Origin of the sequence: Maricaulis sp. (assembly GCF_015665295.1) — a bacterium.
Taxonomy (GTDB): domain Bacteria; phylum Pseudomonadota; class Alphaproteobacteria; order Caulobacterales; family Maricaulaceae; genus Maricaulis.
The window spans coordinates 171,928-226,325 of the sequence record NZ_JADFAJ010000012.1 but is presented as its reverse complement, the minus strand read 5'-3'; the positions used below and the strand labels follow the sequence as shown (position 1 = coordinate 226,325).

Genomic DNA, 54,398 nt, shown 5'->3' with positions numbered 1-54,398 from the left:
ATTCCTCGCCATTGCGGTCCTGGCCGTCGGCGAACTCGCGGTAGGCGCGGGCCGGCGGATCGGCCCAGTCTTCCCACAGGCCCGGCACGCCGAGATAGGCCTTGATATCCTCATACTCGTGCTGGCGCATGGCCCGCTCCTCACCGGTCATGGTGTTGAGCAGGTGAATGCGCGTCGGCAGGTGGAGGATGTTTTCGTCGATATCGAAGAAATAAAAGCTCTGGCGGTCCACGGGCTGTCCTTGTGTGGTGTCAGCAGCCCCGCAAGGGCCGCCGCTTGCCCGCCCGCATACTAAGCCGGGCGCCCCAACTCAATAGGCGGCGTAGGATTTCTCTTCGACGATATTGGAGCCCAGAAGAAGATTGATCTCCTTTTTCAGCGCCGCACGCTTGTCATTGGTGACATAGACGGCGCGCGCGAGACGGATGAATTCCGGCCCGAAATCGCCATTGCGCTCGCAATCGCGGATATCATCCTCGATCACCCAGAGCTCGAGATTGACCGCCTGCAGGGCTGTATCCAGCCGGGTGAGCTCCTCACTCGCCGGCACATCCTTCGCGAGGGTTTCATTGAGAATGTCCAGCTCGGTGCGGACATTCTTCAGCTTGGCCTCGTCGGCGATGCGCTCGGACTTGATCCGCAGGATGGTGATCTTGTCGATCAGCTCGCCGGGAGCGATGGCGGTCATGATGGTCGTGGTCACGTGTCGTCTTCCTTCGTGTGTTGCGCCAGGCGCAGGCAATCAATCAGTCGTGCGGCAGGGCTTCCATGAAGCGCACCGGTTCGCCGAGGCCGGAGGCCACAAGCTCGCCATCACGCATGACCGAGCGGCCGCGGATGATGGTGCCGACCGGCCAGCCGGTCACCGACATGCCGTCAAACGGGGTCCAGCCGGACTTGGAGGCCGACCAGGCGTCCGTAATGGTCTCGGTCCGCTTCATGTCGACCAGGGTGAAATCAGCATCCCAGCCGACTGCCATGCGACCCTTGCCGGCAATGCCGAAAATTCGCTGGGCGCCGGCCGAGGTGAGATCGACGAAGCGTTCAATGGTCAGCCGGCCGGCATTGACATGGTCGAGCATGATCGGGACCAGGGTCTGGACGCCGGGCATGCCGGACGGGCTTTGCGGATAGGGCTTGGCCTTTTCCTCGAGCGTGTGCGGGGCGTGGTCGGAGCCGATGACATCGACAATGCCGCGCTGGATACCGCGCCACAGGCCGGCCCGGTGATGGGCATCGCGCAGCGGCGGGTTCATCTGGGCCCGCCCCTTGATGCGCTCATAGATTTCCGGACCTTCCAGCGTCAGGTGCTGGGGCGTCGCCTCGACCGAGGCGATGTCGCGGTGATCGGCGAGGAAGTCCATCTCCTCGGCGGTCGAGATATGCAGGACGTGGATGCGCTTGCCGGTCTTGCGCGCCAGGCGCACCAGGCGCTTGGTCGACATGATGGCAGCTTCGGCATCGCGCACATGCGGGTGGCTGGTCCAGTCGCCCTCGACGGCCAGTTCGCGGCGCTCGGCGAGGCGGTATTCGTCTTCCGAGTGGAAGGCGGCGCGGCGCTTGATCGCGCGCAGGACACGTTCCACGCCCTCATCATCGGCGACCAGGAGCGAACCGGTGGAGGCGCCCATGAAGACCTTCACACCGCAACAGCCGAGCATGCGCTCCATCTCGGGCAGGATGTCGGCGTTTTCATTGGTGGCGCCGGCATAGAAGGCGTGGTCGCAATGCATGCGGTTCTTCGCGCGGGCCAGCTTGTCGGTCAGCATGTCCGGCACGGTGGTGGTAGGATTGGTGTTCGGCATCTCGAACACCGCGGTGACCCCGCCCATGACCGCGCAGAGCGAGCCCGATTGCAGGTCTTCCTTCCACTCCATCCCCGGCTCGCGGAAATGGACCTGACTGTCGATCACGCCCGGCAACACCATCAGGCCGGAACAGTCGATCACCTCGCCGGCCGAGGCCCGGGAGAGGTCACCGATCGCCGCGGTCTTGCCGGCAATGACGCCGATATCGGCATGGCCGCGCCCGTCATGATTGACGATTTCGCCGCCCTTGAGGATCACGTCATAGGTCATGGTCATGGCTCAGCTCGTCCTCTCGTAAAGCGCCTTGGCGGCATCATACACCGTCTCGACCGCGAGGTCCGCCAGCAGGCTTGTCGAGGCCTTGCGGCGGTCATCATGGGCGCTGTCGATTTCCTCGAAGGTCGCCGGGCCGCGCACCGCATCGGTATGCGTCCCCCAGGGCGCATAGCAGCGATCATCGGACGGGCCGAACAGGCCCAGCGTCGGCGTGCCGACGGCTGCGGCCATGTGCATCAGTCCGCTGTCATTGCCGACATAGAGACGGCAGCGCTCGAGGCAGGCCGCTGTTTCCGGCAGGCCCAGGCCCAGCAGGTCGACGAACTCGATTTCCGGCAGGGCGTCATAGATCGGCCGGGCATACATCTCGTCACCCGGCCCGCCAAGCATGACGACAGGCGCGCCCGGCATGACGCCATCCGGTGCGGTGAATTTGAGGATGAAGTCGGCAAACTTCTCGGCTGGCCAGACCTTGAAGATCCAGGAGGCCGAGGGGCAGATTGCCAGATAGGAGCCGTCACCCGGCACGCGGGTCGCGGCCTCGGCGCGCACGGCGTCGGAGAGGTGGAGCCTGGGATCCGGCGCCGGAGCCAGCTTGAGAACGCTGGCCGCCTCCTCGACTTTCGGCACCGGCACGGCGCTCTGCTTGAGAATGCGGCGTTCCTTGGCGCGCAGGAACCAGGCGGTTGCGGAACAGCGCAGGTCGACGACGAGATCCCATTGCACATCAACGGTTTCGCGCCACAAATCCCACCAGTGCATCCCGGCCTTTTTCTTGCGCATCACGATGATCCGCTCGAGCCGCGGGGTTTGCGTGAACAGCGAGGCGGCGAGCGGACCACAGGCAATGGTGAAACGGGCCTCCGGCCGCGTCTCCACGAGATGGTCCAGGACCCCGGAGTTGATGATCGCGTCACCGATGCGGGTTGATGTGATGAAAAGAACGCGTTGCATGGGCACCGCAGATAGCGCGACGAGAAGGGCTTGGCCAGAGACGGACGCAATGACTATATCGGTGCCATGAACACACCCGCCGCCCTGCCCTTCATCCTGCCCGCTCGCCGCATCCTGTCGGTCGCCGGCCCGGACGCCCGTGATCTTCTGCAACGCGTCATCACAGCCGATGTCATCAGCCTGGAAGACGGGCAGTGCCGCCCCGGCGCCCTGCTCACCCCGCAAGGCAAGATCCTGGTCGATTTCCTGATCTTCGCGGACGGCGAGACGCTTTGGCTGGACGTCCCCGCGAGCGCCGCCGAGGGCCTGCTCAAGCGGCTGACAATGTTCAAGCTGCGCGCGAAGGCCGAGATCGTGCTGCATGGTGACCTCGTCGCCGTCTGGTCCACCTCGCCCTTCCCGGGCAGCGCCGCAGACCCGCGCCTGGCTGGTCGTGTTCATCGCGGGCTTGCCGAAGCCGGCAGCGAGGAACGCGCCCTCGACGTGATCGAGATCGAGGCCGGTGTGCCCGCCTTCGGACGCGATTATGGCGAGGCCGAGGTCTTCCCTACCGACGTCAATCTCGACGCCTTTGGCGGTGTCGGCTGGAAGAAGGGCTGTTTCATCGGCCAGGAAGTCGTCTCCCGCATGAAACGCCGCGGCACCATCCGCAAGCGCTCCCTGCCCGCCGTCTTCGCCGCCGCGGCCCCGCCGCCCGGCACCGGCATCATGGCCGGGCCGACCACGGTCGGTGCGATCAGCTCCAGCCTCGGCCACCACGCCGTCATCCTCGCCCGTCTCGACCGGCTGCGCGCCGCCGAACATTATTGCGAAGCCGACGGCCAGGAAGCCTCGATCGTCGTCCCGGACGAATTCTGGGCCGATCTGGAAGCGGCGCCGAAGGTTTAGCACTCTGTTGCCACGACGCTGTCAGCAGGGCGCGGCAAACCGGCTTGGCAGGGTGGGCGGAACAGGGTGCACTTCCGCGATCTAGCAAGGACCACCCCATGAACCAGCGCTGCGCCTGGGTGAATTCGCCCGATCCGATCTATGCCGAGTATCACGACACCGAATGGGGCGTGCCGGAATATGACGCCCGCGCCCTGTGGGAAAAACTGATGCTGGACGGATTCCAGGCCGGCCTCGCCTGGATCACCATATTGCGCAAGCGCGAGACAATGCGCGCCGCCTTCCACGGTTTCGACCCGGACCGGATCGCCGCCTATACCGATACCGACCGCGAGCGCCTGCTCGCCGACCCCGGCATCATCCGCTCGAAATCCAAGATCGAAGCCGCCATCGGCAATGCGAAGGCCTATATCGCCATGCGCGAAAACGGCGAGGACTTCGCGGACTATCTGTGGGGCTTCGTCGACGGCACGCCGATCCAGAACCGCTATGCGGCGCTCAAGGACGTGCCGACCAGGACGGCGCTGTCGGAGACCCTCTCAAAGGACCTGAAAAAGCGCGGCTTCAAGTTTGTCGGCCCGACGATTGTCTATGCCTTCATGGAGGCGGTCGGGATGGTCAATGACCACGAGGTGACCTGTCCGCGGCATGCGGCGGTGCAGGGGTTGGTGCGGTAGGGGCGCCGGATCCGCCCAGCAGACCCTGCCCCTCCCTTTCAACCGTCATCCCACGGTCACGGCAAGGCCGTGATCCGGGGGACCTCGTCTACCCGGTCGACGTCATTGTTGAGGTCCCCCGGACGTCCGCTGCGCGGCCACCGGGGGATGACGGTGATCAGGCCTGCCTTCGCAGGCCATCCGGCCGGGATGACAAGAGGAATAGCAAACCCTCGTCCGTCCCTTGCTCCTTCTCCCCCACCCGCTAAACTCACCCCATGCGCCGGCTGGGGAGCCCGCATCGGAGCGTTGTCATGCGCCTCATCCTGATTTGTATCTCTGCTGTCGCCCTGTCCGGCTGCGCCTGGCTGGAAAAAGGCCGCGATCCCAACCTGCCCTCGGCCGGAGAACTGGGCGCCGGCGAATGCCGGCCGGCCGGTCCGCATGATCCGGCGGCGCCGGGTGAGTGGATCTGCGATGACGGGGATGGCGACGAGGAAATGCGCCCGCGCCACCGCGTCGAACGGCCGGAGGATTATCGCCGGGATCCGTTCTAGGGCGAGGCCCGACCAGCCCTGACGGTTCAGTCGCCGGTGCCCAGCGCCCTGGCGTGATGACGCAAATGGTCCTCGATGAAGCTGGCGATGAACCAGTAGGAATGGTCATAGCCGGGATGGCTGCGGACGGTCACCGACTGTCCCACCTCCCGGCAGGCCGCCTCGAACAGCTCCGGGCGCAATTGTTCCTCGAGGAATTGATCCGCCTCGCCCTGATCGATCAGGATCATCTGGCCGGTCGGCTGGCGCCTGACCAGTTCACAGGCATCATGCTCGCCCCGGGCCGCACACTCATCGCCCAGATAGGCGGCGAACGCCTTCTGCCCCCAGGGCACTTTCGACGGCGCCACGATCGGCGCGAAGGCCGACACCGAAGCATAGCGGCCGGGATGGCGGAAATTGAGCGTCAGTGCGCCATGCCCGCCCATGGAATGGCCCATGATGGCCTGGCGGTCCATGTCGGCGGGAAAATGGGCGCCGACCAGGGCCGGCAATTCATGCGCGACATAGGTCTCCATCGAGAAGTGCGGCGTCCAGGGCGGCTCGGTGGCGTCGAGATAGAAGCCCGCGCCCTGGCCCAGATCATAGGCCTCGTCATCGGCCACATCGGCGCCGCGCGGCGAGGTGTCCGGCGCCACCACCATCAGGCCGAGCTCGCTGGCGACACGCTGGAGGCCGGATTTTTCCATCACATTCGACCAGTTGCAGGTGAGGCCCGAGAGATACCAGACCACCGGCACCGGCCCGTTCCGGGCCTGCGGCGGCGTGTAGACCGCAAACCGCATCACCCCGTGACAGGCCTCGCTGTCATGATCATGGACGGACAGGGTGCCGCCGAAAGAGGTCCAGCTGGAAACGGTTTGCATCGGGTCAGTTCTCCTCCAGCGCGGCTTCCACCTGCTCAATCGTGTGGGTGATCAGCTCCGGGCCGCCCACCTGACCATGTCCCGGCACGACATGCACGGCCTCGAGATAGGCCGCGCGCGCCCGTTCCAGTGCCGCGGGCCAGGCGGGCACATCGCCATCCTCGACATAGCCCACGCCGCGATACTCCAGCGGACGGATGAAACAGCCGCCGAACAGGGTCCGGCTGGGAGCGTGATAAACCACGATGTTTTCGCGCGCATGACCGCCCTCCACCGCCAACCAGCTCAGCCCGGCGACCATCAGCGCCGGCGGCAGGCCCTCGCCCAGTGCGTGGGCCGCCTCGGGCAGGCCGCGTTCACGCGCGGCCGCATTGATCTCCGGCGTGGCATATACAGGGATGTCAGCCGCTGCCAGCACATCGGCCCCGCCAATCCGGTCCTCATGGGCATGCGTGACAATGGCCGCGATGACACGCTGGCCAAACTGGCGCTCGATAACCGCCAGCAATTGCCGGGTCTCCGCCTCGCCCCAGGCGGTGTCGACCAGGACCAGACCGACCGGGGTCTCGATCACCAACCCGTTGGACGGTGTCGGCGCTGCCCCGCCCAGATCCTGAAAGCTGACATGGCGCCAGACCCCGTCCGCGACAGGCTCGATGTCGATCCGCGGCGTCTCCTCTGCCTGGCTCATCACCAGTGCCGCAGCCAGAAGCATGAATTTCATGGATGATCCTCCCTCGCCGCAGCCACGCTTGCGGCCAAATATGGCGTGGGCAGGACGCTGCAACAGTCTTCTTGTGGCAAATCACGCCCCGGGCGTGCCTCGAACTCTGAATGCAATTGCTTCGGAACGGATTCAAGGTCCGGATAGATCGCCGTTCCCGGCCATTTCGGATCGGTCTCCGTCCTCCAGGCCAGATGCACCAGGGCCCAGCGGCCATCCTCCTGTTCGAACAGCGCATCATCCGACCAGTCCGCCGTCGCGACAGCCCGCACTTCCAGCCCGTACAACACATGTCCCGGCACACATTCACGCCGCAGCTCATCTTCGAAGCCAGCGGCCTGGACTTCCTGCACTTCAAACCAGTCGAGCGAAAAACTCATGGTGCGTCGTCCTCGATGGGAATGGTGGAGAGGGGGATGGTCTCGATCTTCAACTGCTCGCTGGCCAGCTTGATCATGCGCTTGTCCGCACTGATTATTGGCAGTCCCTCACGCCTGGCGAGGGCCATGTAGAGACAGTCATAGACGGGATGGTCCAGCTCGGCGGCCATTGCCAAGGCATCCTCGACGAGCTCCTCGTCCGGACAGACTGTAACCAGCGCGGCCAGTTTCCGAATCGCCAGGCGCATGTCGGTGATCTGAACCACACCCTGCCGCAGATAGAGCCAGAAGGCATTGGCGGTTTCAGACAGGATGATGCCCGGTGCCGCCGGTGTGTATCGGCGCATCACCGAAGCGGCCTGGTCGCTGTATCTGTCTTCCACGAACACCTTCACGGCGACACTGGCATCCAGCACACAGGCCTTCACACCGAGTGCCCTTTGTCACGGTCTTCACGGATCAGCTCTGTGGCGTCCCTGAACACCGGCTTCGAGCGTTCCCGAACGCCTCGCGCGAATTCAATGAACGCTTCGCGATCCTCGCGTGCCTTTGCCGCCAGAACTTCCCGCAGGAACTGCTCCAACGATTTCTCCTCGCGCGCCGCCATCCGCTTGAGATTGGCCACGACCGCGTCGTCAAGATTGCGAATGATCACCTGACCCATGGACGCCTCCTGATAGCGTGATGCTATCAATTTGATGAGGCGAACGGAAGGCAAGTCGCTGGCCTTGTCCCGGCACGGCCTGGATTTCCGGCTTATCCCCGTTGTGCACAACGTTCCTTCTCCCCGGGGAGAAGGTGCCGCGAAGCGGCGGATGAGGGGGATTATTCCTGCGGGCCCGGGGATTTACCCCTCACCCTGTCCCTCTCCCAAGGGAGAGGGAAAGGCTCGCGGCAAGCCAGATTGGACCCGCATCGCCCGGATCGCTTTGTAACTTCCTGCCGCGCCCCCCGGCGCCCAGAGCCATCCATACATCGCTTGTCAGCCAGCAGGCCGTCTCCGCTTCTTCAGCTCAAGGGAGAAACCGCGAAGCGGCGCTCAACCGAGGGGTCCTTCCCCTTGACGGGGAAGGTGGCCCGCAGGGTCGGAAGGGGTGAAACGCGCCAGCGTTCTGTCTTCCCCGCCGATCACCCACTCCGTCTGGCCGCTGCGCGTCCAGCCACCTCGCCCATCAAGGGCGAGGACCTGCGAGATGTGCCCTAATACTCCACCACAGCCCGGATGCTCTCGCCGGCATGCATCAGGTCGAACCCCTTGTTGATGTCGTCAAGCTTGAGCTTGTGGGTAATGAGGCTGTCGATATCGATGCGGCCTTCCATGTACATGTCCACAATCTTCGGCACGTCGGTGCGGCCCCTGGCGCCGCCGAAGGCGGAGCCGCGCCAGACGCGGCCGGTGACCAGCTGGAAGGGGCGGGTCTGGATTTCCGCGCCGGCCGGTGCCACGCCGATGATGACGCTCTCGCCCCAGCCCTTGTGGCAGCATTCCAGCGCCGCCCGCATGACCTCGACATTGCCGATGCATTCAAAGGAATAATCCGCCCCGCCGCCGGTCAGCTCGACCAGATGGCCGACCAGGTCGGTGTGGTCCTTGGGATTGACGAAATCGGTCATGCCGAACTGGCGCGCGATCGCTTGCTTGGCCGGGTTCATGTCGACGCCGACAATCTGCCGGGCGCCGATCAGTTTGAGGCCCTGGATGACATTGAGACCGATCCCGCCCAGGCCGAAAACCACGGCGGTGGAATTGGGCTCGACCTTGGCGGTGAACATGACCGCGCCGATGCCCGTGGTCACGCCGCAGCCGATATAACAGACCTTGTCGAAGGGCGCGTCCTTGCGGATCTTGGCCAGCGAGATCTCCGGCAGGACGGTGAAGTTCGAGAAGGTCGAACAGCCCATATAGTGCAGGATTTTCTCGCCCTTGTAGGAGAAGCGCGACGTGCCGTCCGGCATCACGCCCTGGCCCTGGGTGGCGCGCACCTTCTGGCACAGATTGGTCTTGGGATTGAGGCAGTATTCGCACTCCCGGCACTCGGCCGTGTAGAGCGGGATGACATGGTCGCCGACCGCAAGATCCTTCACGCCCGGGCCGACCTCGCGGACAATGCCGGCGCCCTCATGGCCCAGAATGGCCGGGAAGGCGCCTTCCGGATCGGCACCGGAACGGGTGAACTCGTCGGTATGGCAGATACCGGTCGCCTTGATCTCGACCAGGACCTCGCCGGCCTTGGGGCCCTCGAGGTCGACTTCGACAATTTCCAGCGGTTTCCCGGCCTCGAAAGCGACGGCGGCACGTGTCTTCATGGGTCTCTCTCCCGGCAAGCATCAGTGTTTGGAACAGGTCTCGCATTGAGATGGCCCGGCGTCAAAGTCCGGCAAGGGATTGCAAAGCAGCTGCGCAGGTGACGGCTCGACCGGCAGCCACTAAGTTGCGCGCCCTGTGCCATCGGTTGCGGAGTGAAGTGAATGAGCGCGGTGATCCGGTCGACCGGTCTTTGGACTCCCGAAGAGTCCATCTCCAACGACGAACTCGTGGCCTGCTACAACGCCTATGTCGCGCACTACAATGCCGAGAATGCCAACGCGATCGAGCGCGGCGCGGTCGAGGCGAAGAACCCCTCCTCCTCCGGCTTCATCGAGAAAGCCTCGGGCATCAAGTCGCGCTATTCGATCGACAAGGCCGGCGTTCTGGACATTGCCCGCATGCGCCCCCGGGTCGAACCGCGCCCCAATGACCAGCTCTCGCTGATGGCCGAGGCCGGCCTCGCCGCCGCGAGGGACGCGCTCGAGCATGCCGGCCGTGATGCCGCCGATGTCGATGCGGTGATCTGCTCGGCCACCTCCATGCAGCGCACCTATCCGTGCATGGCGATCGAGATCCAGGATGCGCTCGGCATTGAGGGTTTCGGCTATGACATGACGGTGGCCTGTTCCTCGGGGACCTTCGGCATCATCAATGCGGTCAACATGATCGAGACGGGGATGGCGAAATCCGTGCTCGTCGTAACGCCCGAAATCACCACGCCGCAGCTCAATTTCCGCGACCGCGACAGCCATTTCATCTTTGGCGATGTCGCCGTGGCCATGCTGATCGAGCATGAGGATGTCGCGGGCGGCGAAGGCTGGAAGATCATCGGTCGCAATCTGATGACCAAGTTCTCCAACAATATCCGCTCCAATTTCGGCTTCCTGAATGCGTCGGAAGAGCCGGAACCGGCCTTCGAGGACCGCTATTTCGTGCAGGAGGGCCGCAAGGTCTTCAAGGAAGTCTGCCCGATGGTCGCCGAGATGATCCTCTCGGACATGGGCAATTTCGGCCTCAAGCCGGCTGACATGAAGCGCCTCTGGCTGCACCAGGCCAATATCAACATGAACATGATGGTGGCGAAGAAGGTCTATGGCCGCGACTTCACCGAGGACGAGGCCCCGGTCATTCTCGACGAGTTCGCGAACACAGCCGGCGCCGGCTCGCTGGTCGCCTTCCACCGCCATCATGACGGTTTCGAGGCGGGCGAAAAGGGGCTGATCTGCTCCTTCGGCGCGGGTTACTCGGCCGGCACGGTGTTTGTCGAAAAACTCTAGCGCGTCAGGCGGCAGACGATCCACGACCCGTATAGGCCAGGATCAATCTGAACAGGGCGAAGCCGACGCCGGTCACCGAACTGGCAACCAGCAGGATGACCATGTCCGGCTGGTAGAGGTTGAACGTCATCAGCGGCGCGCCGAAGAGTTTGGGCATCAGGTCCACGAAGACCCAGGCCATGGCGAGGGTCGCGAGGACCGGGAAGAACAGGCTGAAAGCCCCGGCGACGCCCGACTTTGCCCGCAAACCATCGCGGCGCAGCCAGGCCGTGACGGTGCCGGCGAGAAAGAGAATCAGCAGGGCCACAGGCATGAGATAGAGGCTCTGCGTGCCCAGATGACGGCCGCCCCTGCCCGGCTCATCGCCCAGGGCCAGCGCGCTCATCCCCATGAGGATGTCGCCGGTCACCCCAAATCCCATGCCGCTATTGGCGTTCACGAGGACCACACCGCCGCGCTGCTGCGACGGCGAGAGGACGGCAATGGCTTCGGCCCCGGGCACAAGCCCTGTGTGGAACGCCATGTCTGAATTCACATCCAGAGACCAGCCCAGACCATAATGCGGCGCAAGCGGGCTGGCCGGCTGGAGCATCATGGCCTTGTGCTCGGCGGTGATCAGGTCATCCCCGCCATTCATCATCATCGCCAGATAGCGCGCCACATCGGCGGCGCTGCCCATGATCCCCCCGGCTGGCGCCATGGGATCGCCCCTCGTCTGGTCGGCCGCGACAAGTGGACGCCGCCCGCCGAACCAGGGCGTATGACCGCGCGACACGACCGCATTCGCGCCGCGATCACTGCCACCGACGAAACTGTCATCCATGCCCAGCGGATCGAGAATCCGGGTCTCGACATAGCGGGCATAATCGAGACCGCTGAGCGCCTCGACCAGCGCCCCGAGAATGAGATAATTGGCATTGGAATACTGCCAGCTTGTGCCGGCCTCGCGAGCCGGCGCGGTCCGGGCAAGCTGGCGGACGCGGGCGGCCAGCGTGTCGGGCTCACCATCCGGACCCGGTCCGGTCTCATTGCCCTGCAGGGTGGAATAGCCGCTGGTATGGCCCAGCAATTGGCGGATCGTGACCGATGCGCCCGGCTGCCCCTCGAATAACTCCAGATAATCGGCAATGGCCCCGTCCAGCTCGAGCCGGCCGGCTTCGACCTGCTGCATGATGGCCAGCGCCGTGAAACCCTTCGAGATCGAACCGAGCGGGAAGGCCGTGTCGTCCGTCACCGGCTGCCCGCTGCCGACAATCAGCGCGCCGCGAACGCCGGAGCAGATCCGGCCATTGTCCAGAATGGCCCAGGCCAGACCCGGCGCGGACGCCGCCGGCATGGCCCGGTCGAGATAATCCTCCACAGGTTCGGCCACAGGTTCGGCCACAGGTTCGGCCGGTATTTCCGACTGTGACAGGGCGGGCCCGGCCAGGAAAAACATCGCCAGGATGGCCAGAAAGCGTCGCATACCGTGTCCCCCGGGCGTGTCTTGCCAACAAACACCGCTTCGCTTGCTGAGCTCTTCCTGCCAATCGATCACACCTCCAAGGGGTAGCAGTCCCCGCCCCGGCTCGCCAGACTCAACCCCCGAGGCATGACTCCTTTTGTCACCGCACCTCGCCATCCTCCTCTCGAATACAGGGAGAGACATCATGCCGCGCGCATCGCTATTCGAATTTGCATCCAGAGTTCTCGATTTCATCGTCTGGGGCAGTTTCGTCATCGTTCTGGCAGGCTTCTAGCCTGCTAAAACAAGTGAATACGACCCATACAAATTTGATAACTCCAGCCAAAAAGAGGCCCGGCCCGCCAACCCCCACAACGCGGGAGCGACGGGCCGGGCCCAGTATACGTCTCAGGCCGGGGAGGACAGGCCAGGACGAAATGTGTGTTCGGCGATCAGCCGATGGATTCACCGTGCAGCGTCGTGTCGAGGCCGGAGATCTCGCCTTCCTCGTCCACGCGCAGGCTCATGAACTTTGATTGCACGAAAAGTATGACAGTCGTAACCACGCCGCAGTAGAGCGCGGCAGCCAGCGCCCCCCAGGTCTGGGTCCAGACCTGCAGCCAGTTGCCGTCGATCGCGCCGCCGGTTCCGCCAATGGCTTCCGAGGCAAAGACACCGGTCAGGATGGCGCCGACAAGGCCGCCCACACCGTGCAGGCCGAACGCGTCGAGCGTATCATCGATCTTGAGCACTTTCTTCAGCGCGGTGACGCCCCAATAGGCACCGAAGGCCCCACAGGCACCAATGATGAAGGCGGCCCAGGCCGGCACGAAACCTGCGGCCGGGGTTATCGCGACGAGGCCGGCGATGGCACCGGACGCAGCACCGAGCACGCTGGCCTTGCCGCGCAGGATCCATTCCAGGCCGATCCAGACCAGAACCGCACTGGCCGCCGCGACCTGGGTGGTCACGAAGGCATGGGCTGCGGCGCCGTCTGCCGCCAGGGCCGACCCGCCATTGAAGCCGAACCAGCCAACCCACAACATGCCGGCGCCCGTAACCGTCAGCACCAGATTGTCAGGCGCCAGGTTGGAGCCCGGATAGCCCTTGCGCGGACCCAGGAATTTGGCCAGCACCAGACCGGCAACGCCGGCATTGATGTGCACGACGGCACCCCCGGCGAAATCGAGCACACCCGCATCGCCGAGAAAGCCGCCACCCCACACCCAGTGGCAGATGGGCGCATAGACCAGGATCAGCCAGGCGGCGCCGAACACCATGAAAGCCGAGAAGCGGATCCGTTCAACCGCCGCACCGGCAATGATCGCCACGGTGATAATGGCGAAGGTGAGCTGGAACATGAGGAAGAGGTTTTCCGGCAGGTCACCGGACATTGTGTCGGGCATGATGCCCGACAGGCCGACACGGCCCAGCCCGCCGACGAAGGCATTGACCGCCCCGCCATCCGAGAAGGCAAGCGAATAGGCAATCAAGGCCCAGAGCACGGTCACCACCGCGGCTGCGCCGAGGCTCTGCATCAGGGTGGAGAGCACATTCTTGCGCCGGACCATGCCGCCGTAAAACAGCGCCAGCCCGGGCAGCGTCATCAGCAGCACGAGGGCGGTCGAGGTCAGTATCCAGGCGTTGTTACCACTATCCATGGGGCTCTCCGTGAACGGGCCTTGGGTGTTTTTGCGATCGTCAAAGAGCTAGGCCGGGGAATCGCGGCGAGTCGACTTTGCAACAGTGATTTCGCGTGATTGGCCGCAGCGCGCCGCGAAATTGTGCACACCTGCCCGTTTTCGAGGCGCCCGCGCATCATCCGTGCAATGACAGGGCGGATTGATCGGCAGCGCTCATGCTTTACGCTGGGCCCATCAGGGACAAGCACAGAGTCCGCACCGTGAAGAACAGCCTCATCCGATCAACGGGATACTGGGTCCCGTCCAATGTCATCTCGAATGATGAACTCGTTGCCAGCTACAATGCCTGGGCGACGCGCTTCAATAGCGAGCACGCTGCGGCCATCGCTGCGGGCGACGTCGAGGAAGTGCCGCTCTCATCCAGCGAATTCATCAAGAACGCCTCCGGAATCGAACGCCGGCATGTGTATGAAAAGTCCGGCATTCTGGACATTGATGCGATGGTGCCCCGCATTCCGCCGCGGCCGATCGGCGAGCTCTCGACCCAGGCCGAGTTCGCGCTGAAATCGGTCCGGATTGCACTCGACAAGGCCGGGTATGAAGGCGCCGACATTGACGGCGTCATTGTCGCGTCTTCGGCCCAGCAGCGCAATTTCCCGGCCGTCGCCTGCGAGATCCAGGAAGCGATCGGCGCCAGCGGCTTCTCCTTCGACATGACGATGGCCTGCGCCTCGGCGCTGTATGGCCTGCACCTGGCCAACGGCATGATCAAGTCCGGCCAGGCCCGGCGCATCCTGGTGTGCTCGCCCGAGCTGATGACCTGCATCAATGTGCATTCCCGCCGCGAAGTGCATTTCATCTTCGGCGACGCCTCGGCGGCGATGATTGTCGAGGCCGATGACGGCAGGCCCGGCGGCTGGGATGTCATCGGCACCCATGCCGAGAATAAATGGTCATCCGCCCTGCGCTCGGACTATGGCTTCATCAATATCGCTGAACGCACCGTCGACCCCGACTTCGCACCGCATCTCGACCAGGACGGGCACCGCGTCTTCAAGGATGTGGTCGGCTTCGCCCCGCAGGTCGCCCGCCGCATGATGGAAGCGATCGAGCTGGCGCCGGAGGATGTGCGCCGCACCTGGCTGCACCAGGCCAATATCCGCATGGTCGACCTGATCGCCAAGCGCATCCTCGAACGCGACCGCACCGAGGACAATGCCCCCGCCATCCTGCACGAGTATGGCAATACGTCCTCGTCATCGGTGGTGATGAATTTCGAAATGCATTCGGACGATATGGCGGTTGGCGAGACCGGCGTCATGTGTGCCTTCGGAGCCGGCTATGGTGTCGGCGCGGCTGCGGTCAGGAAACGGGCATGAGAACCTGGCTTTCCCTGTTTTCGATTGCCGCCCTGGCAGCCTGCTCCCCCGCGGCAGACGAGGGTGAAGGCCTTCAGACCGAAGCGCCGGCCGAGGACGCCGAAGACGCCAGCCCGCCGGGCACCGATATCCACCTGTTCGCGCTCGACTGGTCGGGCGAGGCGCCGGTGCTGGGCGCCAGCCTCGGCGGCGTGATCCGGCCCGGCTATGACAACCAGCCCTTCTTCACCGATGATGGCGGCCTGCTCTACACGGCCGACGACGCGACCGGCGAGACCGATATCTGGCGCCTGGACCTGGCCGGCGGCGAAACCACGCAAGTCACACAGACACCGGGCGAGAGCGAGTATTCGCCGCGCATCGCGCCGGATGGCCGGCTGAGCTATATCTACCAGCCGCCCGGCGGCTATGCCGGCAATGCCTATCTCGCCAATCCGGACAATTCCGACCGCCAGCCCGCGCAGGCGCTGGCCCCGGTCGGCTATTACGGTTTTTCCGGCGACATGCGCGCCGTGGCCGTCTTCCATCTGGGCGAACCGATGACGCTGCAGCTCATCGACCGCAGCACGACGCCGGAAACCGTCACCCATATTGCCGACAATCCCGGTCGCAGCTTCTTCCGCGCCGGTCGCGGTCCGGCATTGTATGTGACGCTGGCGGATGAGGCGGGTGTGCACACGATCCACGCCCTCAACACGCGAACCGGCGAGCTGCGCGAGATGTTCGCCCTGCCCGGGACAAGCCAGGACTTTGCGGTCGCCGTCATGCCGGACGACCGAATCACCTTCCTGACCGTCGATGAGGGCCAGCTCTACTGGCGGGCCTATGGTCGCTGGATGCCGATCGGCGCGGTCGATTGGCTGACCGGCATCACCCGACTGGCGATCAGCCCGGACCTGTCGACGCTGGCGGTCGTGGCTGAGGAATAGGCGGCGAACACGCTTTCTTCCCCACAGCGTGGCGAAGTGGGCCAACGCGCAGCGTCGGGTCGATGGAGCCGAGCGTCAGCGAGGGGGGCGTGGCACACCGCCTGCGGCGGCCCCTCCGTCTCGCCCTGCCGGGCGATCCACCTCCCCACAATGTGGGGAGGAAAGGCGAACCCGTTCTGCCTTTCGAACCCGGCGCCTCGCGCGGAGCGGTCCATAAATCACTTGTCAGCCAGCAGGCCGTATCCGCTTCTTCAGCTCAAGGGTGAAACCGCGAAGCGGCGCGAACGCGCCCTTGACCTGAAGAACCGGATACGGCGAACTCCCGGCAAGCGGTTTATGGCTGGGTTTGCGCCGTTGGCGCGGGGGATGAGGCGATTGACCGTGCCTGTCTTACATATTTCCGACATTTTCCTTGGACGGATACTCTGCAACCATATCGTGGCCGCCCGCGTCATCAGCGCCAAGTGACATGTCGATGAAATGCGTTTTCGTCGACATGTTGGCTTCACTTGTCGATCCCGTCGACATGAACGGCAATTCCCGTCACGCCCTCGGCCTCCTGGAAGAACGCGTGGAAGGCCGCGAGCGTCTGTTCATCAACCCTGCGCTGGTTGATCTATTGCCCCACGATTGACCGGGCTCAAACCGCCTAAACCGCGACCGCCTCGGTCACCCGATAGGTCAGGTCATCGCCGTCAGCCTCGTGGATGGTGAGATAATCGCCAACGCGCATCGTGTGATCGCCGAGCCGGTAGACCGGCTCGTCCGGCCCCTCGTCTTCCTCGTCATAGCGGAAGAACCAGTGACTGCCGCGATGGGAAAGCCAGCCATCCGCCTTGTCCGCCGGGTCCGGGGAAAAGCGATCGACCGTGCAGGCCGCCTTGTTGGCGCGCCAGAGATCGAGATCGAGCTTCCCGTCCTTGTCCAGCGGCGCGACGATCACATAGCCATGCGCGTCATCACCCTCGGGATAGCCGGCATCCGGATTGCGGCCGAGCCGCAGGATCACACGTGTCAGACCCATCAGAAGTCTCCCTATAATCGATAAGGACATTTCGCGCCGGATCGGCCGCCGGGTCAATGCAGTGACGAAATACCAGCCTGCGGCATGCCCGCACAGGCAGATGTGAACAACGGCTCAAGCGGGATTGGTCCTGTCGCCGCTTCTCTGCTATCTCCCCTGCCCGCCCGAAGCTGACGAGATGGACGACATGGCTGCTGCCCCCCGGAAGACAAGCAAGGATGCGCCGCGCGCCTGGCAGCGCATGATTTCCGGGCGCCGGCTCGACCTGCTCGATCCCTCGCCCTTTGATGTCGAGATCGAGGATATCGCGCATGGCCTGGCCCGGGTTGCGCGCTGGAATGGCCAGACGCATGGCGATCACGCCTTCTCGGTCGCCGAGCATTCGGTCGTGGTGCTCGAGATTCTCGACCATCTCTATCCGGGTCTCGAACAGAAATGGCGCGTCGCGGCCCTGCTGCATGACGCGTCGGAATATGTGATCGGCGACATGATCAGCCCGTTCAAGGCGGCGCTCGGGGTCAATTATCGCGAGTTCGAGGACCGGCTTGAAGCCGCCATCCAGCTGCGTTTCGGCCTGCCGCCGAAACTGCCGGTCGAAGTCAAACGCAAGATCAAGCGGGCCGATGTGATCTGCGCCTATTTCGAGGCCACCCAGATCGCCGGTTTCAGCCACGGCGAATCCGTGAAATTCTTCGGCCGTCCCCCGGCCGGACTGGAGATCGCCATCAAACCCCTGCCCGTCAAACAGGCCCAGCAGCTTTATCTCGACCGCTTCGAGACCGTTCTGGCGGCTTTCGAGGGGCGGTGATGGTGAAGGCCGGCCAGTCCCTATCCGTCGGCCTCAACGCGGTGATCCTGGCGGTCGATGGCGACACGCCGCAAGTCCTCATCGTGCCCCAGCCGGGCGGCGGCGAGGCCCTGCCTTTCGGTCCGTTCGACCCCACCGAACACCGTACCCTGGAAATCGGCCTGCGACGCTGGGTCGATGAACAGGCCCGCTTCCAGCTCGGCTATGTCGAACAGCTCTACACATTCGGGGATCGCGGCCGCGAGGCGCCGGTCGCGGCGATGACCGGTTCGGAAGACGACCGCATCATCTCGATCGGCTATCTCGCCCTCACCCCCGACGTCTCGGACCCGCCGGAGGGTGGCGGGCAATGGCGCGCCTGGTATCGCTTCTTCCCGTGGGAAGACTGGCGAGAGGGACGGCCGGACATCATCGACAGCCAGATCCTGCCACGCCTGTCGGCCTGGGCTGACGAGGCGGGCGGCCCCGGTCGCCGGGCCTCCTGTCATGACCGCATCAAACAGTGTTTCGGGCTCAATCCCGGTGGCTGGCAGGAAGGCCGGGCGCTGGATCGTTATGAATTGCTGTACGAGGCCGGGCTGGTTGCCGAAGCGGCCCGCGACGGGCAGACCGAGCCGGGCCTCGTCGCGCCGGGCCTGGGCCAGGCCATGGCGTCGGACCATCGCCGCATCCTGGCGACCGCCATTTCGCGGCTGCGCGGCAAGATCAAATACCGCCCGGTGATCTTCGAGCTGATGGCCGATGTCTTCACCCTCTCGGCCCTGCAACAGGTCGTCGAGGCTGTCGTGGGTTATCGCCTGCACAAGCAGAATTTCCGCCGCGCCCTGGACCGTTCCGGATTCGTCGAAGGGACCGGCAGGGTGGAAAGCCGCACCGGCGGCCGCCCGGCCGAGCTGTTCCGCTATCGCCGCGAAGCCCTCGCCGGCCTGCCCTCGCTGGGCCTGGCGACGCCGCGGCTCAAGGAGGGGTGAGGCGGTCGGGGCCATTCGCACTGGCCATGAACAGCCAGAGGCTCCATCATGGCATTCTGGCAACCTCAAACTGAGCGACGGAGGCAAACATGGCTGACCGGAAAACCACCCCGTCCACCCCCACGGCGGATCAACAGGCCGAAGCCGGGACACTGACCATCAATCCGGCGGTCACGGACTCGGTGACCCAGGCCAATATCAAGGTCCTCGGCGACGCCCCCGCCGAGGCGATGGGAACAATCTACCAGACGGTCTCGCAGAGCACCGGGATCGCTCTGGAAGACATTGCGGACTACGAGGGAAGCCTTGCCGAGATTACCAGTGGGATGACGGCTGACGGCATCAAGCAGGTCCTCCAGGCTGGCGCTGAAAGCGCCAATCAGCCGGCGACCTCCCACGCCAAGTCCCCGAAGGACACGCGCGAAACCGGCTGACCGCACGCCCTGCGGTGCGGACAGGCCCTTGCCGGCAAAATCGTGTATGCGCCACGGCCATGTCCGAACTGCCCCGCCCCTTCGACTATCGTCCGCCGCCCGCCGGCCCGCTGCCCGTTCTCCATCAGGACGCACACCTCCTCGTGATCGACAAGCCGAGCGGCCTTTTGACCGTCCCCGGCAATCGTCCGGAGCGCGCCGACTGCCTGGAATCCCGGGCCCGCGCCGAATTCCCGGACGCCCGCATCATCCATCGGCTCGACATGGATACGTCCGGTGTCATCGTCCTGGCCCTGACCGCCCATGCCCAGGCGCATATCGGCAAGCAGTTCGAGAAGCGCCAGACGACAAAGTCCTATGTCGCCCGGGTCTGGGGCGAGATGACAGACGATGAAGGCGAGGTCGATGAGCCCATCATCACCGACTGGCCCAACCGGCCAAGGCAGATGATCTGCCATGAGCGCGGTCGGCCGGCGCAGACGCGCTGGCGGGTATTGGAGCGGCCGGACGGTGTCACGCGGCTGCAGCTGACACCGAGGACCGGGCGTTCACATCAGCTGCGCCTGCATATGGCTCACCTCGGCCACCCCATCCTGGGCGACAATCTCTATGCCCACGCGGAAGCCCTTGCAGCAAGCGACCGGCTCTGCCTGCATGCGGAACGCCTGGGGTTTCGGCATCCCGACGGCGGAGCGCCGGTAATATTTGAAAGCCCGGCACCGTTCTAGTCACGTCGCCGGGCAGCGCGGCGTGGCCCGGTTCTGCCCGGATCTGACCAGACGAGCTCGCCAATCGAGCAAGTTTCGTCTGTTCCTGTTGCGCCGCAACAATTTGTCTTGTTCGCCCGCTACACCGGCCTAACCTGCCCTTCAGTGTCAGGGTGCAACCAATCCGTTGCGGGGGCCAACGTGCTGGAACGACTGGAATACAAGGACTTTCTCCAGGCCACGGTGCTGGGCATTGCGATCTGCCTGGCCTTGCTGGCGATCAAGTTCGAGATATTCGGCTGGATCGGCGTGGCCGCCAGCCTTGTGCTCATGGTCGCCCTGTTCTGCGCCGGCCAGAGCCGCCTGCGCCGGGCGCTTATCCTGCCAGCCATCCTGCTCGGAGGCCTTGGCTACAGCGCCGCTTCGGCGACCGTTGCCGGCGCTATCCTTTGAAGCCTTGACTTTCGCCTCTTGCGCAATGCTCAGCTTGAGCATATATCTTTCTCACGGTTAAGCTCATTTCGAGCATAAGATCGCGCTTCCGGTGATGGCCCTTCCGCCGTCGCCTCTTTTCAGACCCCAGATATGCTCGTTTTGAGCAAAAGCGAGGGAAAAATGGACCGGATGAACATGGACGGCACGCTCCAGGACTTTGCTCAGGATCGGCCCGAACTCGCCTATACCGACGAGGTAAAAGCCGCCACGGACCATCTCTATGCCAAGGTCAGCCATGTCGTGACGCCGATGGAATGGCCCGCCAAGGCGCCGCTCATCCACGCCATCAACCAGCTGAAAAAGGAAAAGAACGCGGTCATCCTGGCGCACAACTACATGACGGCGGACATTTTCCACTGCGTCGGCGACCTGATGGGTGACAGCCTCGCCCTTGCCCGCATGGCCGCGGAAAGCGAAGCCGACATCATCGTCCAGGCCGGCGTCCATTTCATGGCCGAAACCGCCAAGGTCCTCGCGCCGAACAAGAAAGTCCTGATTCCCGACACGCGCGCCGGCTGTTCGCTGGCCTCCTCGATCACGGGCGAGGATGTCCGCCGCATCAAGGCCGCCTATCCCGGCGTGCCGGTCGTCACCTATGTGAACACCTCGGCCGATGTGAAAGCCGAGTGCGATATCTGCTGCACCAGCTCCAACGCGGTACAGGTGGTCGAGAGCCTGGGCAGCGACACCGTCATCCTCCTGCCCGACCAGTATCTGGCCAAGAATGTCGCCGCCCAGACCGATGTGACAATCCTCACCTGGGCCGGCAGCTGCGAGGTGCATGAGCAATTCACGGCCCAGGACATCCAGGATTTGCGTGATGCGCATCCGGGCGTGGTCATCATCACCCATCCGGAAAGCCCGCTGGAGGTTGTCCAGGCCGCCGATTTCGCCGGCTCGACCGCCGCCATGGCCGACTGGGCCAAGGATAGCGGCGCGAAGAAGGCCGTCCTCCTCACCGAATGCTCGATGAGTGACAATGTCGCCGCCGACGTCCCCGAGGTCGAGTTCATCCGCCCGTGCAATCTGTGCCCGCACATGAAGCGGATCACGCTGGAAAACATCTATGACTGCCTGCGCCTGGAACAGCACGAAGTGACCGTCCCCGACGCCGTCATCGAAGGCGCCCGCGCCTCCGTCCAGGCCATGCTCGACCTGCCCAAGCCGGCCAAGCCCGCGAGCTTTGATCCGACCAAGCCGGAAAAGCGTGTGGATCTGGTTGTGATCTAGGGGAGTTGGCCATGATGTCACGCGCAGCGCTGTCAGGCCCTATTGCGGCACTCATCATATGGGTTGTGATGCCAGTCACGTCGGCGGATGCCCAAATTCGCCTGATCAGGGATATTCCGGGCATGCGCCTTGTCGATGCTTGTGAGGAACAGGGCGTCGGCGACGCGACGCACCACCCCTACGCGGTTTCGGACCTACCCGCAGCCAGCTCTAATCGGAGCGAGCTGGAATGTAATCGGGTTCAATTTTACGGCCAGCTGAGGTGGATACCTGAAGGTACGGCAGGCCTCTACACCGACCTTCTCCAAGCCTATACGGCTTGGGATTTCAACGGGACCATGCCCCGAGTTTACTTGGCCGACTGGCCGCAGGATGTACCGGCTCTCTACGAGTTCAATGCCTCCACCGTTACACTCGAGGGTGTGCTGGTGAACGTGTGTGCGCTCGCCCGATCCGCTGCCTCAAGTGATAACCCGCCGGATTTCTTGCAGTTCATGGATCCAGCTGCTTTGGAAGACCTCTGCCGTGGCTTCCCGCTGCATGGCTACATGCTGTTCGACGTAGAATTGGTTGAACGACATTCCGATCCGGGACAACGGATACGAGGCGAGATGAACCGAGGCGTCGTCGGCGACCTCGTCCGTGCGGACCTGTCTCTTCCCCCCTACGACCAGATTGCGGACGCCACGCGAGCGTGGGCGTCTCGACTGGGCCGCGGCGAAGCGCAATACCTTCAAAGCCTGGGGCGGGCGCTATCCCGCGAGGAACGTAACGCGCTGCGCGAACAGCCCTTCTTGCCAAGCGATCTATATGGCGATTTCAACGTGATGCAGGCTAGATCCGGGCGATCACTGGCCGATCAGCCGATTGCGGTCTTCCAGTATGGAAATGGTGATATTGCCGACCCGACTTTGGCCCCTTTCATCGTGGGCTGTGTCTGCCTGGACGAAACCTGCGATGACGCGTGGCCGCTTGATAGGGTCGACCTACCCTGGATGCCCGGCAGCTTTGTCTGCACCCCAGGCTTCAACTTCAACTTCGAGACTCGCGCATGGGGCATCAGACAATGACCCGCCCCATCCTCATCTGTGGCGCTGGCATCGCCGGGCTCTGGGCAGCGCTGAAGCTCGCCCCGCGCAAGGTGGTCCTGCTCACCGGAGCGCCGCTGGGAGACGGGGCGGCGTCCGGTTGGGCGCAAGGCGGGGTGTCGGCGGCTCTGGCCGCGGATGACAGTGCGGCACTGCATGCCCGCGACACGATCGCGGCCGGCGCCGGGCTGGTCGATCGCGAGGCCGCGCTGGCCCTCGCCGAAGGCGCGGCAGCGGAAGTCGCGGCGCTGGCCGAATTCGGCGCACCGTTCGAGCGCGACGGTGAGGCCTGGTCCCTGTCCCGCGAGGCGGCGCATTCCCGCCACCGGGTGGCCCGCGTGAAAGGCGATGGCGCCGGCGCCGCGATCATGGCGACACTGATCGACGCGGTTCGCGCTGCCGAGCACATCGACATCCGTGATGGCTGGAAAGCGGTCTCCCTGCTGGGCGATGCGACCGCCTGTACCGGCGCGCTTGCCCAAGGGCCGGACGGCGAGATCGAACCCGTCGAGGCCAGCGCCACCTTGCTTGCCATGGGCGGGGCCGGCGGGCTGTTTGCCCTGACCACCACACCCGCGATCGCCCAGGGCCAGGCCATGGCGATGGCAGCGCGTCTGGGCGCGGTGATCCGCGATCCGGAATTCGTGCAATTCCACCCGACCGCCCTCAATGCCGGTCTCGATCCGGCCCCCCTGTGTACCGAAGCCCTGCGCGGCGAAGGCGCAACCCTGATCGACAAGACCGGCCATCGCTTCATGAAGGCCATTCACAGCGACGCCGAACTGGCGCCGCGCGATGTCGTGGCCCGGGCGGTGCACCGCCAGAATGCCCGCGGCAAGGGTGCCTATCTCGATTGCCGCGCGGCGGTGGGCGAGGCTTTCCCGGAGCGTTTCCCGGCTGTCTTCGCCGCCTGCCAGCAAGCGGGCATCGATCCGCGCGTGGAGCCCATTCCGGTCGCCCCGACGGCGCACTACCATATGGGCGGCGTGGCGACGGATATTGACGGTCGCACCTCCGTGCCCGGCCTCTACGCCATCGGCGAATGCGCCGCCACCGGCCTGCATGGCGCCAACCGGCTGGCCTCGAACTCGCTCGCCGAAGGGCTGGTCAGCGCGGCGCGGGTGGCGGCCATATTGAGGTCCTGGCCCTTGATGGGCGAGGAGGATCGCCCGCAGGGCGAGCCGGAGTGGGTGACAGGCCGCCAGCAACAAAACGCTGCGCGTCTCACCCCTTCCGCCCCTTCGGGGCACCTTCCCTTGTCCGGGCAAGGACCGGGTCCGAGCCTCCCTCCCCTCGCCCTCACCCGTCTGCGCCAGGCCATGTCGCGCCATTGCGGTGTCGAACGCAGCGAGGCGGGGCTGACCGAGCTGGCCGCACTGATCGACACGATGCGGGCCGAGCATGGTGAGACGGATGCGCTGATCGCCGCGCGCTTCATCGTCACCGGGGCACTGAACCGGCGCGAGAGCCGGGGTGGCCATTTCCGCAGCGATTGCCCACAAACAAGCACCAAAGCGACCCACAGCGCTCTTTGCCTGAACGATCTGGCTGCGGTCACGCCCCATCCCGCGGCCCTCAGCGGTCCGGCCGAATAGGAAAGCTCCATGCCTGCCATCCTGCCCCTGCCCCGCCATACCGTCATCGAGGCGGTGAGCCGCGCGCTTGCCGAGGACCAGGGCGGACGCGGCGACATCACCTCACTGGCCTGCATTCCGGCGAATGCCGAAGCAAAATTCTACGTCAATGCCCGCGAGGCCGGCGTCGTCTGCGGACTGCAACCCGCTCTGGAAGCAATCTGGCAGTGTGATCCGGAGGCCCTGGTGAGCCCGCAAGTCACCGATGGCGACGCAATCAGGCCCGGCGATGTGCTGATTTCGGTGACCGGCCGCGCCCGCGGCCTGCTGGCAGCGGAGCGTATCCTGCTGAACTTCATGGGCCGGATGAGCGGCATTGCGACGTTTACCGCGCGCTATGTCGAGGCGGTCAAGGGCACCGGTGCCCGTATCGCCCATACCCGCAAGACCACACCGGGCTTCCGCGCCTTTGAGCTGCAGGCCGTGCAGGCAGGCGGCGGCGCCCTGCACCGTTTCGGGCTCGATGACGCCATCCTGATCAAGGATAATCATGTCGCCCTGTGCGGCGGTGTTGCGGCTGCGATCAAGGCCGCCCGCACCAGCGCCGGACACATGACGCGCATTGCCGTGGAGGTGGACCGGCTCGACCAGCTCGACGCGGCGATTTCCGGCGGTGCCGAAAGCGTGCTGCTGGACAATTTCTCGCTCGATGATCTGCGCGCCGCCGTCGCGTCCGCATCGGGCAAGGTGACGCTGGAAGCCTCCGGCGGCGTCAATCTGGGCACGGTGCGCACCATCGCGGAAACCGGCGTCGATGTCATTTCCGTTGGCGCATTGACGCACTCGGCGCCAAATTTCGATATCGGGCTCGACGAAGCCTAGGGGAATTCCCCGCTATCCTGAGGGAGAGACTGGCATGTTCAATCACATCATGGTCGGCACGAACGACATCGAGCGTTCCAAGGCATTCTATGACGCCGTGCTCGCCACGCTGGGCGCCGGCGACGCGATCCGCAATGTCGCAGCGAGCGGCCATGTCCGGCTCTTCTATCGCCACAACGGCAATACATTCGGGATCAGCGAGCCGATTGATGGCCAACCCGCGACCTTTGCCAATGGCGCCACGATCGGCTTCAAGTGTGACAGCCCCGAACAGGTCAAGGCCTTCCACGATGTTGCGGTCGCCCATGGCGGCACCTCGATCGAGGACGCGCCGGGTCCGCGCACCAGTCCCATGGGCACGATGCACCTGTCCTATGTCCGCGATCCGGATGGCAACAAGCTTTGCGGCCTGTACCGCGAATCCTGAGCTGCCCGCCCGGCTGCGCCGCGCAAGTTTGACAATATCCGACCGGCGCTGATGCGGTGAAAGCCCTCGTCAGCGCCGGGGCGGCGTGCGCCAGCTGCAGACCGATATCGAGGTGTATGTTCAGCCATTCCGCTTCGTCGCGACAGGACAACCAGATCAGCATGCCCGTGACGATCGCCTGGCAGATCCGCCTGAATTGGCCAGGCAGGGTGACACGGCCGAGGGCAGACGAGACGCGGGCGCGCTGAGGCCTTGCGGGCTTACTCGCGCCCGGCCGGGAGCCCGGCCTCGCACGGCAACAGGTCGGCCGGCAACCCTTTCGCCGCCAGTTCGGCCGCGCTCAGGCCGCAGATTTCGTGCGGGAAGACCAGCCACTCATCACTCTCATGAACATAATAGTCCGGCGTGAGATCCGTCGTGTTGCGCAGGGGTTTGTAGTAGACGGTCGCAATACGCGCCTGGGCCGGGAAATTGCGTCGGCACTTGGCCCGCAATGTTTCGAGGACCGCAGCGATCGACCGGCCGCTGTCATAGACATCATCGACGATCAGCAGACGATCATCAGCCTCCAGCGTATCGACCAGATAGCCCTCGCCATAAACGCGGACATTGCGGGCCTGCTCGTCGATGCCGGTATAGGAAGCGGTGCGGATGGCGATATGGTCGGTCTCGAGCCCGCAACGAGCCAGCCATTCCTGTACGGCGATGCCGACCGGCGCACCGCCGCGCCAGACGCCGACGATATGGGTTGGCCGATAGCCGCTGTCGAGGATCTGCCGCGCGAGGCGAAAGCTGTCCTCCAGCAAGGCATTGGCAGTGATGTAGTGCTTGGCATGGCTCATGGCCCAGTGCTTTGCCCGCTTTGGCGCCGCAGCTCAACCATTTGCGCGGGCGACAGCGCAGCCTAGTGTGCCGTGAGCACAATCGGGGGAAGATGATGCGTCACGACCACAGCCTGCCGGAAGGCCGGATCCATACAGTTTTCATCGACAGCGAGGCTGTGGCCTGCAACCGGCTCGGCGACCCGACCCGGCGCCGGGTCGATGTCTATGTGCCACATGGCCATGACGGTTCCGGCCTGCCCTTGCTGGTCGACCTGGCCGGCTTCACCGGCTCGGGCCTGGGCCATGTGAACTGGAAGAATTTTGGCGAGAACGTTCCCGAGCGCGCCGACCGGCTGATCGCCACCGGCGTCATGAAACCGGCCGTGATCGCCTTTCCCGACTGTTTCACCCGGCTTGGTGGCAACCAGTATGTCAACTCGCCGGCCATGGGGATGTGGGAGGATTTCCTGATCACCGAAATGCTGCCGGTGATCGAGGGCAAGTTCGGCTGTGGCGGGACCGGCAGGCGCGCCGTCTTCGGCAAGTCCTCCGGCGGTTATGGCGCCTTGATGCATGCGCTCAAGCATCCCGATGTCTGGGCCGGCGCGGTCTGTCATTCCGGCGATATGGGCTTCGAGCTGATGTTCGCCACGGATTTCGCCCTTGCCCTGCGCCAGATCAACAAGCATGGCGGCACGATCACCAGCTTCATGGAAGCCTTCGAGCGTGCGCTCAAGCCGGCCGGCGACGACATCCATACGCTGATGACGCTGGCCATGGCCGCGACCTACGATCCCGACCCCGACCCGGATGTGCTGATGGGCATCCGCCTGCCGGTGACAATGGATACGTGCGAACGCATTCCCGAGCGCTGGGCCGAATGGATGAAATTCGATCCGCTGGAACGGGTCGACAGCGAGGGCGAGGGGCTGAAACAGCTCAAGGCTCTGATGATCGATTGCGGCGACATCGACCAGTACAACCTGCTCTACGGCGCCCGCCGCATGACCCGCAAGCTGACCGACATGGGCATCAGGCACCGCTATGAGGAATTCCCCGACACCCATTCCTCGATCGACTACCGGATGGACGTCTCCCTGCCCTTCCTCGCGGCGGCGTTGAGCGACTGATCAGGCCTTCGCCTTTGCCTTGGGCGCTATGATTTCCGGCTTGTCGCCACCGACGGCTCGCGTGAATGCGGTCGCCACCAGGGCAATCAGCAGGCGGGCCAGGATGGTGAAGAAGAGCAGCACGATCTTGTCATCGGAGACGGCGAAGCGGACCCCGGCCCGCCAGCGCCCGCCGATCGGCAGATGGGCGATCTGGTCTTCGACCCAGTCGGCGGCATCGAGCAGGCTGTGCAAGACGCCCTCGGCGGTGATCGAGATCACGGCCAGCATGATGATCGCCACAATGAAGGACAGGAACAAGGTCGCGATCATCGAGGAAATCTGGCTGATCAGGCCCGGCTCCTTGACCTTGTAGCGGTCGCTGCCGCCGGTCAGGGCCGTAAAGCTTCCGCCCACGAGCGCCAGGAGGATGCGGGCGATGATGGTGAAGATCAGCAGGACAATCTTGTCATCGCTGGCAAAGATCCGGACGAAGTTGTTGTAGCGGTCTTCCAACGGGATGGAGGCGATCATGTCCTCGATCAGGTCGGCGCCGTCCTGCACCCAGCTCAGCCAGTCGGCGGCGTAATACCACAGCCCGACCAGCATGATCATGGCCATGATCATGGACACAAACAGCGTGGCGGAAATCTTCGAGAGACGCGCAAGCAACATGATCTTCCCCTTGCCGCCGGGACTGCCCGGCTGACCTGTCGGGCACTATAGCGGTTTCACGCCGCACCGTCGCGTCCGGACACGCACGGCGCGAAACCCTGTCGGGCACGGAGCGCGCGACGCGACCCGGACCCGACAGCATGATGCGTCAGTCAGCGACGATCTGGACGGTGATCGCCGCGCCGTCGGCCGACCAGCCATCGGTCACCCAGCTTTCGCCCGGTGCCAGGCTTTCATTCCACGGCCCGCAATTCTCGTCGGGTCCGGCCTGTGTGGTGACCTGGATGCAAAGCTGGTCCTCAAAGGTCCAGGTGCCGGCAATGCCCCGGCTGTCACTGTAGGTGCCATCGGCCTGGAACCAGGCATCGAAGGACTGCTCGCCCGCGATCACGCGCACGGCGTGCCCCATGGCATTCGACATGCCGTCTGCCAGCGCCGGAGCAGCCAGCATTGCAGCGGCCAGACCGGCCGCAATCAGATGTTTCATGGATCTCTCCCCGATAGGCGGACACACGGTCCGCAAGCGCCCCCTTGCGCGAAGGGAAGCTAGCAAAATCGCCTGAAGGGGGAAACCGGAATTCGGTCAGATATCGTCGACGGGCTCGGCTTCGGATTCGGTCGAGGGCACCTCGACGATCTGGACCCAGTACTCGCCAATGGAATTGACGACCCGCATCAGCCGATCCAGCGAGATCGGCTTGACGATGTAGGACGAGGCACCCAGCCCGTAGGAGGACAGGATATCATCCTCATCCTTGGACGTGGTGAGCACGATGACCGGGATGTGCCGCAACTCGGCGTCGGCCTTGATCTCCTCCAGCGCCTCGCGGCCATCCTTGAGCGGCATGTTGAGGTCGAGCAGGATGATGCCCGGAAAGGGCGTCCCGTCGAGATCGGAATACTGCCCGCGGCGCTTGAGATAATCGACCAGCTGTTCGCCATTCTCGAGGAAATCGAGCGGGTTGCGCAGTCGCACCTCCTCGCAGGCTTCCTTGAACAGCAGCCGATCATCCGGATCGTCGTCGACCATCAGGATGGTGAATAGCCGGTTTTCGTCGCTCATATTGACAGCCTCAACCCAGGTTAGAGCCTTGATTTGCGTTCGTCTTGTTACAAACTCGCCTTTTGGCGCGGCAAGATCAAGGTGAAGACCGCGCCAATACCCAAATCTCCGCGCGCGACCAGCTGTCCACCTTGTCTCTGCGCGATCTTTCGCGCTGTCGCGAGACCGATTCCGGTACCGGGATAGGCGTCGCGACCATGCAGGCGTTCAAAGGGCAGGAAGATGCGCTCGGCCTGGTTGTCGGCGAACCCGATACCATTGTCGGCAACGCGAATCCTTGCGCCACCATCAGCCGTCTGCTCCCCCTCGATCGAAACCACGAGCGGCCGGTCCGGCGCGGCATACTGGATGGCATTGGCCAGAAGGATTTCGAAAAGGATGCCGAACTGAACCCGGTCCGCCCGCACATCGGGCAAACTCCCGATGTCGACCCGCCCGCCGCAGGCCGCCAGGGCGTCTGCTGCAGCCGTGACGACATCGGCAATGACCATCTGCGCGGCGAACACGTCAGGCCGCGTATTGTCATCATTGACCCTTGACCAGATGGTCAGCTCGTCGAGCATGCCGCGCATGCGCTCTGCCGCATCGGACATGCGCTCGGCATAGCGCGCCAGCTGCGGGTCTGACGCGACCGCTCCGAGGCCGTCATTGAGACGTTCGCCGAACGTGATGATCTTGCGCAGCGGTTCACGCATGTCATGCCGGGCCGCAACGGCGAATATCTCGACATCCTCGACCCGGCGTCGCAGGGCATCCGCCTCCGCCCGGGTACGGGCCGCCAGGCGCAAGCCGTGCCCTGCCGACCAGGCCAGACCAATCAGGGCCACCGCGCCAAGCCCGATGAGCATGATTTCGGCAAGGCCCGGCAGGGGGCGCGACAGGAAAGGCAGAACGAGGAGCAGCCCGAGCACACCGACCGCTGCGCCGACAAGGATCGGCGCGAATCGATTCAGAGCTTGCCCAGCTTGCTTCATGCCTGTCTTTCACTCGCCGCGTACGGCATTTACATGACGCTGCCCTGCCGGATCGGCAGGAGCAGGGTAAAGACCGCGCCGGAATCCGGCTCGCCCCAGGCCGTCAACTCACCGGCGTGCCGCTCGGCAATCTTGCGGCAGGTCGCAAGCCCGACGCCGGTTCCATCAAACTCGTCGCGCCCGTGCAGACGCTCGAACATGCCGAAAATGCGCTCGGCATGGCGTGGTTCGAAGCCGACTCCGTTATCGGCGACCGCGATGCGCGCCATGGCGCCACTCTCACCGACCTCGACACTGCCCTCGATCGAGATCGAGGGCTGTACGCCCGGACGACGGAACTTCAGCGCGTTGGCCAGCAAGTTGAGGAATAGCTGGTGCATCTGGCCGGGGTCAGCCTCGATCGCCGGCAATTCACCGACCCTGATCTTGGCACCTTCGGCATTGATACGCGGCTCGAGGTCGGACAGGACGTCGGCCAAAACCGCCGACAAGTCGACGGGCAGGAAGCTGGTAGTCTTGGAATTGACCCGCGAATAGCTCAACAGGTCATCGATCAGACGCCGCATCCGGGTCGAGGCATCGACCATGCGTTCCAGGTAATGCCGGCCGGTATCGTCGAGCGCGTCATAGCATTTGTTATTGAGCCGCTCGCCAAACGCCTGGATCTTGCGCAGCGGCTCCTGCAGGTCATGCGAGGCGGCATAGGCGAACTCCTGCAACTCGGAGTTCGAGCGCTTGAGCTCCTGGGCATAACGGCGCAACGCCAATTCGTCGCGCTTGCGATTGGTGACGTCGCGGAAGGTGACAACCGCACCGACGGACTTGTCCTGCGGGTCAATCGGCGACGAGGCCGATTCGATCGGTATGGGCTGGCCATTCTTGGTCCAGAACACATCACCATCCGGCGACTCGGCTGGCTCGTCGGCGCAATGGATCGGACATTCCTCCCGCGGATAGATCGAGCCGTCGCGCCGCGAATGGTGCACGACGGAATGCATGTTCTTGCCGATCAGCTCATCCTCGCTATAGCCCAGCATCGCGCAGGCCCGCGGATTGATGAAAGTGACCACCCCGTCGCCATCAATGCCGTAAATTCCCTCGGCGGCGGTCATGAGGATCTGCGACAGTCGCTGGTTCGCCTCGTGCGTGGCTTGCGCCCGACGCCGGGTGATCGAGCGGTGCGCGCTGAACAGGACAGCCAGCAGGATGAAGGACAGCGCCATCGCCACGGCGAAGACGCGCAAGACGGCCCGGGCATTGTTGGCCCCGGCCATCGCCTCACCGAGCTCGACCTCGGTGATGATGCCGATATCGCGGGCCGGATCCCAGTCCCACGCGCCCATGACCAGCACGCCGCGCATGTCGCGATAACCTTGCAGGTTATAGCCCTGGCCCTCGTCAATCACGCCGCGCGCGGCTTCGGTCAGCGGCCATTCGGCATAGGGGCGCGAGGGAATGCCGCCCATCGTCACATCAACGCCGGGATCGCGCACCTCGACATGCAGGATCGAGGGATGGCCTTCGACCAACAGGTCAGCGGCAACGAGTTCCTCGCCATAGCGGGTCTCGGTCAGGAGCCGGCCTTCACGGTCAATCGCGAACGTCTCGCCTGACACACCGGTCCGTCCGACCCGGAACGTGGCCGTATATTCGGACAGCGGGTCAATCCGCAGGGCGAGGTAGCCGATGAGCGTGTCAGCCTCGCGAATGGTCGCGACGGCATACATCAGGATTTCTTCATCAATCCCGTCAATGCCGCTGGCATCGGTGGAGTCGACAAGATCGACAATATGCGGCCGGGTCAGCACCACCCCGGTCGAGGCGAGGCGTTCAGGATTTACCAGATCGAGGATCAGCGAGGGTCGGCCCAGATCATCATCGCGCATCGACGCCAGCGTGGTGCCGTTCGGCGCCAGCAGGACGAAGCCGCGATAGCCATACTCGGTCAGCCAGGGCCCCAGCGTCTCGCGCAGCCATTGCTGATCCGGCGATGATGCGAGCGCGGCCGGTACCGGCACGTCGACAAGGCCCTCTACGGCCGTGCGGAGACGCGTGTTTTCGGCCCAGACCCGGGCGTCATTCTCGCGCGATTGCGCCCACAGCTCGAAGCGCTGGCGGGTATTGCTGCGGACCGTTTCAAGCGTCCGCAAATTGGTCTCGCGGGCCGAGGACATCAACCGCCCCTCGCCGGCCATGACCGCCAGTGCAACAATGAAGATACAGGTTACGGCGACCAGTCCCGGCAAGACCTGGCCAACCCAGCCATCGGTATCCGTCAGTCGCTGAAGCGCCGATCTGGGCTCGTCAGCGTCTGCAGTCCGCAGATAGGTATCGCCGCTGGGCATCGTGGTCATTCGAATCGATCCCGATCCATCACCGCATCTGGAGCCATCCTAGTGATTTTGCCGCACTTGTCCCCACTTGAAGCCACATTCAGGCAAAATTGGGTCACCGCCTGTCAGCCCGGGTTCACACCGCCGCCCCTAATGTCGTCAGCGTGCGCCCCGCGGTGTACCGGACAGGCTGGCCCGACATCCCTCGCGTCAGGTGAGCCCGGTCCGGTACACCGCAACTTTCCGGGGCCTGCCCTACCAGACATCCGCAACCGGCGAGCGCCCGAGATACTCCCCGATCCGGGCCCGTGTCGCCGCCGTCGTTCCATCGGGAAGTTGCTCCGGGTCAAACCATCCGATCAGCTCGATTTCGCCTGCCGCACCGCGCTCGCACGGACTCCAGTCCTCCACCACACAGACCACGACATGATCGCCCCGGAACCTTCGGTGATTGGCATGAACGCCGTGGACCGGTGTCTCGCCACAGATTTCGACACCTGCCTCATCACGCAATTCGTGCGCCAGAGCATCACGCACGCTCTCGCCCTTTTCCACGCCGCCACCGGGCAGGTGCCAGCCACCGACATAGGTGTGGCGAACCAGTACGACATACCCATCCTCGCGCACGACGATGCCACGGACACCGAGCGTCGTACCGCGCGACAGGCGCCAAAAGACTTGCATGAAAGGCCGCAACAAGGGTTCGGTGCGCCGCCGCCAATTCATGCCGCATCACCCGCTAGCCAGTGCCGCGCCGGCAGGTTATGTACGGACGAATTGTTCGCCGTTTTGGGGATGTCTCTCATGTACGCTCTGATCGCTCTTGGCCTCGTGGCAGGCCTTTTCGGGCTTCTCAATCTCATCGAATACCGCCGTTTCGACTAGTCCGCGAACCGACAGGTCCGCCCCCAGATGGCCGCTCCCGCATATATCGCCCTGATTCTCGTCGGCATCGTCATCCTGCTGTTCGGCGGTGACCTGCTGGTGCGTGGCGGCGCCGCGCTGGCACGCCGGTGGCGCCTGCCGCCCCTGCTGGTCGGCCTGACCATCATTGCCTTCGGCACCTCGGCGCCGGAGCTGGTTGTCTCGATCCAGTCGGCCATGTCCGGTGCGCCCGGCCTCGCCTTGGGCAATATCGTCGGATCCAACACGGCCAATTTCCTCTTGATACTCGGCCTTCCCGCCGTTTTCGGGGCGATTGCCACGACGACACCGGGTCTGCGCCGCAATGCGATCTTTGCGCTTGGTGCCGCCGTCATTCTGATTGCGGTGAGCTGGGACCGCCTGATCTCGCCGGTCGAGAGCTATGTCCTGTTCGGCCTGATCATCGCCTATGTGGCATTGCTGGCCATCCTCGCCCGCGGCAAGAGCGATGACCCGACCATTGCCGAACTGACCGACCTCGAACACATGGACGGTCTGCCGAAATCCATGCCGACCATTCTCGGCTCACTGCTGATCGGCCTCGTCGGCCTGCCCATCGGGGCCCACATGATCGTCACCGGCGGCACCGCTGCAGCGTCTGATCTGGGTATTGACGAAGCCGTCATCGGCCTGACCGCCGTGGCGTTCGGAACATCACTTCCAGAGCTCGCGACCGTGGTCATGGCCTCGGTGCGCCGCCACGCGGAGCTGGCTATCGGCAATGTGCTGGGCTCCAACATCTTCAACGTCTTCGCGGTCGGCGGCGCCACCGGCCTGACCGCCGCTGCCATCGGTGTCGACCTGCCGGTTCCCGACTCCTTCTTCGGGCTCGACCTCTGGGTCATGCTCGGCGCGAGCGTCGTCATCGCCGGCGTCATTCTGGCGAAGCAGCCGATCAGCCGCATTCTCGGCGGTCTGCTCTTCCTGGCCTATGTCGGATACATCGCCGTCCTGGCCCGCGGCGTCATCGGCGGCTGATCCGGCCCGACATGACCCGGCGCGTCGGTTGACACCGCGCTGGTGCGACCTAGCCGAACACCCGGCGCAGGATATCCGTTGTGCGACTGACCGGATCACGGCGGATCGCGCGCTCCTCCTCACCGACATAGTGGAAGACCCCGGCCATGGCGCGGCGCGAGGCGTCGTCGGTGAGCTGGTCGCGCAGCGACTGGCCGCCCGAGCGCGCGCGCATCATCCGGCCCAGGAAACCGCCCTGGTTGTCGAGCCTGTCCTCGATCGGCCGCAGGGTGCGATAGGCGCCGGACGCTTCCAGTGTTCCGGCCATGCGCGGACGGATCAGGGCGAAGAGCTGGTCCGAGGTGCGCCGCTCCAGATAATCGGTCGCCGACCGGTCGCCGCCACGCACGATGCCGACGGCATCGTCCAGCGTGATCGAGCGTACGGCATCGACAAAGATCGTCTGGACCGCCGGCATGGCGGCTTCGGCCGAGCGGTTGAGCTGGCGCTCGAGATCATCGAGCTGGGCTGACAGGCCGACCCGGCGCAGCATGGACTGCACATCGCGGACCCGGGACGGCAGCGGAATCCGGACCTGCGGATCGCCATAGAACCCGTCTGTCCGCCCCAGCCGCGTGGTGGCAAGGCGCGCCGCCTGTCCCAGCGCCGAACGAATGCCCTCGCTCGCCTGGCGCTCGGACAGGCCGAGCTGAGAGGCGTCGGCCGGCGCGGCGGCAGCCAGGGCTGCGGCGCCAAGGCCGAGCATGACGGAACGACGATGCATGGATATCTCCGGACAGTGGCAAGTCAGGGGAATTGAGCACTCCGCTGTCCCGGCGACAAGTGCGCTTCACCTCGCTAAGGTGCCGCCGGACAGAAGCGGGGGAGTACCATGTCTGCACCAAGAACCGACCGACTGGTCTCGATCGATGCGCTGCGCGGCATCGCCGTGCTCGGCATCCTGATGATGAATGTGCAGGGCTTCGCGATGACGCCCATGGCCTATGACAACCCGACCATGCAGATTGAGGCTGACGCGGCTGGCATGTCGATCTGGGCGATCGCTCACACCTTCTTCGCCTACAAGTTCATCACCATCTTCTCGACCCTGTTCGGTGCCGGCATTGTGCTGATGGCTGGCGATGGTCCCGACAAGGGGCCCCACACGCGGCGCATGCTGTGGCTGCTCCTGATCGGCGCCGTGCATGCCTACATCTTCTGGTGGGGCGATATCCTGGTCCACTACGCCCTGCTCGGCCTGATCATTGTCGGGGCCAGGCGATGGTCAGTGCCACGCCTGGTGTTTACCGCCCTGCCCTTGCTGGCACTCGGCGCGCTGTTCTGGGTGGGCGGCAAATATATGGGTGCGGCCTTCTCGACCCCGGAAAGCGCTGCGCAGGAAGCCGAGATGATGGCCGGATTGATGACCGGCATGACCGACGCCTACCGGGCCGGCTTCCTCAACCATATTCCCTGGAATGCCGGCTTCGCCATATTCGGCCAGGTATTCAGCTTCCTGATGCTCGGACCACGCACGGCCGGCCTGATGCTGCTCGGCATGGCGCTCTACAAGAGCGGCTTCCTGTCGGCCAGCTGGAGTCATGCCCGCTATGCCATTCTCGCCGTCCTCGGCACCGGGCTCGGCTACTATCTCAGCAACGCCTCGACCGATGCCCTGATCGCCGGCGCGTTCGAGGCCGGGGCCCTGGCCGACGGCAATGCCTACATGTATGGCGGCAGCATCATCATGTCCTTCGGTTATGCCTCTGCGGTGATGCTGCTGTCGAAGATCGGTGTGTTCAGCCTGATCATCAAACTCTTCGCCGCGGCCGGGCGCATGGCCTTCACCAATTATCTCAGCCAGACGCTGATCATGACCTTCATCTTCGTTGGCGCACCGGGCCTCGGCCTGTTCGGCACGGTCGACCGGGTCGACCAGGCCAAGCTGGTCCTGATCGTCTGGGCCGTACAGCTGATCTGGTCGCCGATCTGGCTCCACTTCTTCCGCTTCGGCCCGCTGGAATGGGTCTGGCGCTCGCTGACCTATGGCAAGGCGCAGCCCATCCTGAAGGGGACGGCGGCACCGGGGTAACAGGCGCCGGGTCCGGGACGGCGACGCCCCTGCTCAAGCAGGACGATTGAGGCGGGGCGTCCACGCCTCGGGCAGATGACGGACAAAAGCCCGGCACAGGGACGATTCCGTTCGTGAGCCGGGCCAGACCGCGTGCCGGTCGATGGGTGGCACCTGCCTGCCAGGCGCGGCCTCCACCAGCGCGCCTGACTCCGGATGGCCTCGTCTAGAGCTTCATGTCAAAGACGAGGACCTCAGCCGAGCGGCCGTTGTCGATGACAATACGGTCTTCATTCGTGATCGCGGCCCCATCGCCGGCCCTGAGGTCTGCGTCATTGATTCGGACCTCGCCTCGGGCGATCTGGACCCAGGCAGCGCGGCCGTCGCGCAGCGGCAATTCCGCCCGCTCATCGCCGTCGAACAGCCCCGCATAGAGATCGACATCCTGATGCAGGGTCAGCGAACCGTCGCGGGCGTCGCGCGAGCCCACAAGGCGCAGCTGGCCACGCTTGCTGGCCTCATCGAACGCTTTTTGCTCATAGCTCGGCGCGATCCCGTCCGCATCCGGCAGGATCCAGATCTGCAGGAAGTGCACGCCCTCGGTTTTCGAGTGATTGAATTCGGAATGGCGGATGCCGGACCCGGCGCTCATGCGTTGGACATCGCCCGGACGGATCACCGAGCCGGTGCCGATCGAGTCGCGATGCTCGAGGGCGCCGTCCAGGACATAGGAGATGATCTCCATATTGGCGTGGCCATGGGTGGGAAATCCGGCCCCGCCGATCACCCTGTCCTCGTTGATCACCCGCAAGGGTCCGAAGCCCATGTGCGCGGGATCATGATACTGCCCGAATGAAAAGCTGTGCCTGGAGTCCAGCCAGCCGATCCTGCTGGGGCCGCGATCCTCTGAACGTCTGATGGTCAGCATGTCTGCCTCCTTGTCTGGAATATTGAGACAGATATGCGGGTTCCCCAGCCCCGCGTGTAGCCGACGGTCGGGCAAGTGAATTATTCCGCTCAGGCAATAAATAACGTCGTTGAAGTCGGTTTGGTCCAAAGCGGGAACCAATCAGCCCCGCCCTAAACCTTGCGACGGAACCGCGTCAGACCGACCGCGTCCGCATCCGCATAGGCATCCACCTTGCGCGTGGTGACCTGGGCGGCGGCGACGGTGCCGGGCTCCAGGGCGAGGTCGAGGACGACTCCACACAGGGTTTCCTGAAGGTCGAACTGGCGCGCTTCCAGGGCCTTGATGCCATGCAGGATATAGTCGTAATCGACCACGGTGGCGATATCGTCGGAGCCGCACCAGGCCTTGTTGACCAGGGTGACGACGTCGATCAGGACGCGTTGCTTGACGCCGCGCTCATAGGCGTGGATGCCGATCTCGACATCCAGCTTCACGCCCTCGAGCCGGTAGATGAAGACATCTTCACCCGAGGCATTGGCGAGGGCATTCTCGATCACCTGGTCCAGTCTCATGAGGCGTCATCCTCCGGCACGTCTGTTTCGGGAACTCCGGCTGCATACATGACGTCGCGATTGCGGGCGTCGAGATGCTGGCCACCATCAATGGTGATCGTCTCGCCTGTCATGGACGGGGTCGCAAGGATGAAGCGCACCGCGCGGATGATGTCGTCAGGCGTCGAGCCACCGCGCATCGGGTTCATGGCATGGGCCCGTTCGAACTCGGCCGCGCTCTGCCCACCGGATGGCAGGGTGATGCCCGGCGCGATCGCATTGACGCGCACCGCCGGCGCGAACGCCATCGCCATGGTCGTCGTGGCGCCCAGAAGCGCGTGCTTGGACAGGGTGTAGGCGAAGAAATCCGGATTGAGATTGAAGAGTTTCTGGTCGAGCAGATTGATCACACAGCCCGAGGCGCGCGCCGAGTGGTGCGTTGCCATCGCCTTGGCCAGCAGGACCGGCGCAGCCGTATTGATGCGCCAGTGATCGTCCAGCGATTGCGGGGTGACGTCCTCGGGCCGGTCCATCTGGAAAATGGAGGCGGAGTTGATCAAAACGTCGACACGTCCCACATCGGCCATGAAGGCCTCGACGGCGCCGGTGTCGGAAAGGTCGAAGCCGACCGCGCTGGCAGAGCCGCCAGCGTCACGGATTTGTGCGGCCACGGCCTGTGCCTCGGTCGCCGAAGCATTGTAGTGAACGATCACATGCCAGCCATCCTCACCGAGGGCGCTGGCGATTTTGGCACCCAGGCGCTTGCCGCCACCGGTTACGAGCGCAATCCTGTCCGACATGAATTCCGAAACTCCTCAATCCGAAGCGATCAATGACGCTTCCGCCGCGCCGGCGCAATCTCTGGCGGGCGCGAAACTCATCGCCGAATACGTCAGGAACCTGCCACCCAAGCCGGGCGTCTATCGCATGTTCGGCGAAGATGGGGCGGTGCTCTATGTCGGCAAGGCGCGGCATCTGAAGAACCGGGTCGCCAGTTACGCCAATGGCCGGGGCCATTCCAACCGCATCGCCATGATGATCGCGCTGACCCGCCGGATGGAATTCGTGGTCACCCAGACCGAGACCGAAGCCCTGCTGCTGGAAGCCAATCTGATCAAGTCGCTGAAGCCGCGCTTCAACATATTGCTGCGCGACGACAAGAGCTTCCCCTATATCCTCATCCGCAAGGATCACGTTGCGCCGCAGCTCACCAAGCATCGCGGATCGCGCAAGGTGAAGGGCGATTATTTCGGCCCCTTTGCCTCGGTGGGCGCGGTGAACCAGACCCTGAACACGCTGCAAAAGGCCTTCCTGGTCCGGACCTGCAGCGACAGTGTCTATGAGGCCCGCTCCCGGCCCTGCATGCTCTACCAGATCAAGCGCTGCGCCGGGCCCTGCGTCGATCTGATCGAGCCCGCTGCCTATGACACGCTGGTCTCCGAGGCGAGGGATTTCCTGCGCGGCCGTTCGAACGCCCTGCGCCGCGAGCTGCAGGACCGCATGGCCGAAGCGTCCGAGGCGATGGATTTCGAGGCCGCCGCCAAGCTGCGCGACCGGATCCGCGCCATCGCCGCCGTCACCACCGACCAGGGCATCAATCCGGACGGGGTCGAGGAAGCCGATGTCGTCGCCGTGCATAGCGATGGCGGCAAGTCCTGCGTTCAGGTCTTCTTCTTCAGAGCCGGGCAGAACTGGGGCAACCAGTCCTTCTTCCCGCGCCATGACAGCGAGGCCGAACCGGCCGAGGTGCTGGCCGCCTTCGTGGCGCAATTCTATGACGACAAGCCGGCCCCGGCCCTGATCCTCCTGTCGCACGAGATCGAGGAGGCCGAGCTGCTGGGTGAGGCGCTGAGCCTGCGCACCGAGCGCAAGGTCAGCCTGCACACGCCGCGGCGGGGGGAAAAGCGCAAGCTGGTCGAGCGCACCCTGACCAATGCCCGCGAGAGCCTCGCCCGCCGCCTGTCGGAAAGCGCCACCCAGACGCAATTGCTCAAGGGCGTGCAACGCATCTTCGACCTGCCCGACCTGCCCCAGCGCATCGAGGTCTATGACAACTCGCACATTCAGGGCACCAACGCGCTCGGCGCCATGATCGTCGCCGGGCCGGAAGGCTTCGAGAAAAACCATTATCGCCGCTTCAACATGAAGGGGGATGACGCCGCCACCAATGACGACTTTGCGATGATGAAGGCGATGCTGAAACGGCGTTTCTCGCGCCTTCTGAAAGAGCGCGAGGACGGCGCGCCCATGCCCGACCTGGTTCTGATCGATGGCGGCAAGGGGCAATTGTCCAGCGTGATGGAAATCGCGGAAGAGCTGGGCATCACCGCCGAGACCGGCATCACCATCGCGGCCATCGCCAAGGGTCCGGAGCGCGATGCCGGCCGCGAAGCCTTCTACCTGCCTGGCAAACCGCCCTTCAAGCTGCCGATGAAGGACCCGGTCCTCTATTACCTGCAACGCCTGCGCGATGAGGCTCACCGCTTTGCCATTGGCGGCCACCGGGCCAAGCGCAAGAAGCAGATGAGCGAGAACCCGCTGGACGGGATTGACGGTATCGGTCCCGCCCGCAAGAAAGCGCTGCTGGCCCATTTCGGCTCCGCCAAGGCCGTCCGCAATGCGGCGCTCGCCGATCTTGAAGCGGTTGACGGTATCTCCGGCGCCATGGCCCGGAAAATCCATGACTGGTTCCAGAAGTGACAGGGTCCCGACGATGAAAGCAGCCGCTGCCCTCCTCCGCCTCATCCTGTGCCTCGCCGGACCGGTCGCAATCTGGTTTTCCTGGCGCTGGACCGGATCGGCAGACAGTGCCGCCGCGTTTGACGGCTTCCTCGAAACCGCGCGCGCCCTGGCCGTTTTCGGCGCGACCGCCTTTGTGATCGCCAGCGTTGTTGCGCTGCTGCGCCTGACCGGCAACACGCCACTGGCCCGGCTGGCGCGGGCCTTACATGCCTGCGCCTGGCTGGTGCTCTATATCGCGATGATCGGCCCCGCCGCGCATATCCTGGCGCCAGTGCTGGCCATCCTGGCCAGCTCGGCCTACGACCTCGTCCGCCCATCGGACCGCGACGGGCTGTCGGATCACGCCTCGCCAGTCGCCGCCATCGGGCGGGCACTGGGCCTGATAGCCAGCGGCCTGCCCCTGCTCGCCGCCCCGCTGGGCTGGGTCGGCAGCGAGATCGCGCTGGCGGTCTGGATCCTGTTGCTATGGCTGGCCGCCGCCTTCCAGCTGCATCGTTTCCTGCCCCGCGCCATGACCGATTGAGACTTTTATGCGCCGGACAGGCTTGTATGATCCCGGCGTGGAATCGGGGGAGCAATGCGCCGTGTTCAAGAATTTTGTCCAGCTTGCCTTCACGATCACCATCGGCGCGGTCTGGATTTTTCTCGCCGGCGCGACGGCACCCGAAGGGACCTGCGACACCGCCGGCAACCTTGTGCACTGTGTCATCCTGGAAGTCAGCGCCGTGCCCAAACTGCTCACCATGCTGGGCATTTACGCCATGGCGGTACTGTTCTTCATCATCACCGCGCTTCGCCAGAACCGGCCTGTCGGCAAAGGCCGGCGCGGTCGTATCCGGCGCTATCGCCACGCCGAGGAATTCATGGTCGAAAAAGGCAGGCTCTCGCACGAGGCGCTGATCGAGTATCACCGCGAATACAAGTGGGAAGCCTATTCCGGTATCGCCCTGTCGGCCGCCATGGTGGTCGCGGCGCTCGTCATCCAGGGCGATGCGACCGGGGCCGCGCCGTTCGCTGATTCCGAGCTCGCCCTGTGGAATGCCGGGATCCTTGCGATTGCCGGCGCGATGATGGCCGCAGCCGAAATCGTCCACACCAATACGCTCTCGCCCATGGTGCCGATCCGCACCCGCCTGAAAGTCGTCGGGCGTTCCATCGTCGTCGCGGGAATGGGCGTTAGCCTGGCCGTCTCATCGGTCTTCGCCTTCATCGGCCTCGCCGCCCCCTTCATCGCGATCCTGGGAACATTGATCTTCTTCTTTCTCGGACTCTGGCTGCAATCGGCGCGCTCCATTCCGCGCGACGAAATGCTAGAGCAGTTCCAGCTTGATGAGGATGAATGGAATGAACTCGTCAAACGGGTCGACACCGGTAAGCGGGGTGACTGACGACGCCCTCGCCGGGGTCAAGGCCTTCCTCTTCGACCTTGACGGCACGGTGACGCATGACGGGCGCGTGCCCGCCGCCAGTCTCGCCGCCATGGAACGCCTGCAGGCGGCCGGGATCCTCACCCTCGCCGTGACCGGCCGCCCGGCCGGATGGTGCGACCTGATCGCGCGCTGGTGGCCGGTCGATGCCGTGATCGGCGAGAACGGCGCCTTCTGCTTCGCCCGCCGGGGCGATGGCCGGATCGCGCGGGACTGGTTCTGCGAAACATCAGACGAGGCCCGGACCCGCCTCGGCGAACTGGCCGAGAGCACGCTTGAGCTGGCCGACAATCTCGCCCCCGCCGCCGACAATGCCTGGCGCATCTGTGACATTGCGGTGGACTTTGCCGAGGACGTCACCGGCCCGACACTGGATGATGCCGAACGCGTGCGCGCCCGCTTCGCCGCGGCCGGTGCGGTCGCCAAGACCAGCTCGATCCACGTCAATGCCTGGTTCGGTGATCACGACAAGAAGACCACCGCCACACGGGTCCTGGCTGATCGTTTCTCCATCCCCGAGGCTGACCAGCCGGCGAGCGTCGCCTATATCGGCGATGCACCCAATGACGAGCCCATGTTCGCGGCCTTCCCGCTGAGCTTTGGCGTCGCCGGCGTGCGCCGCTTCCTGCCGCACATGACGGCCCGTCCGGCGGAAATCGCAACCGGTGAGGAAGCCGCCGGCTTTGCCGAGATTGCCGGTCGCCTGCTCGCAGCCCGAAAGGCCCGACCGGCATGATGACCTGGCCCAACCTGCTCACCGCGAGCCGTATCGCGATGGTGCCCCTGCTCTTCCTGGCGCTGGCCATGGAGGGGCAGACCGGTCTCCTTTTCGCCCTCGCCGTCGCCGTCACGGCAGAAATCACCGACATGGCCGACGGTTTCGTCGCCCGGCGCTTCAATCAGCAATCCGAGTTCGGCGCCCAGTTCGATCCACTCGCCGACAGCCTCTACCGGATCGGCGCCTTCACCGCCCTCGCCGCCGCCGGACTGATCCCGGTCTGGACCGTGATTGTCTTTGCCTGGCGCGATGTGCTGGTGAGCTATGCGCGGCTGATGATGCAGTCGAAGGGGCGCGCAGTCGGGGCGCGTTTGTCAGGCAAGTTGAAGGCGATCGTGCAAGGCATCGCCATCATCGCGCTGCTGTCGGTTCCGCTGCTGCCGGCTTCCTTGATCGATGCGGACCTTGCGACCGGCCTCGCCCAGACCTGCTTCTGGATTGCCGTTGCAGTCACAGCCTGGTCTTGCGTCGACTATCTGCTGGCCGGCTTGAAACCCGCTGACGGCAAGGGCTGATTGCGGCATGTCTTATCCGCCTGAAGCGCTCGAAATCCTTCATCACCGTTCGCTGAACTCGCCCGCCGCCTTCGAGCGCGGCGTTTCCCTCGCCGCGCGCCTGCCCGAGGCGCGCCATGCCCATGAGGCGGATATCTGCTGGGTGGCCGAAGGCGATGGCCCGCCGCTGCTCTATACGCGCCATCCGCACATGATGTTCGACCGCCTCGGTCGCCGCGCCGTCGAGGCCGGTTGCCGGGACGGCCGACTGTGGCGCCTGGATGATGCGCTGGCGGCGGCACGCGGCCATTCCGTGGTTCTGGAAATGAAAATCGGCAAGGGCGACCGCAAGGCGGCCCTGGCCGAACTGGTCCGCCTCGCCGGGCAGCATGATGCGCCCGTGCTGATCGACGCTTTCTCGCTCGACCTGCTGGAGATTGTCAGGTCGCTGTCGCCGGATGCCCGGCTGAGCGTGCATACCGGTCTCTACGCGCCCGACAAGACGACCATCACGGCACCCGGCTGGCCGCTTGTGACAAGCGTTCCCAGCGCCCGACTGCCGGTCAATGTCATCTCGCTGCGGCTCTATGGCGGCTGGCATCGCATGTGGCCGCAGCTTGAAGCCGTGCAGGCCGCCGGGCTGACCCCGCACATGTCGCGCCTGTTGACCCCGGACGAGCTGGTCGAGGGCGCCCGGGCGCCGCTGGCCGCAATTTATGCCGACCCGGAACCCTATGAGGCCGGGCTCGACGCCCTGCGCGCCGCCTGCGCCGAGCGGCTGCAGCCGGCGGCGACCTCCGACAAAGCACCTTGAGCGGCCCGGCGCCTCGCGTCATGATCACGGCTCGCAATTGAGCAGGACGATATGGCCCAAACGCAAGGCGATGACGCGCACATCCTCGTCGTCGATGATGACGACCGTATCCGCAACCTGCTCAAACGCTTCCTGCAGGAACGCGGCTATCGCGTCTCGACTGCGCCGAATGCCGACAAGGCCCTGTCGACACTCAACGCCCTCGCCTTCGACCTGCTGGTGCTGGACGTGATGATGCCCGGCATGAACGGATTCGAGCTGACCGAGGCCGTGCGCAAGCGCGGCGACACGCCGATCCTCCTGCTGACGGCTCGCGGCGACGCCGAGGACCGCATCAAGGGCCTGTCGCTGGGCGCCGATGATTACCTGCCCAAGCCTTTCGAGCCGGAAGAACTCGTCCTGCGGATCAACGCCATCCTGCGGCGTGCCAAGCCGGCCCAGGCGGCGATCCAGCGGGTCAGCTTCGGCGACTGGAGCTTTGACATTCCCCGCGAAAGCCTGACGCAGGACGGCGCGCCTGTGCGTCTCACCGGCGGCGAGGCGGCCCTGCTGGCTGCACTGGCGGCCTCGGCCGGCCAGACCGTGTCGCGCCTCACCCTGTCGGAACGCACCGGCGGCGGCGAGCGCGCCGTCGATGTCCAGGTCACGCGCCTGCGCCGCAAGCTGGAGAGCGATCCCAAGGAGCCCATGCACTTGCAGACCGTGCGCGGCGAAGGCTATCGCCTGCTCGCCGATCCGGTTTTCGAGGACTGATCCGGCGTGTCGATCCTCAAACGCTTCATGCCGAAGGGCCTGTTCGGGCGGACGCTGCTGATCATCGTCCTGCCGGTCGGGCTGATGCAGGTCGCGGTCGCCTGGTCTTTCTTCGAGGAGCACTGGGAGACGGTGACCAGCCGCCTGTCCGAGGGCGTGGCCGGCGAGATCGCCATGGCGACGCGGCTCTATGAGGAGGAAGGCGGCGAGACACCGGCCTTCCAGCGCCATATCGAGACCGCGCTGGGCACCACACGCCTGTCAATCGACTTCCGGCCCGACGACACTTTGCCGACTTCGCGCCGCTCCTCTTTCTTTCGCACGCTCGACATCACCCTGCGCGAAGCCCTGTCGCAACAGCTCGACAATCCGGTCTGGTTCGATACCACCCGCTATCCCAGCTATGTCGATGTCCGGGTCCAGGTCGAGGGCGGGGTCTTGCGCTTCATCACGCCGCGCGACCGGGTCTTTGCGACGACCGGGCATATCTTCCTCTTGTGGATCATCGGGGCGACGACGCTTCTGACCGCCGTCTCGGTCGTCTTCATCCGCAACCAGGTCAAGCCGATCCGGCGTCTCGCCGATGCCGCCGAGCAATTCGGTCGCGGCCAGGACGTCGCCCATTTCCGTCCTGCCGGGGCAACCGAAGTCCGCCAGGCCGCGCATGCCTTCCTTGAGATGCGGGCCCGCATCAAGCGCCATCTCGAACAGCGCACCGCCCTCCTGGCCGGCGTCAGTCATGACCTGCGCACGCCACTGACCCGGCTCAAGCTGCAGCTCGCTTTGATGCCGCAGAGCGAGGAAACCGCCGATGCCCGGCGTGATCTCGACGAGATGGAAAGCATGCTGGATGAATATCTCGACTTTGCCCGCGGCGAGGCGAGCGAGGAAACCGAGCGCTGTGATCTCGTCGCCCTGACCCGCGAAGCCGTCGACAGTGCCCGCCGTGATGGCGGTGATATCCGTTTTGACGACACGGACAGCCTCGACGCCGAAGTCCGCCCCGGCGCCATGCGCCGTGCCCTCGCCAATCTGATCGGCAATGCCCAGAGCTTCGGTGATGTCGTCGCGGTGACGGTTGCCAAGGCGGGCTCACGGGTCGAGATCCGCGTCGAGGATGACGGGCCGGGCATTCCCGAAGACCAGTATGATGACGCGCTGAAACCCTTCAACCGCCTCGATGAAAGCCGCAATCAGAACCGCAAGGGCGTCGGCCTCGGCCTCGCCATCGCCCGCGACGTGGCGCGCAATCATGGCGGCGATATCCGCCTGGGCCGGTCAGAGCTGGGCGGGTTGATGGCGGTGATCAGCTTGCCGCAGTGAGGGGCTTCCTGCCTGCAAACTCCGCCAGATCTCTCCTTGGATCTCTTGTCTGCCAGCAGGCCCTTACACAAAGCTCCACAGGTCCTCGCCCTTGATGGGCGAGGTGGATCGGCGCGCAGCGACGAGACGGAGTGGGTGATCGGCGGTGGGTGCATGAACGCGACGCGTCTCACCCCTTCCGGCCCTTCGGGCCACCTTCCCCATCAAGGGGAAGGTCCTCATTGTTTTGGCTCAACGAGGGAGCGTATGCCGTCGAGAACTGCATCGATATCGTCATCGACCTCATGGTTCCACGCGCGGAAGACCTGGAAGCCCTGCTCGCGCAACGAGGCATCCCGACACGCATCCCGAGCGGCATGATCGTCACTGGTGTGCTGACCACCATCGAGTTCGACAACGATTTTCGGTCGGAAGCAGGCAAAATCGACGATATAGGGGCCCAGCACCACCTGGCGCCGAAACTTGAACCCGTCGGCGCGCCAATCACGAAGACAGGCCCAGACCCGCACCTCGTGCGGGGTCATGTTCTGCCGCAGCCATCGTGCGCGCTGGGCGAGTTCGCTGCTCATGCCGGGCATCGAAACACATAAGCCGTTCGCTTGCCTGTGACGACGCTCTCACCGCAGGTCCTCGCCCAGACAAGGCGAGGTGGATCGGCGCGCAGCGACGAGACGGAGTGGGTGATCGGCGGTGGGTGCATGAACGCGACGCGTCTCACCCCTTCCGGCCCTTCGGGCCACCTTCCCCATCAAGGGGAAGGACCTTCAAATTCCCGCTCATTTTTCCCGGAGGCGCGCAGCGTCATCCGGGAAAAATGGGGTTGGGTTTGAGGGGCAAGCCCGGAAGAGAGCCTAGCGCTTGCCGGGTTCCTGGCCCATCTGCCTTGACCGGCGTTCGGCAGCGGCGACGGCCTGGCGGACCAGTTCGGGCAGTCCGCCTCCGGCGCCCATGAGCACGTCAACGGCGGCCTGGGTGGTGCCACCCGGCGACGTGACCGAACGGCGCAGTTCCTGGGGGGTCTTGCCGGACTTGGCCAGAAGCGCCCCGGCGCCAATGATGGTTTCGCGGGCCAGCTTGTCGGCGAGGTCGCGCGGCAGGCCTTCGGCGAAGGCGGCACCGGCGAGGGCTTCGGCGAGCAGGAAGACATAGGCCGGGCCGGATCCGGAGACAGCCGTCACGGCCCCGATCATGCGCTCGTCAGCCACCCATTCGACGCTTCCGGCAGACTTGAGCAGTCGGGTGACGGTCTTTTGCAGCGCTTCGCCGCCTTCATTGGCGACGCAGACGGTAACGCCAGCGCCAACGGCGACGGCGGTGTTGGGCATGGCACGGATGATCGCACGGTCACCCAGAGCCATGGCCATGCGGTTGATGGTCACGCCCGCCATGATCGAGATGATGCCGGTCCTGTCAGGGAGTAGACCGGCGATGGCTGCACCGGCCTGTTCGAAGATCTGCGGCTTGACCGCAAACACGACCAGTTCAAGCGCCGCCGCGGCCTCGGCCGTCAGCTCGGGCAGGACCGTGACACCGGACTGGGCGGCCAGGTCCTGGACCACATCGCCCGGCGCCGGGTCGATAACGACCAGCTCGCTGGCCGCAAGCCCGCCACGTTTCGTGCGCAACCAGCCCGCCGCCAGGGCGCCGCCCATATTGCCGCCCCCGATGAGGGCAATCCGATACGATTGTGTCATGGCCGGTGTCAGGCCTCGCCCGCAGTTTCAAACATCGCAGCCGCTGCCGCTTCCTCGACGCCCTTGCCACCCCAGACAAGAAAGTGGAAGGCCGGATAGAAACGTTCACCGGCTTCGCGCGCCGCCGAGATCATCGCCGCCGCCTGGGACGGGGACACCGCTTCCCCATTGGGCAGGGACAGGGCATGGCGATAGACGATCGAGCCATCCTCGGCCCAGATGTCGAAATGGCCGAGCCAGAGCTTTTCATTGATGCGGGCGACCAGTTCGCAGACATCGCGGAAACGATTGGCCGGGACTTTCAGATCAAGGCTGCCGCAAATGTGCAGCGCCTCGAGATCGGGCCGCCAGGCGAACCAGATCTGGTGATCGCGCCAGGCACCGGTCGCGGTCAGGTGGATCTCACCATTCTCGTCACGGTCATAGGGGTATTGCTCGGCGATGACCGCCTGTTCGACCGCGTCGAGCGGGTCGGTCACAGTCGGTGAAAATTCGTCTGACAGCAGGTCCATCAATATGGCTCCATCGTCTGCGCGGCGACTCACACCGTCCTTCGACGGTATGTCCGCGCCGCGTCAGGCGCAATAAAAAGCGCGTCGTGCGCGTGATTTCAGGATTTGGCCTTGGGCGTCCTGGTCTTGCTCGCGCCAGCCTTGCTGGCAGCCTTCGGCTGTGCAGCCGCTGCCTTCGCCCGGCTCGTCGGTTTCGGCTTGGCGGCCGCAGCTTCCAGCGCCTCAAGACGGCGGGTCAGCGACGCGACCTCGTCCTGCGAGGCGTCGAGCGCGGCCTTGACCGCGTCGAATTCCTCGCGCGTCACCAGGTCCATCTCGGCGACCATGCGGTCGGCCCGGGCGCGAAACACGGAACGCGCCTCTTCGCCCATCGCCTGCGCCGCGCCGAAGGCGTCGGTCATGAGATCAGCAAAATCATTCAGAAGCGGGTTGCGCGTTTGCATCAAAGAAAGCCATTAGTGGGTTCAACACCGCCTATATGCGGCTCCGGCCCGAAAAGCGCAACGCGCTGTTCCGTCACAGCTGCACCTCGCCGAGCAATGAACCGAGTATATCATGGAATACTGTCCGCCAAGTTTTGACCTGATCGACCCCATCCTGTTCACGATCGGTCCGTTCGACCTGTTCGGCATGGAATTGCGCTTCGACCTGCGCTGGTACGCCCTGGCCTATATCGCCGGGCTGATGCTGGGCTGGCGCTACATGATCGCCCTGGCCCGCCGCCCCGGGCTGTGGAACCCGGCCGGCACCAAGAAGCCGAAGGCACCCTTCACCGAACCCCAGGTCGACGATCTGCTGCTGTGGGCCACGCTCGGCGTGATCGGCGGCGGACGACTCGGCTTCGTGATCTTCTACATGCCCGACATGATCTGGACCCGGCCGCAGGACATCGTCCTGGGCATCACCGATGGCGGCATGTCCTTCCATGGCGGGTTGATCGGCGTCTCGCTGGCGCTGTGGTGGTTTGCCCGCGGGCAGAAGCTGGACCTGCTGCGGATCGGTGATGCCGCCGCCGTGGTCACACCGATCGGCCTGCTGTTTGGCCGCCTGGCCAATTTCATCAATGGCGAGCTCTGGGGCCGTCCGACCGATGTGCCCTGGGCCATGCGCTTTGCCCACGACCCGGAGTGCGCCCTGCGTCACCCCAGCCAGCTTTACGAAGCCGCACTCGAAGGCGTCGCCCTGTTCGCCATCATCAATATCGCGACCTGGAAATTCCGCTCGCTGGAGAAACCCGGCCTCAATGCCGGCCTCTTCCTCCTGTTCTACGGCCTGTTCAGGACCTCGCTGGAACAGGTTCGCGAGCCGGATCTCTACATGCCGGAAGCCCTGCGCGGCTACATCACCATGGGCATGATCCTGTCGATCCCCATGATCATCGCCGGCGCCTGGCTGATCCATCGCGCCCTGAAAGCGGACGCGCCTGCCAAACCATGATTGCCGACACGCTCCGCGACCGGATCCGTACTGGCGGGCCGATCTCGATCGCCGCCTTCATGACCGAGGCGCTGTTCGATCCAAGGCACGGTTTCTATGCCACGAAGGACCCGATCGGGGCCGGGGCGGATTTCATCACCGCCCCGGAAATCAGCCAGATGTTCGGCGAGCTGATCGGGCTGGTCGCGGCCCAGACCTGGCTCGACATGGGCCGGCCGGCCGGCCTGAAGCTGATCGAATTGGGCCCGGGCCGCGGCACCATGATGTCCGACGCGCTGCGCGCAGCGCGGACCGTGCCCGGCTTCATGGACGCCGCCGAAATCGTGCTGATCGAAGCCAGCGCCGCGCTCAAGGCCGTTCAGGCGCAGACCCTGGGACCGACCGGGGCACAGATCCGCTGGGTCGACCGGCTGGAAGCCGTGGCACCGGGCCCCTCCATCATACTGGCAAACGAATTCCTCGATTGCCTGCCGGTCCGCCAGGCCGTCCGACACAAGGGTCAGTGGCATGAGCGCCTGGTCGGGCTCGATCCGAAAGACGAGGCCGGCCAGACCTTTGCCTTCGTGCTCGGTCCGCCGCTCGCGAGCGAGACCGACCTCATCCCGCCGCGCCTGCGAGAGGCCGCAGATGGCGCCCTCGTCGAGCTGCGCCCGGGCGACCGCCAGGTCATCGACCAGCTGGCCGCCCGTTTTGCCGACCAGCCCGGCCGCGCCCTCTTCATCGACTACGGACCGGCGCACAGCGAAGTCGGTGACACGCTGCAGGCGATCCGTGCTCATAAGAAACAACCGCCGCTCGAAGCGCCCGGCACGGCCGACCTGACCGCGCGCGTCGACTTCGAATCCCTCATGCAGGCCGGGCGTTCCGCCGGTCTGACCTGTTACGGGCCGGAACCGCAAGGCGCTTGGCTGGCGGGTCTCGGCATCGAAGCCCGCGCTGCCGCGCTGAGCCAGTCGCAGCCCGGCAAGCGTTCTGAAATTGCCCGTCAAATCTGGCGCTTGACCGATCCAGAACAGATGGGCGAGCTATTCAAACTGGTCTGTCTGGACAGTGCCGATATGCCACCGCCTCCAGGATTTTCCGCAGGCTGATCATTTCAGCTTCAATCCCCGGCGCGCCTCTGTTAAGCAGCCCGCGGTTTCTTGAGACTCGGGGGTCGAAACAATGAAGCTGATGTCAGGCACTGCCAATGCGGAGCTGTCCCGGTCCATCGCGGACTATCTGGACGCGCCGTTGACGGCTACCGAGATCGAACGCTTCGCCGATGGCGAAATCTTCGTACGGATCGACGAGAATGTCCGCGGCGAGGATGTGTTCGTCCTTCAGACGACCTCCTCACCGGCCAATGACCACCTGATGGAATTGCTGATCTGCATCGACGCGCTGGTGCGTGCCAGCGCGCGGCGGATCACCGCAGTCATCCCCTATTTCGGCTACGCCCGCCAGGATCGCAAGACCGGCGGCCGGACCCCGATCTCGGCCAAGCTGGTTGCCAATCTGATCGCCAAGGCCGGTGCCGACCGCGTTCTCACCGTCGATCTGCATGCCGGCCAGATCCAGGGCTTCTTCGACATCCCGACCGACAATCTCTTCGCCACCAAGGTGATGGAGGCGGATATCCGCCGCAATTACCAGACCGACAATTTGCTGATCGTGTCGCCAGATGTTGGCGGCGTGGTCCGCGCCCGGGCCCTGGCCAAGCTGCTCGATGCCGAGATCGCGATCGTCGACAAGCGCCGCCCGAAGGCCGGTGTCGCCGAGGTGATGAATATCATCGGGGAAGTCGAAGGCCGTCGCTGCATCCTGTTCGACGACATGTGCGACAGTGGCGGCACCCTGGTGAATGCCGCCGACGCGCTGCTGGAAAAGGGCGCGGTCGAGGTTTCGGCCTATGTCACGCACGGCGTGCTGTCGAATGACGCCCAGGGCCGTATCGCCAAGTCGTCGCTGCGCGAGCTGGTCGTCACCGACTCGATCGTGCCGCCGCCCGGATCGACGGTCACCGACAAGGTCCGCCGCCTTTCGGTCGCGCCTCTGCTCGCCGAAGCGATCCGCCGTATCGCCAATGACGAGTCGGTGTCCAAGCTGTTCGACTAGCGTGGACGTGGCCGCCCGGCCACAGACGGGGGCAAGTCCGCTGACTCTTCCCGTGCAGCGCTGTTGCGCGGACGGTTTGGATCAGCTATAGCCCGCCGCTCGAAATAATACTGTGGCGTAAAGCCTGGATAGATCGCCGCCCGCCGGGGCCAAACCGGCTGGAGGCGGCGTTTGCATTTAAGGATCTGGACCGATGAGCTCCAACATCGTTCTCACCGTTGACGTTCGTGAAGGCACTGGCAAGGGCGCGGCTCGCGCTGCCCGCCGCGAAGACCTGGTCCCGGGCGTCGTCTATGGCGGCAAGCTCCCCCCGGTTTCGGTCAACCTGCGCGGTAACGAAATCCGCAAGGCCCTGCTGGGCGGCAACTTCCTGTCGCACATGATCGAGCTCGATCATGAAGGCAAGCGCCAGACCGTCATCGCCCGCGACATCGATTTCCATCCGGTGTCGGACAAGGCCATGCATATCGACCTGTTCCGCGTCGACGAAGACACCAAGATCAAGGTCAATGTCGTGGTTCACTTCACCAATGAAGCGGCCTGCCCGGCCCTGAAGCGCGGCGGCGTCCTCAATATCGTGCGCCACGATGTCGAGCTGCTCTGCCCGGCCGGCTCCATTCCGGAATCGGTTGAAGTCGACCTGTCCGGCCTCGACATTGGCGATTCGGTCCACATTTCGGCCGTCGTTCTGCCGAAGGGCGTGAAGCCGACCATCACGGATCGTGACTTCACGATCGCCACCCTGCAGGGTTCGCGCGCTGTCCTCACTGACGCCGAAGAAGAGACCGATGGCACCCCGGCCGAGCCGGAAGCCATCAAGCAGAAGGGCGACGAGGGCTAGTCCTGACTGCCTTTCAGCACTGGAATTGAGATCAGCGAAGCCACACCATGGCTTCGCTGATTTCGTATCCGGCACATGTTTACCGGCATCCGCCCTGGGGAGACCGCGCAATGAAGATCCTGGCCGGCCTCGGAAACTACGAGCCGAAATACCTGCGCAACCGCCACAATGTCGGTTTCATGGCGATGGACATCATCGCCCACGCCTGGAGCGCCGGCCCCTGGCGCAAGCGCTTCCAGGGCCTGGCGACCGAGCTGGTCATCGGGTCAGAAAAACTGCTCCTGCTCAAGCCCCAGACCTTTTACAACAATGCCGGCCATTCGGTGGGGGCTGCGGCGGCCTTTTACCGGGTCAAGCCGGAGGACATCATCGTCTTCCACGACGAGCTCGACCTGGCACCCGGCAAGTTCCGCATGAAGCTGGGCGGTGGCGCGGCCGGCAATAACGGCATCAAGTCGATCACCAGCCAGCTCGGCCCTGACTTCCGCCGCGCCCGCATCGGCATCGGCCATCCCGGCGACCGCAATCGCGTCACCGGCTATGTGCTCTCCGATTTCGCGAAGGCCGAGGAGGACTGGCTGATCGACCTGCTGGATGCCATCGCCGGGAGCCTCGACCTGCTGGCTGCCGGAGATTACGACGCCTTCCAGACGCGCGTGACGCACAAGGCGCCGGCACCGGACGTGGTGAAGCGCGGCGGGCCGGACAACGAGGATTGAGGCGAGGGTCAGGATCCTGCCTCCCCGCAAGCGGGGGCAGAAAGACCTGCCACTGACTCCACAGTCGACCCCGCGCTGCATTCTTCTTATAAGGCGCGCTCGAACCAGTGAGGATATTTCGCCATGGGATTCAAATGCGGCATCGTCGGGCTTCCGAACGTCGGCAAGTCGACCCTGTTCAACGCCCTCACCCAGACCGCGGCAGCCCAGGCGGCGAACTATCCCTTCTGCACGATCGAACCGAATGTCGGTGATGTCGCCGTGCCCGAACCGCGCCTCGCCAAGCTGGCCGAGATCGCCGGCTCGAAGGAAATCCTGCCGGCGCGGATGAATTTCGTCGACATTGCCGGCCTCGTCGAAGGCGCCTCCAAGGGCGAAGGCCTGGGCAATCAATTCCTCGCCACCATCCGCGAGACCGACGCGATTGCCTATGTGCTGCGCTGTTTCGACGATGACGACATCACGCATGTGAACAACAGGATCGACCCGCTCGCCGACCTCGAAACCGTCGAGACCGAGCTGATGCTGGCTGACCTGGAAAGCCTGGAAAAGCGCAAGTCCGGCCTCGAGAAGAAGGCCAAGTCCGGTGACAAGGAGGCCAAGGCCACCCTCGTCCTGATCGACATTGCCCTGGAACAGCTCAATGA

Annotated in this window: 62 protein-coding genes (2 of these 62 only partly in view); 34 read left to right on the top strand and 28 right to left on the bottom strand. The window is 64.6% G+C overall.

The window, feature by feature from the left end; translation table 11 throughout:
• The 4 genes from QZZ02_RS06900 to QZZ02_RS06885 all read right to left on the bottom strand — a co-directional run.
• A protein-coding gene (locus QZZ02_RS06900; RefSeq protein ID WP_291843258.1) for a hypothetical protein crosses the window boundary here: on the bottom strand, nt 1-232 show its 5' portion. The gene continues 530 nt to the left of window position 1, outside the view; the window shows 232 of its 762 coding nt (coding positions 1-232); it begins with the start codon at nt 230-232; its stop codon lies off the left edge, out of view.
• Between the two features lie 78 nt (nt 233-310).
• Nucleotides 311-688 carry a DUF6165 family protein gene (locus QZZ02_RS06895; protein WP_366511512.1) on the bottom strand — a complete coding sequence of 126 codons (378 nt, stop codon included), beginning with the start codon at nt 686-688 and terminating at the stop codon, nt 311-313.
• 58 nt (nt 689-746) lie between these two features.
• Nucleotides 747-2,084 carry a dihydroorotase gene (locus QZZ02_RS06890; protein ID WP_291843256.1) on the bottom strand — a complete coding sequence of 446 codons (1,338 nt, stop codon included), beginning with the start codon at nt 2,082-2,084 and terminating at the stop codon, nt 747-749.
• Between the two features lie 3 nt (nt 2,085-2,087).
• Nucleotides 2,088-3,038 (bottom strand): glycosyltransferase family 9 protein, encoded by a 951-nt coding sequence (locus QZZ02_RS06885; RefSeq protein WP_291843255.1) that lies wholly within the window; start codon nt 3,036-3,038, stop codon nt 2,088-2,090.
• Nucleotides 3,039-3,068: 30 nt separating this feature from the next.
• Between QZZ02_RS06885 and QZZ02_RS06880 the strand changes: the two genes are divergently transcribed.
• From QZZ02_RS06880 to QZZ02_RS06870, 3 genes are all read left to right on the top strand, one after another.
• On the top strand, nt 3,069-3,926 hold the full coding sequence (locus QZZ02_RS06880; RefSeq protein ID WP_291843254.1) for a hypothetical protein: 858 nt from the start codon (nt 3,069-3,071) through the stop codon (nt 3,924-3,926).
• 98 nt (nt 3,927-4,024) lie between these two features.
• The gene (locus tag QZZ02_RS06875; protein WP_291843252.1) at nt 4,025-4,603 is read left to right on the top strand and encodes a DNA-3-methyladenine glycosylase I; all 579 of its coding nucleotides are present in this window, start codon (nt 4,025-4,027) and stop codon (nt 4,601-4,603) included.
• A gap of 293 nt (nt 4,604-4,896) precedes the next feature.
• Complete coding sequence (locus QZZ02_RS06870; protein WP_291843250.1) at nt 4,897-5,139, top strand: hypothetical protein; 243 nt, start codon at nt 4,897-4,899, stop codon at nt 5,137-5,139.
• Between the two features lie 26 nt (nt 5,140-5,165).
• Here the strand turns inward: QZZ02_RS06870 and fghA are convergent, their stop codons facing one another.
• The 6 genes from fghA to QZZ02_RS06840 all read right to left on the bottom strand — a co-directional run bounded on the left by fghA (nt 5,166) and on the right by QZZ02_RS06840 (nt 9,416).
• Entirely contained in the window at nt 5,166-6,005 is an 840-nt protein-coding gene (fghA, locus tag QZZ02_RS06865) for an S-formylglutathione hydrolase (RefSeq protein ID WP_291843248.1), read from the bottom strand.
• A 4-nt stretch (nt 6,006-6,009) separates the two neighbouring features.
• Complete coding sequence (bla, locus tag QZZ02_RS06860; protein ID WP_291843247.1) at nt 6,010-6,729, bottom strand: subclass B1 metallo-beta-lactamase; 720 nt, start codon at nt 6,727-6,729, stop codon at nt 6,010-6,012.
• On the bottom strand, nt 6,726-7,109 hold the full coding sequence (locus tag QZZ02_RS06855) for a hypothetical protein (protein ID WP_291843246.1): 384 nt from the start codon (nt 7,107-7,109) through the stop codon (nt 6,726-6,728). Before QZZ02_RS06855 ends, bla begins: the two co-directional genes overlap by 4 nt.
• The gene (locus QZZ02_RS06850; protein ID WP_291843245.1) at nt 7,106-7,537 is read right to left on the bottom strand and encodes a type II toxin-antitoxin system VapC family toxin; all 432 of its coding nucleotides are present in this window, start codon (nt 7,535-7,537) and stop codon (nt 7,106-7,108) included. The genes QZZ02_RS06855 and QZZ02_RS06850 overlap by 4 nt, the downstream gene beginning before the upstream one ends.
• Nucleotides 7,534-7,773: a hypothetical protein gene (locus QZZ02_RS06845; RefSeq protein WP_291843244.1), complete on the bottom strand. Its 240-nt coding sequence runs from the start codon at nt 7,771-7,773 to the stop codon at nt 7,534-7,536. The genes QZZ02_RS06850 and QZZ02_RS06845 overlap by 4 nt, the downstream gene beginning before the upstream one ends.
• Nucleotides 7,774-8,309: 536 nt before the next feature.
• Entirely contained in the window at nt 8,310-9,416 is a 1,107-nt protein-coding gene (locus QZZ02_RS06840) for an S-(hydroxymethyl)glutathione dehydrogenase/class III alcohol dehydrogenase (protein ID WP_291843243.1), read from the bottom strand.
• A gap of 162 nt (nt 9,417-9,578) precedes the next feature.
• Between QZZ02_RS06840 and QZZ02_RS06835 the strand changes: the two genes are divergently transcribed.
• A complete protein-coding gene (locus QZZ02_RS06835) occupies nt 9,579-10,694 on the top strand; it encodes a beta-ketoacyl-ACP synthase III (protein ID WP_291843241.1) in 1,116 nt (371 codons plus the stop codon).
• A 4-nt stretch (nt 10,695-10,698) separates the two neighbouring features.
• Here QZZ02_RS06835 and QZZ02_RS06830 read toward each other — a convergent pair whose 3' ends face one another.
• Together QZZ02_RS06830 and QZZ02_RS06825 are read right to left on the bottom strand one after the other, a co-directional pair.
• A complete protein-coding gene (locus QZZ02_RS06830; protein WP_291843239.1) occupies nt 10,699-12,159 on the bottom strand; it encodes a serine hydrolase domain-containing protein in 1,461 nt (486 codons plus the stop codon).
• Nucleotides 12,160-12,590: 431 nt separating this feature from the next.
• Entirely contained in the window at nt 12,591-13,799 is a 1,209-nt protein-coding gene (locus QZZ02_RS06825; RefSeq protein WP_291843238.1) for an ammonium transporter, read from the bottom strand.
• A gap of 242 nt (nt 13,800-14,041) precedes the next feature.
• On the opposite strand from QZZ02_RS06825, the gene QZZ02_RS06820 reads away from it, so the two are divergent.
• The 3 genes from QZZ02_RS06820 (at nt 14,042) to QZZ02_RS06810 (ending at nt 16,723) form a co-directional block, all read left to right on the top strand.
• Entirely contained in the window at nt 14,042-15,160 is a 1,119-nt protein-coding gene (locus QZZ02_RS06820) for a beta-ketoacyl-ACP synthase III (RefSeq protein WP_291843237.1), read from the top strand.
• Nucleotides 15,157-16,089, top strand: a complete 933-nt coding sequence (locus QZZ02_RS06815; protein ID WP_291843236.1) for a hypothetical protein — start codon at nt 15,157-15,159, stop codon at nt 16,087-16,089. The genes QZZ02_RS06820 and QZZ02_RS06815 overlap by 4 nt, the downstream gene beginning before the upstream one ends.
• A gap of 475 nt (nt 16,090-16,564) precedes the next feature.
• Nucleotides 16,565-16,723 (top strand): hypothetical protein, encoded by a 159-nt coding sequence (locus QZZ02_RS06810; protein ID WP_291843235.1) that lies wholly within the window; start codon nt 16,565-16,567, stop codon nt 16,721-16,723.
• A 15-nt stretch (nt 16,724-16,738) separates the two neighbouring features.
• Here QZZ02_RS06810 and QZZ02_RS06805 read toward each other — a convergent pair whose 3' ends face one another.
• Nucleotides 16,739-17,113: a hypothetical protein gene (locus QZZ02_RS06805; protein ID WP_291843234.1), complete on the bottom strand. Its 375-nt coding sequence runs from the start codon at nt 17,111-17,113 to the stop codon at nt 16,739-16,741.
• A gap of 187 nt (nt 17,114-17,300) precedes the next feature.
• Here QZZ02_RS06805 and QZZ02_RS06800 point away from each other — a divergent pair, with 187 nt between their 5' ends.
• The 10 genes from QZZ02_RS06800 to QZZ02_RS06755 all read left to right on the top strand — a co-directional run bounded on the left by QZZ02_RS06800 (nt 17,301) and on the right by QZZ02_RS06755 (nt 25,729).
• A complete protein-coding gene (locus QZZ02_RS06800) occupies nt 17,301-17,921 on the top strand; it encodes an HD family hydrolase (protein WP_291843233.1) in 621 nt (206 codons plus the stop codon).
• The gene (locus QZZ02_RS06795; protein WP_291843232.1) at nt 17,921-18,892 is read left to right on the top strand and encodes an NAD regulator; all 972 of its coding nucleotides are present in this window, start codon (nt 17,921-17,923) and stop codon (nt 18,890-18,892) included. Before QZZ02_RS06800 ends, QZZ02_RS06795 begins: the two co-directional genes overlap by 1 nt.
• 89 nt (nt 18,893-18,981) lie before the next feature.
• Nucleotides 18,982-19,326, top strand: a complete 345-nt coding sequence (locus tag QZZ02_RS06790) for a RebB family R body protein (RefSeq protein ID WP_291843230.1) — start codon at nt 18,982-18,984, stop codon at nt 19,324-19,326.
• A 59-nt stretch (nt 19,327-19,385) separates the two neighbouring features.
• Complete coding sequence (locus tag QZZ02_RS06785) at nt 19,386-20,054, top strand: RluA family pseudouridine synthase (protein ID WP_291843229.1); 669 nt, start codon at nt 19,386-19,388, stop codon at nt 20,052-20,054.
• Between the two features lie 180 nt (nt 20,055-20,234).
• Nucleotides 20,235-20,486 (top strand): hypothetical protein, encoded by a 252-nt coding sequence (locus tag QZZ02_RS06780; RefSeq protein WP_291843228.1) that lies wholly within the window; start codon nt 20,235-20,237, stop codon nt 20,484-20,486.
• Between the two features lie 132 nt (nt 20,487-20,618).
• Nucleotides 20,619-21,758, top strand: a complete 1,140-nt coding sequence (nadA, locus tag QZZ02_RS06775) for a quinolinate synthase NadA (RefSeq protein WP_366511508.1) — start codon at nt 20,619-20,621, stop codon at nt 21,756-21,758.
• Nucleotides 21,759-21,769: 11 nt separating this feature from the next.
• The gene (locus QZZ02_RS06770; RefSeq protein ID WP_291843226.1) at nt 21,770-22,828 is read left to right on the top strand and encodes a hypothetical protein; all 1,059 of its coding nucleotides are present in this window, start codon (nt 21,770-21,772) and stop codon (nt 22,826-22,828) included.
• Complete coding sequence (locus QZZ02_RS06765; protein ID WP_291843225.1) at nt 22,825-24,441, top strand: L-aspartate oxidase; 1,617 nt, start codon at nt 22,825-22,827, stop codon at nt 24,439-24,441. The genes QZZ02_RS06770 and QZZ02_RS06765 overlap by 4 nt, the downstream gene beginning before the upstream one ends.
• Before the next feature lie 9 nt (nt 24,442-24,450).
• On the top strand, nt 24,451-25,302 hold the full coding sequence (gene nadC / locus QZZ02_RS06760; protein WP_291843224.1) for a carboxylating nicotinate-nucleotide diphosphorylase: 852 nt from the start codon (nt 24,451-24,453) through the stop codon (nt 25,300-25,302).
• A gap of 34 nt (nt 25,303-25,336) precedes the next feature.
• Nucleotides 25,337-25,729, top strand: a complete 393-nt coding sequence (locus QZZ02_RS06755) for a VOC family protein (protein WP_291843223.1) — start codon at nt 25,337-25,339, stop codon at nt 25,727-25,729.
• Nucleotides 25,730-25,989: 260 nt separating this feature from the next.
• Here QZZ02_RS06755 and QZZ02_RS06750 read toward each other — a convergent pair whose 3' ends face one another.
• Nucleotides 25,990-26,571: a phosphoribosyltransferase family protein gene (locus tag QZZ02_RS06750; protein ID WP_291843222.1), complete on the bottom strand. Its 582-nt coding sequence runs from the start codon at nt 26,569-26,571 to the stop codon at nt 25,990-25,992.
• A 95-nt stretch (nt 26,572-26,666) separates the two neighbouring features.
• On the opposite strand from QZZ02_RS06750, the gene QZZ02_RS06745 reads away from it, so the two are divergent.
• The gene (locus tag QZZ02_RS06745) at nt 26,667-27,683 is read left to right on the top strand and encodes an alpha/beta hydrolase-fold protein (protein ID WP_291843221.1); all 1,017 of its coding nucleotides are present in this window, start codon (nt 26,667-26,669) and stop codon (nt 27,681-27,683) included.
• Here QZZ02_RS06745 and QZZ02_RS06740 read toward each other — a convergent pair whose 3' ends face one another.
• From QZZ02_RS06740 to QZZ02_RS06715, 6 genes are all read right to left on the bottom strand, one after another.
• Nucleotides 27,684-28,337 carry a hypothetical protein gene (locus QZZ02_RS06740; protein WP_291843220.1) on the bottom strand — a complete coding sequence of 218 codons (654 nt, stop codon included), beginning with the start codon at nt 28,335-28,337 and terminating at the stop codon, nt 27,684-27,686.
• Nucleotides 28,338-28,485: 148 nt separating this feature from the next.
• The gene (locus QZZ02_RS06735) at nt 28,486-28,824 is read right to left on the bottom strand and encodes a hypothetical protein (RefSeq protein WP_291843219.1); all 339 of its coding nucleotides are present in this window, start codon (nt 28,822-28,824) and stop codon (nt 28,486-28,488) included.
• 96 nt (nt 28,825-28,920) lie between these two features.
• Complete coding sequence (locus QZZ02_RS06730; RefSeq protein WP_291843217.1) at nt 28,921-29,400, bottom strand: response regulator; 480 nt, start codon at nt 29,398-29,400, stop codon at nt 28,921-28,923.
• A 47-nt stretch (nt 29,401-29,447) separates the two neighbouring features.
• Nucleotides 29,448-30,374, bottom strand: coding sequence for an ATP-binding protein (locus tag QZZ02_RS06725; RefSeq protein ID WP_291843215.1), 927 nt, complete (start codon nt 30,372-30,374; stop codon nt 29,448-29,450).
• Between the two features lie 29 nt (nt 30,375-30,403).
• Nucleotides 30,404-32,728, bottom strand: coding sequence for an ATP-binding protein (locus tag QZZ02_RS06720; RefSeq protein ID WP_291843214.1), 2,325 nt, complete (start codon nt 32,726-32,728; stop codon nt 30,404-30,406).
• Between the two features lie 234 nt (nt 32,729-32,962).
• Nucleotides 32,963-33,391: an NUDIX domain-containing protein gene (locus QZZ02_RS06715; RefSeq protein ID WP_291843213.1), complete on the bottom strand. Its 429-nt coding sequence runs from the start codon at nt 33,389-33,391 to the stop codon at nt 32,963-32,965.
• Between the two features lie 228 nt (nt 33,392-33,619).
• Between QZZ02_RS06715 and QZZ02_RS06710 the strand changes: the two genes are divergently transcribed.
• Nucleotides 33,620-34,609, top strand: a complete 990-nt coding sequence (locus QZZ02_RS06710) for a calcium/sodium antiporter (protein WP_291843212.1) — start codon at nt 33,620-33,622, stop codon at nt 34,607-34,609.
• Between the two features lie 49 nt (nt 34,610-34,658).
• Here QZZ02_RS06710 and QZZ02_RS06705 read toward each other — a convergent pair whose 3' ends face one another.
• A complete protein-coding gene (locus tag QZZ02_RS06705) occupies nt 34,659-35,372 on the bottom strand; it encodes a DUF4197 domain-containing protein (protein ID WP_291843211.1) in 714 nt (237 codons plus the stop codon).
• A 108-nt stretch (nt 35,373-35,480) separates the two neighbouring features.
• Here QZZ02_RS06705 and QZZ02_RS06700 point away from each other — a divergent pair, with 108 nt between their 5' ends.
• The gene (locus QZZ02_RS06700) at nt 35,481-36,680 is read left to right on the top strand and encodes a DUF418 domain-containing protein (protein ID WP_291843210.1); all 1,200 of its coding nucleotides are present in this window, start codon (nt 35,481-35,483) and stop codon (nt 36,678-36,680) included.
• Nucleotides 36,681-36,885: 205 nt separating this feature from the next.
• On the opposite strand, the gene QZZ02_RS06695 is transcribed toward QZZ02_RS06700, so the two are convergent.
• The 3 genes from QZZ02_RS06695 to QZZ02_RS06685 all read right to left on the bottom strand — a co-directional run bounded on the left by QZZ02_RS06695 (nt 36,886) and on the right by QZZ02_RS06685 (nt 38,920).
• Nucleotides 36,886-37,587, bottom strand: a complete 702-nt coding sequence (locus QZZ02_RS06695) for a pirin family protein (RefSeq protein WP_291843209.1) — start codon at nt 37,585-37,587, stop codon at nt 36,886-36,888.
• Nucleotides 37,588-37,739: 152 nt separating this feature from the next.
• A complete protein-coding gene (locus QZZ02_RS06690; RefSeq protein WP_291843207.1) occupies nt 37,740-38,141 on the bottom strand; it encodes a dihydroneopterin aldolase in 402 nt (133 codons plus the stop codon).
• Nucleotides 38,138-38,920: an SDR family oxidoreductase gene (locus QZZ02_RS06685; RefSeq protein ID WP_291843206.1), complete on the bottom strand. Its 783-nt coding sequence runs from the start codon at nt 38,918-38,920 to the stop codon at nt 38,138-38,140. Before QZZ02_RS06685 ends, QZZ02_RS06690 begins: the two co-directional genes overlap by 4 nt.
• On the opposite strand from QZZ02_RS06685, the gene uvrC reads away from it, so the two are divergent.
• From uvrC to QZZ02_RS06645, 8 genes are all read left to right on the top strand, one after another.
• Nucleotides 38,919-40,820: an excinuclease ABC subunit UvrC gene (uvrC, locus tag QZZ02_RS06680; protein WP_291843205.1), complete on the top strand. Its 1,902-nt coding sequence runs from the start codon at nt 38,919-38,921 to the stop codon at nt 40,818-40,820. The genes QZZ02_RS06685 and uvrC overlap by 2 nt on opposite strands.
• A gap of 13 nt (nt 40,821-40,833) precedes the next feature.
• On the top strand, nt 40,834-41,385 hold the full coding sequence (locus QZZ02_RS06675) for a hypothetical protein (protein WP_291843204.1): 552 nt from the start codon (nt 40,834-40,836) through the stop codon (nt 41,383-41,385).
• A 61-nt stretch (nt 41,386-41,446) separates the two neighbouring features.
• Nucleotides 41,447-42,250, top strand: a complete 804-nt coding sequence (locus tag QZZ02_RS06670) for a hypothetical protein (RefSeq protein ID WP_291843203.1) — start codon at nt 41,447-41,449, stop codon at nt 42,248-42,250.
• On the top strand, nt 42,243-43,025 hold the full coding sequence (locus tag QZZ02_RS06665; protein WP_291843202.1) for an HAD-IIB family hydrolase: 783 nt from the start codon (nt 42,243-42,245) through the stop codon (nt 43,023-43,025). The genes QZZ02_RS06670 and QZZ02_RS06665 overlap by 8 nt, the downstream gene beginning before the upstream one ends.
• The gene (gene pgsA / locus QZZ02_RS06660; protein WP_291843201.1) at nt 43,022-43,582 is read left to right on the top strand and encodes a CDP-diacylglycerol--glycerol-3-phosphate 3-phosphatidyltransferase; all 561 of its coding nucleotides are present in this window, start codon (nt 43,022-43,024) and stop codon (nt 43,580-43,582) included. The genes QZZ02_RS06665 and pgsA overlap by 4 nt, the downstream gene beginning before the upstream one ends.
• Before the next feature lie 7 nt (nt 43,583-43,589).
• Nucleotides 43,590-44,375 (top strand): hypothetical protein, encoded by a 786-nt coding sequence (locus tag QZZ02_RS06655; RefSeq protein ID WP_291843200.1) that lies wholly within the window; start codon nt 43,590-43,592, stop codon nt 44,373-44,375.
• Between the two features lie 51 nt (nt 44,376-44,426).
• Nucleotides 44,427-45,128 (top strand): response regulator transcription factor, encoded by a 702-nt coding sequence (locus QZZ02_RS06650; RefSeq protein WP_291843197.1) that lies wholly within the window; start codon nt 44,427-44,429, stop codon nt 45,126-45,128.
• 6 nt (nt 45,129-45,134) lie between these two features.
• Nucleotides 45,135-46,451 carry an ATP-binding protein gene (locus QZZ02_RS06645; protein WP_291843196.1) on the top strand — a complete coding sequence of 439 codons (1,317 nt, stop codon included), beginning with the start codon at nt 45,135-45,137 and terminating at the stop codon, nt 46,449-46,451.
• Nucleotides 46,452-46,669: 218 nt separating this feature from the next.
• On the opposite strand, the gene QZZ02_RS06640 is transcribed toward QZZ02_RS06645, so the two are convergent.
• The 4 genes from QZZ02_RS06640 to QZZ02_RS06625 form a co-directional block, all read right to left on the bottom strand.
• Entirely contained in the window at nt 46,670-47,020 is a 351-nt protein-coding gene (locus tag QZZ02_RS06640; RefSeq protein ID WP_291843194.1) for a DUF559 domain-containing protein, read from the bottom strand.
• Nucleotides 47,021-47,302: 282 nt separating this feature from the next.
• Nucleotides 47,303-48,145: a pyrroline-5-carboxylate reductase gene (gene proC / locus QZZ02_RS06635; protein ID WP_291843193.1), complete on the bottom strand. Its 843-nt coding sequence runs from the start codon at nt 48,143-48,145 to the stop codon at nt 47,303-47,305.
• 8 nt (nt 48,146-48,153) lie between these two features.
• Nucleotides 48,154-48,657, bottom strand: a complete 504-nt coding sequence (locus tag QZZ02_RS06630; RefSeq protein WP_291843192.1) for a YbjN domain-containing protein — start codon at nt 48,655-48,657, stop codon at nt 48,154-48,156.
• Between the two features lie 98 nt (nt 48,658-48,755).
• Nucleotides 48,756-49,100 (bottom strand): accessory factor UbiK family protein, encoded by a 345-nt coding sequence (locus tag QZZ02_RS06625; protein ID WP_291843191.1) that lies wholly within the window; start codon nt 49,098-49,100, stop codon nt 48,756-48,758.
• A 112-nt stretch (nt 49,101-49,212) separates the two neighbouring features.
• Between QZZ02_RS06625 and lgt the strand changes: the two genes are divergently transcribed.
• From lgt to ychF, 6 genes are all read left to right on the top strand, one after another.
• The gene (lgt, locus tag QZZ02_RS06620; protein ID WP_291843188.1) at nt 49,213-50,094 is read left to right on the top strand and encodes a prolipoprotein diacylglyceryl transferase; all 882 of its coding nucleotides are present in this window, start codon (nt 49,213-49,215) and stop codon (nt 50,092-50,094) included.
• Nucleotides 50,091-51,185, top strand: a complete 1,095-nt coding sequence (locus tag QZZ02_RS06615) for an SAM-dependent methyltransferase (RefSeq protein ID WP_291843187.1) — start codon at nt 50,091-50,093, stop codon at nt 51,183-51,185. Before lgt ends, QZZ02_RS06615 begins: the two co-directional genes overlap by 4 nt.
• Before the next feature lie 73 nt (nt 51,186-51,258).
• Nucleotides 51,259-52,191 (top strand): ribose-phosphate pyrophosphokinase, encoded by a 933-nt coding sequence (locus QZZ02_RS06610; protein WP_291843186.1) that lies wholly within the window; start codon nt 51,259-51,261, stop codon nt 52,189-52,191.
• Between the two features lie 193 nt (nt 52,192-52,384).
• Entirely contained in the window at nt 52,385-53,032 is a 648-nt protein-coding gene (locus tag QZZ02_RS06605; RefSeq protein ID WP_291843185.1) for a 50S ribosomal protein L25/general stress protein Ctc, read from the top strand.
• 110 nt (nt 53,033-53,142) lie between these two features.
• Nucleotides 53,143-53,751, top strand: coding sequence for an aminoacyl-tRNA hydrolase (pth, locus tag QZZ02_RS06600; protein WP_291843184.1), 609 nt, complete (start codon nt 53,143-53,145; stop codon nt 53,749-53,751).
• A 123-nt stretch (nt 53,752-53,874) separates the two neighbouring features.
• Nucleotides 53,875-54,398, top strand: partial view of a redox-regulated ATPase YchF gene (ychF, locus tag QZZ02_RS06595; protein WP_291843183.1) — the 5' portion only. Its footprint extends 574 nt past the window's final position; only the first 524 of its 1,098 coding nucleotides appear in the window; its start codon is at nt 53,875-53,877; the stop codon falls past the right edge of the window.

Coding starts and splice junctions, on each gene's coding strand:
- QZZ02_RS06895 (WP_366511512.1), bottom strand. CDS start 688: ATGACCGCCATCGCTCCCGGCGAGCTGATCGACAAGATCACCATCCTG.
- QZZ02_RS06890 (WP_291843256.1), bottom strand. CDS start 2,084: ATGACCATGACCTATGACGTGATCCTCAAGGGCGGCGAAATCGTCAAT.
- QZZ02_RS06885 (WP_291843255.1), bottom strand. CDS start 3,038: ATGCAACGCGTTCTTTTCATCACATCAACCCGCATCGGTGACGCGATC.
- QZZ02_RS06875 (WP_291843252.1), top strand. CDS start 4,025: ATGAACCAGCGCTGCGCCTGGGTGAATTCGCCCGATCCGATCTATGCC.
- QZZ02_RS06870 (WP_291843250.1), top strand. CDS start 4,897: ATGCGCCTCATCCTGATTTGTATCTCTGCTGTCGCCCTGTCCGGCTGC.
- fghA (WP_291843248.1), bottom strand. CDS start 6,005: ATGCAAACCGTTTCCAGCTGGACCTCTTTCGGCGGCACCCTGTCCGTC.
- bla (WP_291843247.1), bottom strand. CDS start 6,729: ATGAAATTCATGCTTCTGGCTGCGGCACTGGTGATGAGCCAGGCAGAG.
- QZZ02_RS06855 (WP_291843246.1), bottom strand. CDS start 7,109: ATGAGTTTTTCGCTCGACTGGTTTGAAGTGCAGGAAGTCCAGGCCGCT.
- QZZ02_RS06845 (WP_291843244.1), bottom strand. CDS start 7,773: ATGGGTCAGGTGATCATTCGCAATCTTGACGACGCGGTCGTGGCCAAT.
- QZZ02_RS06840 (WP_291843243.1), bottom strand. CDS start 9,416: ATGAAGACACGTGCCGCCGTCGCTTTCGAGGCCGGGAAACCGCTGGAA.
- QZZ02_RS06835 (WP_291843241.1), top strand. CDS start 9,579: ATGAGCGCGGTGATCCGGTCGACCGGTCTTTGGACTCCCGAAGAGTCC.
- QZZ02_RS06830 (WP_291843239.1), bottom strand. CDS start 12,159: ATGCGACGCTTTCTGGCCATCCTGGCGATGTTTTTCCTGGCCGGGCCC.
- QZZ02_RS06825 (WP_291843238.1), bottom strand. CDS start 13,799: ATGGATAGTGGTAACAACGCCTGGATACTGACCTCGACCGCCCTCGTG.
- QZZ02_RS06815 (WP_291843236.1), top strand. CDS start 15,157: ATGAGAACCTGGCTTTCCCTGTTTTCGATTGCCGCCCTGGCAGCCTGC.
- QZZ02_RS06810 (WP_291843235.1), top strand. CDS start 16,565: ATGAAATGCGTTTTCGTCGACATGTTGGCTTCACTTGTCGATCCCGTC.
- QZZ02_RS06805 (WP_291843234.1), bottom strand. CDS start 17,113: ATGGGTCTGACACGTGTGATCCTGCGGCTCGGCCGCAATCCGGATGCC.
- QZZ02_RS06800 (WP_291843233.1), top strand. CDS start 17,301: ATGGCTGCTGCCCCCCGGAAGACAAGCAAGGATGCGCCGCGCGCCTGG.
- QZZ02_RS06795 (WP_291843232.1), top strand. CDS start 17,921: ATGGTGAAGGCCGGCCAGTCCCTATCCGTCGGCCTCAACGCGGTGATC.
- QZZ02_RS06790 (WP_291843230.1), top strand. CDS start 18,982: ATGGCTGACCGGAAAACCACCCCGTCCACCCCCACGGCGGATCAACAG.
- QZZ02_RS06785 (WP_291843229.1), top strand. CDS start 19,386: ATGTCCGAACTGCCCCGCCCCTTCGACTATCGTCCGCCGCCCGCCGGC.
- nadA (WP_366511508.1), top strand. CDS start 20,619: ATGCTCGTTTTGAGCAAAAGCGAGGGAAAAATGGACCGGATGAACATG.
- QZZ02_RS06770 (WP_291843226.1), top strand. CDS start 21,770: ATGATGTCACGCGCAGCGCTGTCAGGCCCTATTGCGGCACTCATCATA.
- QZZ02_RS06765 (WP_291843225.1), top strand. CDS start 22,825: ATGACCCGCCCCATCCTCATCTGTGGCGCTGGCATCGCCGGGCTCTGG.
- nadC (WP_291843224.1), top strand. CDS start 24,451: ATGCCTGCCATCCTGCCCCTGCCCCGCCATACCGTCATCGAGGCGGTG.
- QZZ02_RS06755 (WP_291843223.1), top strand. CDS start 25,337: ATGTTCAATCACATCATGGTCGGCACGAACGACATCGAGCGTTCCAAG.
- QZZ02_RS06750 (WP_291843222.1), bottom strand. CDS start 26,571: ATGAGCCATGCCAAGCACTACATCACTGCCAATGCCTTGCTGGAGGAC.
- QZZ02_RS06745 (WP_291843221.1), top strand. CDS start 26,667: ATGCGTCACGACCACAGCCTGCCGGAAGGCCGGATCCATACAGTTTTC.
- QZZ02_RS06740 (WP_291843220.1), bottom strand. CDS start 28,337: ATGTTGCTTGCGCGTCTCTCGAAGATTTCCGCCACGCTGTTTGTGTCC.
- QZZ02_RS06735 (WP_291843219.1), bottom strand. CDS start 28,824: ATGAAACATCTGATTGCGGCCGGTCTGGCCGCTGCAATGCTGGCTGCT.
- QZZ02_RS06730 (WP_291843217.1), bottom strand. CDS start 29,400: ATGAGCGACGAAAACCGGCTATTCACCATCCTGATGGTCGACGACGAT.
- QZZ02_RS06725 (WP_291843215.1), bottom strand. CDS start 30,374: ATGAAGCAAGCTGGGCAAGCTCTGAATCGATTCGCGCCGATCCTTGTC.
- QZZ02_RS06720 (WP_291843214.1), bottom strand. CDS start 32,728: ATGACCACGATGCCCAGCGGCGATACCTATCTGCGGACTGCAGACGCT.
- QZZ02_RS06715 (WP_291843213.1), bottom strand. CDS start 33,391: ATGCAAGTCTTTTGGCGCCTGTCGCGCGGTACGACGCTCGGTGTCCGT.
- QZZ02_RS06710 (WP_291843212.1), top strand. CDS start 33,620: ATGGCCGCTCCCGCATATATCGCCCTGATTCTCGTCGGCATCGTCATC.
- QZZ02_RS06705 (WP_291843211.1), bottom strand. CDS start 35,372: ATGCATCGTCGTTCCGTCATGCTCGGCCTTGGCGCCGCAGCCCTGGCT.
- QZZ02_RS06700 (WP_291843210.1), top strand. CDS start 35,481: ATGTCTGCACCAAGAACCGACCGACTGGTCTCGATCGATGCGCTGCGC.
- QZZ02_RS06695 (WP_291843209.1), bottom strand. CDS start 37,587: ATGCTGACCATCAGACGTTCAGAGGATCGCGGCCCCAGCAGGATCGGC.
- QZZ02_RS06690 (WP_291843207.1), bottom strand. CDS start 38,141: ATGAGACTGGACCAGGTGATCGAGAATGCCCTCGCCAATGCCTCGGGT.
- uvrC (WP_291843205.1), top strand. CDS start 38,919: ATGAATTCCGAAACTCCTCAATCCGAAGCGATCAATGACGCTTCCGCC.
- QZZ02_RS06685 (WP_291843206.1), bottom strand. CDS start 38,920: ATGTCGGACAGGATTGCGCTCGTAACCGGTGGCGGCAAGCGCCTGGGT.
- QZZ02_RS06675 (WP_291843204.1), top strand. CDS start 40,834: ATGAAAGCAGCCGCTGCCCTCCTCCGCCTCATCCTGTGCCTCGCCGGA.
- pgsA (WP_291843201.1), top strand. CDS start 43,022: ATGATGACCTGGCCCAACCTGCTCACCGCGAGCCGTATCGCGATGGTG.
- QZZ02_RS06655 (WP_291843200.1), top strand. CDS start 43,590: ATGTCTTATCCGCCTGAAGCGCTCGAAATCCTTCATCACCGTTCGCTG.
- QZZ02_RS06650 (WP_291843197.1), top strand. CDS start 44,427: ATGGCCCAAACGCAAGGCGATGACGCGCACATCCTCGTCGTCGATGAT.
- QZZ02_RS06640 (WP_291843194.1), bottom strand. CDS start 47,020: ATGAGCAGCGAACTCGCCCAGCGCGCACGATGGCTGCGGCAGAACATG.
- proC (WP_291843193.1), bottom strand. CDS start 48,145: ATGACACAATCGTATCGGATTGCCCTCATCGGGGGCGGCAATATGGGC.
- QZZ02_RS06630 (WP_291843192.1), bottom strand. CDS start 48,657: ATGGACCTGCTGTCAGACGAATTTTCACCGACTGTGACCGACCCGCTC.
- QZZ02_RS06625 (WP_291843191.1), bottom strand. CDS start 49,100: ATGCAAACGCGCAACCCGCTTCTGAATGATTTTGCTGATCTCATGACC.
- lgt (WP_291843188.1), top strand. CDS start 49,213: ATGGAATACTGTCCGCCAAGTTTTGACCTGATCGACCCCATCCTGTTC.
- QZZ02_RS06615 (WP_291843187.1), top strand. CDS start 50,091: ATGATTGCCGACACGCTCCGCGACCGGATCCGTACTGGCGGGCCGATC.
- QZZ02_RS06610 (WP_291843186.1), top strand. CDS start 51,259: ATGAAGCTGATGTCAGGCACTGCCAATGCGGAGCTGTCCCGGTCCATC.
- QZZ02_RS06605 (WP_291843185.1), top strand. CDS start 52,385: ATGAGCTCCAACATCGTTCTCACCGTTGACGTTCGTGAAGGCACTGGC.
- pth (WP_291843184.1), top strand. CDS start 53,143: ATGAAGATCCTGGCCGGCCTCGGAAACTACGAGCCGAAATACCTGCGC.